This window comes from Arthrobacter sp. 05N33_2, assembly GCF_056397425.1.
Genome location: NZ_JBFTNJ010000025.1, coordinates 1 through 42,485, shown reverse-complemented (window position 1 = coordinate 42,485; position 42,485 = coordinate 1). Strand labels below are relative to the sequence as shown.

The window sequence follows — 42,485 nt, the reverse complement described above, 5'->3', positions numbered from 1 at the left end:
GTGGGCATTCAAACGCTTCTACGCCACGGAATCAGCCCGCAGAAACGCCCTCCCGGCATGGCTGCACCACTACAATCACCACAGGCCCCACACCGCAATCGGTGGCCACCCGCCCATCAGCCGCTTAACCAACCTCCCTGGGCAGTACACCTAGTCGGTCTCGGGCCCCGAGCAGTAGTGGCAGTCGTCGGGGCAGGAAGCGGCCCAGGGGTCCGTCCCGGACGCGGACCCGGACAGGATTTCCGGCTGCCGTGCCAGGGCCGTTGGCCGGTCAGTTGCCAGCATGGCCGGCTCCTTCGGGTTCTGCCACGCTCAGTTCAAAGCCGTCGGCAACGTGGAACAACTGACGGTGCCCGCCGTCGGAGAGCACCCATACGACGTCGCCGTCGGGCGTGCGGTTATCGACCAGGCCCGCGTGCTCAAGGCGGCCGCCACGGTGGAGGTGGACGGCGTCGCCGATCTCGACATCGTCCCAATGGGCGGCGCTGCCGGAAGGCCGGTTTTTCTGCAAGGTCATGAGGAGTCCTGAACGGTCACGGGGAAACGAGGATGTGACCCAGCTAACCGCGGAATGGCCCCCCGCCTCAATGGTCAAGTGAATGAGACACTGACTTACTGTTGTGCACAAGTCCAGGGCCGGAAGTTCAGGGCAAGAGCCCGGGCAGAACTCCGGACACTAGGCGGCCGTCTACGTGTCCGTGCGGGCGGCTCGGCGGGTCAGCCAGGCAAAGGTGGGCGGAGGGGGCGGCGGGACAGCCGCTGGCCCGGCCGCCGTGCGCCCCGAGGTGCCCCCCGCTGCCGCGCGGCGCCGGCGCAGCTCCAGGGCGAGGCTCTCCTGGCCGCGGGCCATCGCCCAGCGGTGGTTGGCGGCGAAGGCCGGCTTTAGCAGCCAGCTCAGCCGCCGCAGCAGGGGCTTCGCGGTACTGACGCGCCAGTCGTAGGTGATGACCGTTTCCGGCCCGTCCGGCTCGAAGGTCCAGCGGCCGGTGCCGTTCAGATCGCCTGCCGCGGTGAGGGCGAAGCCGCGGGCCGTGACGGGCTCTGTAACCGTGAGGGTCCAGCGGAGCGTATAGGGCAGCCAGCCCTTCGTGTAGAGGCGTACAGGTCTGTGCATTCCGGGCCCGGGCTCCGGGCCGCCGGCCACGGGCTCGACGCTGAGATAGACGGAAGGCCACCAGCGCGGCATGGCCGTGGCGTCGCCCAGGACGGCCGCGACCTCCTCCGGCGTGCCCGCCACGCGCCAGACGGTCCGGAACTCATAATCTGTGCTGCCCATCGGGGCCTCCTTTCAGCCCTGCGTGGATGCCCTCACTATCAATTCGGGCGGAAAGACCACCTGGGTGGGTGCAAAGCCGTCCTCCGATGCCGCCTCCCGGAGCAACAGTTCCAGCGCGGTGGAGCCGATGAGGGCGCTGGGCTGCCGGATGGAGGACAGCGGCACGACGGCGGCSGCGGCGAACTCTATGTCGTCGTAGCCGATCAGGGCTATCTCCTGCGGCACCTTGACGCCGCCCATGAGCATCAGGCCCTGCAGGGCACCCACGGCAAGCAGGTCGTTGGCTGCAAAGATCGCATCCGGGCGTTCGGCTTCGGGCCGGGCCTGGATGGACTCGCCGGCCGCCCTGCCCGAAAGCACGGTCAGGGATTCCGTGGCGATGACCTCCAGCGTTGCACCCGCAACGGCGTCGATGGCCTTCCGCGCCCCCGCCAAACGGTCCGCTACCTGCCGGATGCTTGCCGGTCCGCCGACAAACGCGATCCGCCGCCTGCCCAGCGACAACAGGTGGGCCGCAGCCATCTCCCCGCCCGCCAGGTCGTCCACGGCCACGGAGGAGAAGCTCGTGTTCTCTGTCTGCCGGTCCACGAGCACTGTAGGGATGCCCCGGCGCCGGAGCTGCTCCAGCCGGGGAATCACATTTCCTACCGGGGACAGCAGCACGCCCCGCACGCGCTGCTGCTCAAAGAGGTCCAGATACGCGGATTCCCGGCCCTCGTCCTCGTTGCTGTTGCCGACGAGGACGGTGAAGTTCTCCGCGGCGGCGCGGTCCTCCGCGCCCCGGGCCAGATCCGAGAAGAAGGGGTTGGCAGCGTCCAGGACCACCAGGCCGATGCTGTGGCTCATGCCCGCGCGCAACTGGCGCGCGGCGTCGTTCCGGACGAAGCCGAGCTTGTCGATGGCGGACTGGACCCTCAGGGTAACTTCCGCGGAAACCTTCTGCGGCCGGTTCAGCACATTGGAGACCGTCCCCACCGAGACGCCGGCCAGTGCCGCGACGTCCTTGACGCTCGCTGAAACCATTTCCTGTGCTCCTGAAGGTGGACGCCGCAGCCCCTGGGGCCAGGCGGCGCGTACGCAAAATAGTCACTTCAGGATACCCGTCCGGGGTCCACTTTGAACCCTTTCATTGAAACGAATCAAAAGCAGCGTCACGAATGCCTGACGTCAGTTGACGTGTTGATTTGAAGACCTTATGATTCAAATCACAACTCGTTATGAAACGATTCATTGCAGTGTTCACTAAGCCCCAAAGGTGCGGTCAATTTTATGCAGCAGACACACAGTTCCCGGTCCGGCCCCGCTGAGGGGGAGCAGGTTCYGGTCCTCTCGCTCTCCCACGCAGCCAAGACCTTCGGCCCGGTGGTCGCCCTGGCCGACGGCACCATCCACATCGAGGCTGGCGAAATCCACGCACTCGTCGGCGAGAACGGCGCCGGCAAGTCCACGCTGGTGAAAATCCTCGCAGGCCTGCACCACCCCGATTCCGGCGACTTCCAGGTGGCCGGCCAGAGCGTCCAGTTCCGCAATGTTGCCGAGAGCAAGGACGCCGGAATCTCGGTCATCTACCAGGAACCCACGCTCTTCCCCGACCTGAGCGTCGCGGAGAACATTTTCATCGGCCGCCAGCCCAAGGGCCGCTTCGGGCTCATCAGCAAAGCGACCATGGTCAGGGAGGCGCGCAAGCTGTTCGAGCGGCTCGGCGTTCCGATCGACCCGACCCGCATCGCCGAAGGCCTGTCCATCGCGGACCAGCAGATCATTGAAATCGCCAAGGCCATTTCGCTGGACGCCAAAGTCCTGGTGATGGACGAGCCCACGGCCGCCCTCAGCGGCGTCGAGGTGGAACGGCTGTTCGCCGTGGCCCGGAGCCTCCGGGACCGCGGGACCGGCATCCTCTTCATTTCGCACCGTTTCGACGAAGTCTTTGACCTGTGCGACCGCATCACCGTGATGCGGGACGGCCGGTACATCTCCACCCACCGCACGGCCGACGTCACCGTCGAGCAGATCGTTCGCGAGATGGTGGGCCGCGACATTGGCGCCCTGTTCCCCAAGACCCCTGCCGAGATCGGCGACGTGGTCCTGAAAGTGGACGGCCTCAGCCGCGCCGGGGTGTTCCGCGATATCAGCTTCGAGGTCCGCGCCGGGGAAATCGTTGCCTTGGCCGGCCTCGTCGGCGCCGGCCGCACAGAGGTGGCCCGTGCCGTATTCGGAATCGACCCMTACGACGCCGGCGATATCACCTTCGACGGACGCAAGCTCAGGCCGAGGAATCCCCAGATGGCCATCACCGCCGGCATGGGCTTCGTGCCGGAGGACCGCCGCAAGCAGGGCCTCGTGATGGACCTGTCCGTGGCCCGGAACGTCACGCTCACGCTGCGCAACAAGTACACGACGGCGGGCCTGATCAACGGGGGCGCGGAGCGGCGCGCGGCCCAGGAATGGAGCAAACGGCTCCAGGTCAAGACCGGCTCGCAGGAGTACGCCGTCTCCACGCTCTCCGGCGGCAACCAGCAAAAGGTGGTGCTCGCCAAGTGGCTGGCCACGGACCCCCGGCTGCTGATCATCGACGAGCCCACCCGCGGCATCGACGTCGGCACCAAGAGCGAGGTCCACCGGCTCATATCGGACCTCGCCGGGCGCGGGATCGCGATCCTGATGATCTCCTCCGAACTGCCCGAGGTCCTCGGCATGGCGGACCGCGTCCTGGTCATGCGCGAAGGCCGGATCACCGCCGAACTCGACCGTGCCGATGCGAACCCCGAATCGGTCATGCACGCCGCCACGTCTTCCGCAGGAGGAACCCTGTGAGCTCAGCTCTGGACCACAAGAACGCAACGACGCCGGCACCCGACGCCGGAGCCCGGGGCGCCGTCGCCTCGCTGCTGCGGATGCGCGAACTCCCCGTGCTGATTGCGCTGGCACTGCTGGTACTCGTCACCTACCTGATCAACCCGCTGTTCCTCACCGCGCAGGGCGTGAAGGACCTGCTGCTCAACGCCACGATCATCATGATTCTGGCGGTGGGGCAAACCCTGCTGATCATCACCAGGAACATCGACCTTTCCGTCGGCTCCATGCTGGGGCTGGTCGCCTTCGGCACCGGCTCCCTTTTCTCGGCCATGCCCGACGTGCCGATCATCGCAGTCTTTGTGATCGGCATGGCCTTCGGGGCGCTGCTGGGCGCCGTCAACGGCGCCCTGGTCACCCTCGCCAAAGTGCCCGCCCTGGTCATCACCCTCGGGACGCTTTACGTGTACCGCGGCCTGAACAACGCCTGGGCCGGCGGCAAGCAGTACTTCGCCGGCGACCGTCCGGAGGAGTTCGGCGCCCTCTCGGTGAACACCTTTCTGGGGTTCCCCGTCATCACGCTGCTGGCCATCGTCGTCGTAATCGCCGTCGCCATCTACATGTCCGGCACCCGCCCGGGCCGTGACCTGTACGCCATCGGCTCGGACCCGGACGCGGCCACCGCCTTCGGCATCAAGGTCTCCAAGCGCGTGTTCCTCGCGTTCCTGGCCAACGGCGCGCTCGCCGGCCTGGCCGGTGTGCTTTACGCCAGCCGCTTCAACTCCGTCGGCGCCACCACCGGCACGGGGATGGAACTGACCGTGGTGGCGGCCGCCGTCGTCGGTGGTGTGGCCATCTTCGGCGGCAGCGGATCGGTGACCGGGGCCGCGCTCGGCGCCGTCCTCCTGACCACCATCACCAGCTCCCTGACTGCCCTGCGGGTGGACAAATTCTGGCAGCAGGCGATCGTCGGCGTGCTGATCCTCACCGCCATCATCATCGACCGCGTGGCCAGCCTGCGCACAGCCAAGAAACTGCGGATTAGCGAGGCTCGCAATGTCTGAAACCACGTCCACCACCAGCACGGCGCCGGCTCCCGTGGCTGACAACACCAAGCCGCTGGCCAGCGAACCGAAGGGCCGGACCGGGGCCGCGCGAATCCTGATGGGCCGTGACGCGGTCACCATCTACGCCCTGATTGCTTTCCTGATCTACGCCGCCATCGCCATCCCGCGCTTCGCCTCGCCGGTCACCACCGGCTTCCTGCTCCTGGACGTGATCCCGGTCCTGCTGATTGCCATGCCGATGACGCTGATCATCATCACGGGCGAAATCGACTTGTCCGTGGCCAGCACCGCTGGCCTGACCAGCGCCCTGATGGGCGTCCTCTGGGCCGGCGGGACGGACATCTGGCTGGCCCTGGCAATCAGCCTGCTGGCAGGCATTGCCGCCGGCATGTTCAACGGCTTCCTGATCGCGGTCCTCGGACTGCCCTCCCTGGCGGTCACCATCGGCACCCTGGCGTTGTTCCGAGGCCTGGCCCTGGTCATCATCGGCGACAACGCCGTGGCCAACTTCCCCAAGGCGCTGACCGCCTTCTTCACCTCCAAAATCGGCGGCACCGGCATCCCCACGGTGATGATCGGCGTCGTGGTGGTGATGGTCTTCTTCGGCGTGCTGCTGCACTTCACACCGTTCGGACGCGGCCTCTATGCGATGGGCTACAGCAAGGAAGCCGCCAGCTTCGTCGGGATCAACGTCGCCCGCAGCAAGTTCTGGCTGTACGTCGGGTCCGGCGCCGTTTCGGCTCTCGCCGGCATCTACTGGACGCTGCGCTACACAAGCGCCCGCAGCGACAACGCTTCCGGCCTGGAACTGGCCGTCATCGCCGCCGTCCTGCTCGGCGGCGTGTCGATCTTCGGCGGCAAGGGCTCCATCCCCGGCGTCATCGCCGGCGTCCTGCTGATCGGCACGCTCAACTACGCCCTCCGCCTGGCCCGGGTGTCCGACGTCGTCCTCATCACGGTGACCGGACTGCTGCTGATCCTCTCAGTGGTGGCGCCGAGCATCGGCTCCGCCATCAGGCAATGGCGGCACACCCGCCGCGTCCGCCGAAGTTTCACCCGCAAGGCCACCTGAAATCTGCACACCACAACAAACCGCGCCCGCCTGGGACCGGCTGTACCGACCGCACGAAGGAAAAGGGAAGAACAATGATGTTGAACCGCAAGAACAAGGGCCGGACCGGCCGACTGGGAAGCATGGTGGCCATCACCGCCGTGGCCGCACTGGCGCTGACAGCCTGCAACAGCGGCTCTGCATCCTCGACCGACACCAGCAGCCCCTCGGCAGGCGGCGGGGACCAGAAGATCACCTTCATCCCCAAGCAGCTGAACAACCCGTACACGGACGTTGTTCTGGGCGGCGGCAAGAAGGGCGCCACTGAGGCAGGATTCGCCTCCTCGCAGGTCGTCGGACCGCTGGAAGCCTCCGCCTCCAGCCAGGTTTCGTTCATCAACGCCGAGACGCAGGCCGGCACGAACGTCATCGCGATTGCCGCCAATGACCCCGACGCTGTCTGCACCGCCCTCGGCGAAGCCCGTTCCGCAGGCGCCAAGATCGTCGCGTTCGACTCGGATACCAATCCCGACTGCCGCGACATCTTCATCAGCCAGGTCGTCGCCAAGGACGTTGCCTTGATCCAGACCAAGCTGATTTCCGAGCAGATCGGCGGCAGCGGCGAGATCGCCATCCTGTCCGCCACCGCCAACGCCACCAACCAGAACGAGTGGATCAAGTACATGGAGGAGGAGCTCGCCTCCAACCCCGCGTACAAGGACATCAAGCTTGTGGCCAAGGTCTACGGCGATGACAACGACACCAAGTCCTTCCAGGAAGCCCAGGGCCTCATGCAGGCCCACCCGAACCTGAAGGGCATCATCTCGCCCACCACGGTGGGCATCGCGGCTACCGCCCGGTACCTCTCAACGTCCGCGTACAAGGGCAAGGTTGCCCTCACCGGGCTCGGGCTGCCGAATGAAATGCGGCCTTTCGTGAAGGACGGCACCGTCAAGGAGTTCGCCCTCTGGGATCCGGCACAGCTCGGCTACGTGGCGGCGTTCGCCGGCAAGGCCCTCAAGGACGGCAAGATCACCGGCGCCGAAGGGGATACCTTCACCGCCGGCGAACTGGGTGAACGCAAGGTCGAAAAGGGTGGCCTGGTGATCGTCGGCCCGCCGACGGTCTTCAACGCCGAGAACATCGACAAGTACAACTTCTGATCCGTTCCTGACCCATCCCGAGCGGCCGGGCGGGCCGCCGACAGCCCGCCCGGCACCTCGTCCCTTCCACCCACCCGTTCCACTTCACCGGTGCCGCAGCACCGGGCCCACGGCGTCTACTCCACAGCCGTGCCCGGAAACCACGTTCCGGAGCCCCAGATCCCCCCTTTTCATGCCGGAAGGCCCCCACATGAACCAGAAACAACCGGCAGACCGGCTGCTGCAACCGCACCGGCGCCGCCCCACCCGCATCGGGCTGGTCTCCGGCGGTCTCGGCGCCTACTGGCCCCAGTTCCCGGAGCTGCTGCCGCAGCTGCGGGAGTCCGTCCGCTACGTCACCGGCCGCTTCCAGGAGCTCGACGCCGACGTCGTCGACACCGGCTTCATCTCCGACGCGCAGGAGGCCGCCGCGGCCGGCGAAAAGCTCCGCGTCGCCGACTGCGACCTCATCGTCATCTTCCTCACCACGTACCTGACGTCCTCCATGGTCCTGCCCATCGCCCAGCGCGCGAAGACCCCCGTTCTGGTGATCGACCTGCAGCCAACCGAAGCGATGGACCACGCCAACTTTGACACCGGCAAGTGGCTGGCCTACTGCGGCCAGTGCCCGGTGCCGGAGGTCGCCAACGTCTTCCGCCGGGCCGGGATCGATTTCCGCTCAGTCTCGGGGCACCTTAAGCAGGAGTCCGCCTGGGAGCGGATCACCGCGTGGGTCCACGCCGCCGGCGTCCGCGCCCGGCTCCGCAATGCCCGGCACGGGCTCATGGGCCACCTCTATCCGGGCATGCTGGATGTCGCCACCGACCTCACCACCGTGTCCACCACCTTCGGCTCGCACGTGGAGGTGCTCGAATTCGATGACCTCCGCGAACGGGTCAACGCCGTCACGGAGGCGGAGGTGACCGAACGGCTCGGGCTCGCCCGCGAACTTTTCGTTGTGGATGACTCCGTGAACGACGACGACTTCGCGTGGGGCGCGAAGGTGTCCGTCGGCCTGGACCGCCTTGTGGAGGACTTCGACCTCGACTCCGTGGCCTACTATCACCGCGGACTGGCAGGCGAACAGCACGAACGGCTCGGCGCCGGGATGATCCTGGGCTCCTCCATCCTGACGGCCCGGGGCATCCCGATGGCCGGCGAGTTCGAGCTGCGGACCTCCATCGCCATGCTGGCGGCCCAGGCGATCGGCGCCGGGGGATCATTTACCGAGATCCAGGCCCTGAACTTCCTCGACAACGTGGTCGAAATGGGACACGACGGCCCGGCCCACCTGGCCGTGTCCGCCCAGGACCCGCTCCTGCGCGGGCTCGGCATCTACCACGGCAAACGCGGCTGGGGCGTCTCGGTCGAATTCGATGTTCGCCGCGGCCCCGTCACCACTTTCGGCCTCGGCCAGGACCCGGACGGAAGCTACGTGTTCGTCACCTCCGAGGGCGAGGTGGTTCCCGGCCCGCTCCTGCAGATCGGCAACACGACCTCCCGGGTGGACTTCGGCGGGGACCCCGGGCTCTGGGTGGACGTCTGGAGCCAGACCGGAATCGGCCACCACTGGGCCCTGTGCGTCGGCCACCGCGCCGCCGACATCAAGGCCGCCGCATCCCTGCTGGGCATCGAACACCGCCACGTGGTGCTCTCATGAGCACGCAACGCGTCTGCTTCCAGCTCCAGGTCAAGCCTGCGCTGATCGGGGAATACACCCGCCGGCACGCCGCCGTCTGGCCGGAGATGCTCCGGGCCCTGACGGCCTCGGGCTGGAACAACTACTCACTCTTCCTCCGGCCCGACGGGCTCCTGATCGGCTACTTCGAAACGGACAGCCTGACCGAAGCCCAGGCCCGGATGGCAGCCACTGACGTCAACGCCCACTGGCAGGCCGACATGGCCGGCTTCTTCGACGACCTCGCCGGAGCGCCGGACCAAGGCTTCCTCCAGCTCACCGAAATCTTCAATCTCGAGGACCAGTTGTCCGCAGCAAACGCCGCCGGGGACAACCACCAACCGCAGAAGGAACAACCATGAACACCACAGAAACGGCCCTGGGCCGCCTCGGGGAACTCGCCATCGAGGTCCCGTCCTGGGCCTACGGCAACTCCGGCACCCGCTTCAAGGTGTTCGGCACTCCCGGCACCCCGCGCACGGTCCACGAGAAGCTGGCCGACGCCGCGAAGGTCCACGAACTCACCGGACTCGCGCCCACCGTGGCGCTGCACATCCCCTGGGACAAGGTGGATGATTACGCGGCCCTGAAGGAGTTCGCGGCGGAGCTCGGCGTGGGACTCGGCACCATCAACTCCAACACCTTCCAGGACGACGAGTACAAGTTTGGTTCCCTGACCTCCTCGAACCCTGCGGTCCGCCGCCGCGCGATCGACCACCACCTCGAGTGCCTGGAGATCATGAACGCCACGGGCTCGCGGGATCTGAAGATCTGGCTCGCGGACGGCACCAACTACCCGGGCCAGGACGACATGCGCGGCCGGCAGGACCGCCTGGCCGAGTCGCTGCAGGAAATCTACGCGGCCCTGGGCGACGAGCAGCGCCTGGTGCTGGAGTACAAGTTCTTCGAGCCGGCTTTCTACCACACCGACGTTCCGGACTGGGGTACCTCCTACGCCCAGACACTGGCCCTGGGCGAGAAAGCCTTTGTCTGCCTCGACACCGGCCACCACGCCCCCGGCACCAACATCGAGTTCATCGTCATGCAGCTGCTGCGTCTGGGCAAGCTCGGCTCCTTCGACTTCAACTCCCGCTTCTACGCGGATGATGACCTGATCGTCGGTGCGGCGGATCCCTTCCAGCTCTTCCGCATCATGCACGAGGTCATCCGCGGCGGCGGGTTCGGTAAGTCCGCAGGAGAGAATTCAGCCGTCGCCCTGATGCTGGACCAGTGCCACAACCTGGAGGAAAAGATCCCGGGCCAAATCCGGTCCGTGCTCAATGTCCAGGAAATGACCGCCCGCGCCCTGCTGATCGACACCGACGCGCTGGCCGAGGCCCAGCGCAGCGGCGACGTCCTGGCCGCCAACGGCATCTTCAACGATGCCTTTTACACCGATGTCCGCCCCGCGCTGGCGCATTGGCGTGAATCCCGCGGCCTGCCCGCGGACCCGATGGCCGCCTTCAAGGCCAGCGGTTACCAGAAGAAGATCAACGAGGACCGCGTCGGCGGCCACCAGGCCGGATGGGGCGCTTAAATAATGACCAATAAGACTGTTGAAGAACTGATCTCCCGTTCGAACCGCCTCGGCGCGGACAAGCGGAACACCAACTTCGCCGGCGGCAACACCTCCGCCAAGGGCACCGAAAAGGACCCCGTGACCGGCGACGACGTCGAGCTCCTGTGGGTCAAGGGCTCCGGCGGTGACCTGGGCACGCTGAAGGCCGAGGGCCTTGCCGTGCTGCGGCTGGACCGGCTGCAGGCGCTCAAGAACGTGTACCCCGGCGTCGAGCGTGAAGACGACATGGTCGCCGCGTTCGATTACTGCCTGTTCGGCAAGGGCGGCGCCGCCCCCTCGATCGACACCGCCATGCATGGCCTGATCGATGCCGCGCACGTGGACCACCTGCACCCGGACTCCGGCATCGCCCTCGCCACGGCCGCCGACGGCGAGGCCCTGACCAAGGAGATCTTCGGCGAGAAAGTGGCCTGGGTGCCGTGGCGGCGCCCCGGCTTCCAGCTCGGCCTGGACATCGCCGCGATCAAGGACGCCAACCCTCAGGCCGTCGGAACCATTCTGGGCGGCCACGGCATCACCGCCTGGGGCGCCACCAGCGAGGAAGCCGAAGCCAACTCGCTGTGGATCATCGAGCAGGCCGAGGAGTACATCAAGGACCACGGAAAGAACGAACCGTTCGGTCCCAAGCTGCCCGGCTACGCCGCCCTCCCGGAAACCGAGCGCCGCGCGAAGGCCGCCGCCCTGGCCCCCGTGATCCGCGGCCTCGCCTCGACGGACAAGCCGCAGCTCGGGCACTTCAGCGACCACCCCGCCGTCCTGGCGTTCCTGGAAAGCGCCGAACACCCGCGGCTCGGGGCCCTGGGCACGTCCTGCCCGGACCACTTCCTGCGCACCAAGGTCAAGCCGCTGGTCCTGGACCTGCCCGCCGACGCCCCGGTTGAAGACTCTGTGGCCCGGCTGAAGGAACTCCACGCCGCCTACCGCGAGGACTACCAGGGGTATTACGACCGGCACGCGACCCCGGACAGCCCCGCCCTGCGCGGCGCGGACCCGGCGATTGTGCTGGTGCCCGGCGTGGGCATGTTCTCTTTCGGCGCGAACAAGCAGACCGCCCGGGTGGCGGGGGAGTTCTACCTCAACGCCATCAACGTCATGCGCGGCGCCGAAGCCGTCTCCACCTATGCCCCGATCGAGGAAGCCGAGAAGTTCCGGATCGAATACTGGGCCCTGGAGGAAGCCAAACTGGCCCGGATGCCCAAGCCGAAATCCCATGCCGGCCGGATCGCCCTGGTGACCGGGGCGGCGTCGGGCATCGGCAAAGCGATCGCCACCCGCTTCGCCGCCGACGGCGCGTGCGTGGTCATCGCTGACCTGAACCTGGACAACGCCCGGTCCGTGGCCGCGGAACTCGGCGGCGCCGACGTCGCCATCGGCGTCCAGGCCGACGTCACCGACGAAGCCCAGATCGCCGCCGCCATCCAGGAAGCCGTCCTGGCCTTCGGCGGACTGGACCTGGTGGTCAACAACGCGGGGCTCTCCATCTCCAAGCCGCTGCTGGAAACCACGGAAAAGGACTGGGACCTCCAGCACAACGTCATGGCCAAGGGCTCGTTCCTGGTGGCCAAGGCGGCCGCGCAGGTGATGATCGGCCAGGAGATGGGCGGGGACATCATCTACATCTCCTCCAAGAACTCCGTGTTCGCCGGCCCGAACAACATCGCCTACTCCGCCACCAAGGCAGACCAGGCCCACCAGGTCAGGCTCCTCGCCGCGGAACTGGGCGAGTACGGGATCCGGGTCAACGGCATCAACCCCGACGGCGTGGTCCGCGGCTCCGGGATCTTCGCCGGCGGCTGGGGCGCCAAGCGCGCCGCCGTCTACGGCGTGCAGGAAGAGGAACTGGGCAAGTACTACGCCCAGCGCACCCTGCTCAAGCGCGAAGTGCTGCCCGAAAACGTGGCCAACGCCGCCGCCGTGCTCACCGGCAGCGAGCTCTCCCACACCACGGGGCTCCACATCCCCGTGGACGCTGGCGTGGCCGCGGCCTTCCTGCGATGAGCCTTCCTGCGATGAACGCGGTGCCACCAGCGGATACCGCACCCAGCGGCGGTTTGTACGCCGGGAATGTCGTAGCCGGCAGTGCTTTTGCCGCAATCGACATCGGTGCGTCCTCGGGCCGGGTCATCCTGGGCCGGGTCGCGGGCAGTCCCGGTGGGGCGAGGGCCGAGCTGGAGACCGTGCACCGGTTCCCCAACGGGGTCAAGGAGCTCGACGGCGGCCTCCGCTGGGACTTCGACGCGCTGTTCGCCGAGGTCCTCGCCGGGCTCGCGGCCGCCGCCACGACGGCCGCGGCCCGCGGCGAGAGCATCGCCAGCATCGGGATCGACACCTGGGCCGTGGACTACGGGCTGGTCAACGACGCCGGTGAACTGGTCGCGGCGCCGTTCAGCTACCGCGACGGCCGGTCTCATGCCGCCATCTCCCAGGTCCACGAAAAACTCGATCCGGCCCGGCTCTACGCCACCACCGGGCTGCAGTTCCTGCCGTTCAACACGATCTACCAGCTCGCCACGGAGCCGGCCCTGGAGGGGCTGCAGGCGCTGCTCATCCCGGACCTCATCGGGTTCCTGCTCACCGGCCAGCGCCGCACCGAGGCCACCAACGCCTCCACCACCGGGCTCTTCGACGCCGTCGCGGGGGAGTGGGCCACGGAGTTCCTCACCGCCCTGGACCTACCCACGAACCTGTTCCCGCCGCTGATCCAGCCCGGCGAGACCATCGGCACCCTCACCAAGGACATCGCGGGACGCCTGGGACTTCCCGAAACCACGGCCGTGGTGGCCGTCGGCTCGCACGACACCGCCTCGGCCGTCGCCGCCGTACCGGCGGACGCCGGACGTGCTGGCGCCGGAGGTGCTAACGAGAATTTCGCCTACGTCTCCTCCGGCACGTGGTCTCTGGTCGGCGTCGAACTGTCCCACCCGGTCCTGACCGAGGCCAGCCGGACCGCGAACTTCACCAACGAACGCGGCGTGGACGGCACCATCCGCTACCTGCGCAACGTCGGCGGCCTCTGGCTGCTCAGCGAATGCCAGCGCACCTGGGCCGCCGAAGGCTACCGGCCGGGGCTCGAGGAACTGCTCGACGCGGCCGCGACTCTTCCGCCCGGCGGCCCGGTCATCAACGCCGACGACCCCTGTTTCATCGCTCCGGACAACATGCCCGAACGGATCCGGGGCGCGGTCCGGAACACCGGCGCTGTCTTGCCGGAGCATCCCGCGCACATCGTGCGGTGCATCCTGGACAGCCTTGCCGCCGGCTACGCCCGGACCATCGCCGACGCCGAACGGCTCGCGGACGTCCGGGCCGGCGTCGTGCACATTGTGGGCGGCGGATCCCAGAACCGGCTCCTGTGCCAGCTCACCGCCGACGCCACCGGCAAACGCGTGATCGCCGGACCCGTGGAAGCCACGGCCCTGGGCAACGTCCTGGTCCAGGCCCGCGCCGCCGGCGTGCTCAGCGGCGGGCTGGGGGAGCTGCGCGCCGTGGTGCGTGCCTCCCAGCACCCGGCGGAGTACGTGCCCTCAGCCCGGGCCGCACACCAGAGTGTCGTCCCCAGCGGAGGTGCCCAGTGAGGATCGCGCTTTTCGCCACGTGCATCGTTGACGCCATGTACCCGGCCACGGCCCGCGCCACGGTGTCCATCCTGGAACGCCTCGGCCACGAGGTCATCTTTCCGGCCGGCCAGGCCTGCTGCGGGCAGATGCACGTCAACAGCGGCTACCTCAAGGAAGCGCTGCCCGTCGTCGCCAACCATGTGAAGGCCTTCGAAGAAGATGAGTACGACGTCGCCGTCGCACCTTCCGGTTCGTGTGTCGCCTCGGTGAAGCACCAGCACCCCATGGTCGCCCGCCGCTGCGGGGACGCCGGGCTGGAAGCCCGGGCCGCCGCCGTCGGAGCCAAAACCTACGAGCTCTCCCAGCTCCTGGTGGATGTCCTGGGCGTCACCGACGCAGCGGCGCAGCTGGGCTCGTACTTCCCGCACCGGATCACCTACCACCCCAGCTGCCACGGCATGCGCCTGCTCCGGCTCGGCGACCGCCAACTGGACCTGTTGCGCTCGGTCGGCGGCATCGAACTGGCCGAACTGCCCGAGGCCGACCAGTGCTGCGGCTTCGGCGGCACCTTCTCGATGAAGAACGCGGACGTCTCCTCGGCGATGCTGGCGGACAAGACCGCCAACATCTGCGGCACGGGCGCGGAACTTTGCGCCGGCGGCGACGCGTCCTGCCTGATGCACATCGGCGGCGGACTGTCCCGGCAGGGCACCGGCGTCACCACGATGCACTTCGCCGAGATCCTGGCCAGCACCCTCGAGAATCCCGCCGCCGTCTCCGGCGACGTCCGCCTCACCACCGGAAGGACCGCGCGATGAGCGGCACATTCCTGGGGATGCCGTCCCTGCCGGTCTTCGGCATCGGCAACCTGCACGAACACGAGCCCTTCCCGAAAGCCGCCCGCCGCGAGCTCGGCAACACCCAGCTGCGGGCCAACCTCGGCCACGCCACCCGGACCATCCGGGACAAGCGGCTGGCCGTCGTGTCCGAACTCCCCGACTGGGAGGAGCTGCGCGAGGCGGGCCGGGCGATCAAGGAATCCGTCATGGCCCGGCTGCCGGAACTGCTCGAAGAGTTCGAGGCGAACTTCACCGCCCGAGGCGGGACCATCCACTGGGCCCGGGACGCCGGCGAAGCCAACAGCATTGTCGCCGCCCTCATCCGGGACCAGGGCGCCGACGAGGTGGTCAAGGTCAAGTCCATGGCCACGCAGGAAATCGGCCTCAACGAATACCTCGAAGAACAGGGCATCGCGGCTTACGAGACCGACCTCGCCGAGCTCATCGTCCAGCTGGACCACGACAAGCCCAGCCACATCCTGGTCCCGGCCATCCACAAGAACCGCAGCCAGGTCCGGGACATCTTCCTGCGCGAAATGGAGGGGGTGGACCCGGAGCTGACCAACGAGCCGGCCCGCCTCGCCGCGGCCGCCCGGGCACACCTGCGCCGCAAGTTCCTCAGCGCCAAGGTGGCCGTGTCCGGCGCGAACTTCGCCCTCGCAGACTCCGGGACCCTGGCCGTCGTCGAGTCCGAAGGCAACGGGCGCATGTGCCTGACGCTGCCGGAAACGCTCATCACTGTCATGGGCGTCGAAAAACTGCTGCCCGGCTGGGAGGACCTCGAAGTGTTCATGCAGCTGCTCCCGCGGTCCTCAACGGGCGAGCGGATGAACCCCTACACCTCGCTGTGGACCGGCGTCACTCCTGACGACGGGCCGCAAAACGTCCATCTGGTCCTGCTGGATAACGGACGCAGCGCCGCCCTGGCCGACGAAATGGGCCGCTCCGCGCTGCACTGCATCCGTTGCAGCGCCTGCATGAACGTGTGCCCCGTCTACGAACGCACCGGCGGGCACGCCTACGGATCCACCTACCCGGGCCCGATCGGCGCGATCCTGTCCCCGCTGCTGACTGGGATCACGGCCGAGGAGAACAACTCCCTGCCCTATGCTTCCTCCCTGTGCGGCGCCTGCTACGACGCCTGCCCGGTGAAGATCAACATCCCGGACATCCTGGTGCACCTGCGCGGCGAGGACGTGGACAGCAAACGCGGCAAGCGCGGGAAGCGTGGGAGGGAGCGGCTGCCGAGCCAGATGGACCTGGGCATGAAGGCGGCCTCCTGGGCGCTGTCCTCCGGAAAGAATCTCGGCCTCGTGGAGAAGGCGCTGCCGCTGGGACGGATTGCCGCCGGACCGGACCGGAAAATCACCAAACTGCCCGGCATCGCCGCCGGCTGGACCCAAAGCCGGGACATCCCCGCACCGCCCGCACAGTCCTTCCGGCAGTGGTGGGACAAGGAACACCGGGCCGCCGGACCCGGTGCCCCCGGCACGGAGACCGCCGGCCCAGGATCAGCCGGAACAGAGGAGAACCCGTGAGCGCGCGCGCAGAAATACTCGACCGGATCCGGGCGGCCCTCCGGGACGCCCCGGCAGTACCGGAGGTGCCCCGCGACTACCGGCGCTCCTCCGGGCTGGGCGGAGAAGAGCTCATCGAGCTGCTGACAGACCGGCTCCTCGACTACAAGGCGAATGTCTTCATCGAGGAAGCCGCCGCGGTGCCCCAGCGGCTCGCCGCGCTCCTCGAGGGCACCGGCCGCTACGCTGTGCCACACGGTCTGGACCAGGCGCTGTTCTCGGAGGCGGACGCTCACGACGGCGGCTCCGGCCGCCGCGTCACCGACGCCCCCGGGCAGCGGCTCAGCGTCGAGGAGCTCGACGGGATCGACGCCGTCGTCACCGGCAGCGCCGTCGCCGTCGCCGAAACCGGCACCATCATCCTCGATGCCGCACCGGACCAGGGGCGCCGGGTCATCAGCCTCGTCCCGGACCGGCACATCTGCATCGTCGGGGCCGGGGACATTACCGCCATCCTGCCGGAGGCCCTCCGCCGGCTCGACGGCACCCGCCCGCAGACCTGGATCAGCGGTCCCAGCGCCACCAGCGACATCGAACTCGAACGCGTCGAAGGCGTCCACGGCCCGCGGACCCTGGACGTCGTGATCGTCCGGAGGTAGGCGGGAGACCGGGGCCCCGGAAAGTCGTTTGCCCCGATCACTCAGAGGAAACTCATGGTCTTCTCAGCAGGGAGTTGAACCATGGAAGCATGTACCTAGTCGACCCCAGAGCCTATGCGCATCGCCTAATGCACCCTGGCGCCTGGTTCCGCGCGACAATCCGCCGGCACGTCCCCGCAAGCGACCACGCCCGCGACCAGCAGCCCACGCACTCCAGGTTCGACTATCTGGAGGCCGGCCTCACGGGAACCCTGAGTACAGCCCATTCACGGCGCAGGGCCAAGGAACTCGAGCAGGCATTCCGGAACGGCGACGTTTCCTACGAGGACGCGTGCCTGGAGATGGAGCACCTCGACGGGGAGCTGTAAACGGCTGGCAGCGCTCGACCGAACCGCGCGATTCGGGTGCCGGTGCCTGCGTTTTAGGAGCAGTTGTTGAGGAAACCTATGGCGCCAGGGCGGGCATGGAAGGTCACCGTGTGGCCGGCGTCATCGCGGAAGATGGCCTTTGGGCCGGTCACGGTGATGGCGCCGGGCTGGTAGGGGTTTTTCCAGCCTTCAGGCGGGTTGCCGTGGCCGTCGTCCAGCGCCTCGTCTGCGACGAAATAGGTGCCCTGCACGAGAGCTTCATGGATGCCGCAGTGTGTGTAGAGACTGTACGGCGAGCCTGAGGCGGCCATAGTTGTTGGGTTGGCCGGGGTCCCACTCGCCGGATCCCCCTGCATCGCGCACCCGCACAGCAGCGCCAACCCTGCAGCGGCTGCGAGGCCCAAGTGGTATCGAGTTGTCATGCCCCAAGGCTCTAGGGCGCTGCCTCAATGGTCAAGTGCCAGGCAAGCCTGCCGGCAGGCAAAAGACAGCGGGGAGGGCCCGAATTGGGCTGGGCGTAGGGTGGAAGTTGGACGAAAGGAGCACTTCATGAAGAAAATCCTCATGGTACTGACCAGCGTTTCCGAGATCGGCGATACCGGAGAGAAGACCGGCTACAACGTGGCCGAGGCTGCACATCCCTGGAAGGTCTTCAAGGATTCCGGGCATTTCGTCGACTTCGCATCCATCCAGGGCGGCCAGCCTCCGCGCGACGAGGTGGACTCAGAAGATCCCATCCAGGTCGCCTTCACGGAGGACGAGACCACGCGCGCCGGCCTCTACAACACTGCCCGCGTCGACGTCGTTGATCCCGACCAGTACGACGCCGTCTATCTGGTGGGCGGCCACGGCACGATGTGGGACTTCCCGGGCAGCGAAGGCTTGCAGAATCTAGTGGCCAGCGTCTACAACGCCGGCGGCTTGGTGGGCGCGGTCTGCCACGGACCGGCCGGCCTGCTGAACGTGGAATTGAAGAACGGGCTTCGCCTCGTCGAGGGCCGGAAGGTGGCCGCCTTCACCAACGACGAGGAGGTGGCCGCAGGGAAGGACAAGGTCATCCCGTTCTTCTTGGCCGACCGGCTTGAGGAACAGGGCGCAACCCACGTCTCCGCTGACGTCTTTGAGGAGAAGGTCGTGGTTGACGACCGGCTGGTGACCGGCCAGAACCCGGCCTCAGCCGCCGGCGTGGCCAAGGAGATGGAGAAGCTCTTCGCAGCGGTCATCCACCAGGAAAAAGCCGAGGAACAGCACGACGCGGAGGCTCTGCGCGCCGAGAAGGACGCCGAGAAAGACGCCAAGAAGGCTGCCGCAGAAGCAGAGCACTAACACCCAGATCGCACTGAAACTGGCGGCCACCCCGACAACGGGGTGGCCGCCTCCGMTCTGCGGCAACCGCGAACACAAAACAAGGCTCAGTAGCCGTACTTGTTGACCACGACTTGCACAATGTTGGTGTCGTCGTCCCGACCGTAGTCAGTGATCGTGATGCGTACGTTCCAGCCGTCAATGACTCCAACACCCCGGCAGTCCAGTCCGCCCGCATTGATCCTCTGGTCCCGTACGCATGGCTTGTACTCCTGGGGCGTCAAACCCACCTGCTGAACGTACCGCTCCAGGTCACCCTCCCGGTACTTCCGGTGAGTGTCCCAACGGTATGCGTACTGGGAGCAAGGTCCATCGAGCGGGATGCACAGCGCACTGCCCACCGGCTCCTGCGTTCTTAAGGGTTCCCATCCCGGCTCTGGCTGGAGGCGGTCGGCAATCGTCTTGAGCTCAGCGACAATCTGATCGCTCTTCCACGATGACCAGAGGAAGAAAGCGGTGACAAAGGCAACCGTTACTGCCAGCACACCGAGCCATATTTTGCGGCCCCTGCTCATTCTCGTCCCGCTCCCCACTGCGTACCTCTCTGGTTGTGAGACCCGCAGTCCACCCCGCCACCGCGCTGTGCTGGTCCACCGACCGTCTCGCTTCGCCACCTACCACCCCGAACCGGGTGAATGACAGTCCTGCCGAGCGGTAACCGGCCGTGCCTGCGGAGTTGACTTACGCGGCGATAGCGGATGTGGGTGTCCAGCGGTGAGTGGAGCACCTCGGCCGGTTCGCCGCACCAATATTTCCATTTATACGGAGTTCTAGACATTTATACGGAGTTCTAGAACTGGGTATAACTGCGGGGTTGAACCCGGCGGAACGCCTATGGCCCCGGCGAGGTGGATATGGCACTTTGATTCAGGACCGGTGTGACCGCTAGAAAAAACGATGCCACCCCTTCGTCCGGGCCAAGACCCGGGAACGCGACACTTGATCCGAAGGACACCTACTGTCGGGCTACTGTAGATTATCCGGGACGCCGAATCGCCTTCCAACGAGTACGCGAATGGCCGCGAGTAGAGGCTGATCTTCCAGTGCAACGCCCTCGCCCCCGTAATGCACACCCGTTTCGTCACCCACTGCTTCTATGTCAAAAAGATTGAGGACCTCGGCCACGCGAACCTGATACTCGGTGGCGGTCATTTGGCGAGACACACGAACTGGAATTGTGCTGAGTTTGCGCGCGACCTTAGCAGCGGATTCATTCATGGGCGCACTCTTGCATGGCGTTCCGCCATTGCACAAGGGGCCCCTTCGAGTCGCATGCGTGAGTATGAGGCGACGTCAGGCATTTGCTGGATGATGATGACGCCGTAGCCGAGGCCCTGGAGCTGGCGGATGACGAGGTGGGTGGCCTTCAGTAGGTTCGCGAGCGGCTCCGGTGGTTTCTAAACTATCTTTAGGAACTCCTGTTTTCGCGCCAACCGGGGCGACAGTTGGAACGTTTGGTCGAGTCGTTCCCGTGCGATGGCTTGGGGGTATTGCCGACGGTCGTTGTGTACGCCAGACCCTTCACCTCACGCACCGTACGTACGTGAAATCTGGCAAGTTGTACCAAGTTCTAGCGGGTTCTAGGAAAATCCGTATAACCCGCTAGAACTTCCTAGAAGTCGGTATAACTGAGGTCTTTACCCTGCGAAACCCTTTGCCGAGAATCTGGTTTGTAGCCCCATGCCGTCCCCTGCCAGCGATCGCTGGCTTCCGTCCCGACGACCTTCCCAGAGCTCGTGCATCTTCCGCCTCGGTGACGCAAAGCCTTGGCGGTTATGGACGTCTCGGAGATGATGAATGCAACGGGCTGAGAGGGGCGATCCAATGTCTGCTGCGGATGGGGAAGCCCGAGCGTCGAGGGAAGAAACCATTCTGCGTATACGGAGGGGAATCCGGGCGGCCCAACTCCGGGTCGCGCTGGACGAGGCCCGGGGACGAAGGACGCCGGAAGCGGGGGTGCGACTGGCACAGCGAACGGCCCGAACCTGCCGTCCCCATTCGATACCTTGAGAACGCCGGATGGAGAGCTCCGGACGGATCCGGAGGCTCGGAAAGAATTGGCTCTCCATGTGCGACGTAATATTCTGGCCGCGCAGTTGAGGGCCGCCCTGGATGAGGCACGCGGCCGGCCGACGCCCGAGGCCGTAAAGCGACTTGCCCAGAGAAAGCTTCCATCACTCGGGTAAAGACGCAGGATGCCGCCCCGGTACCCTCGGCCACGCCCCGTGGCGCGTGCGGCAGTACCTCGATGTGGGAGCGATTCTTCGAAATATGCACCAAAAGTGCACCACGAAGCGGCTGAGAATGCAGAAAACCCCCGGTTTCCCGGGGGTTTTCATTGGCGGTGACGGTGGGATTTGAACCCACGTTGGCTTTTACACCAAACAACATTTCGAGTGTTGCACCTTCGGCCGCTCGGACACGTCACCAACCTGACTAGGGTACCGGAGCAAGGCGCCCATCCACAAAACGAGCCCCAACGGCACCCGCCCGCCGACTCGCCGGAACCCGGTACCCTTCCCCGCGAACAGCCCGGGCACTAGATTCGTAAGCACAATGACGACTTCAGAACTGCACGCCACCGCCTATTGGACCGTCGGCCCGGAACAAGGCGAGCTCAGGGGCGAGAACCTGCCCGCCCCYGGCCCCGGGGAGGCCCTGGTCCGGACCTTGTATTCAGGCATCAGCAAGGGCACCGAACTGGTGGTCCACCGCGCGAGTGTCCCGGAGTGCGTCGCCAACGCGATGGCCGCCCCCAACCAGGAGGGGTCCTTCCCGTACCCGGTGAAGTTCGGCTACCTCACCGTGGGGGTGGTCGAGGACGGACCGGAGGGCTGGGCCGGGAAGACCGTATTCTGCCTCTATCCGCACCAGGACCGCTTCATCGTCCCGGTCGAAGCCCTCACCATCATTCCCGACGGCGTCCCGGCCCGCCGCGCGGTGCTCACCGGCACCGTGGAAACCGCGATCAACGGCCTCTGGGAGGCCGGACCCCGCCTGGGCGACAGGGTTGCCGTGATTGGGGCCGGACTGGTCGGCGGTATGGTGGCCAAACTCCTGGCCGGCTTTCCGCTCGCGCGGCTGCAGCTGATCGACGTCGACCCCGCCAAACGGGCGTTCGCGGACGCCCTCGGCGTCGACTTCAGCCACCCCGACGACGCCCTTCCGGACTGCGACATCGTGATCCACTGCTCGGCCTCGCAGGAGGGACTGCAACGAAGCCTGCAGCTGGTGGGCGACGACGGCGACATCATCGAAATGTCCTGGTACGCCGACCGGAAAATCTCCCTCCCACTGGGGGAGGACTTCCACGCCCGCCGTCTGTCCATCCGCGCCAGCCAGGTGGGGATGGTGGCCCGCGCCCGCCGGCACCGCCGCACCAACGCCGAGCGTCTCGCGCTCGCCGTGTCCCTGCTGCAGGATCCGGTCTTCGATGTCTTCCTGACCGGCTCCTCGACGTTCGCAGAGCTCCCCGGCGTCGTCCAGCGCCTCGCCGACGGCAACCTGGACGCCCTGTGCCACGTCATCGAATACCCGTCCTGGGACGCTCAATCCGCCGCCCAGCCCACCGAGTTCAAATCCGCCGCCCAGCCCACCGAAGCCACGAGGTAGCCCGTGTTTAGTCTGACCGTCCGCCGCAATTTCATGATCGCCCACAGCCTTCCGCGCGAGGTCTTCGGCCCGGCCCAGGGCCTGCACGGGGCCACGTTCGTCACGGAGGTGACCTTCCGCCGTCGTGAGCTCAATGACGACGCGATTGTGCTGGACATCGGCGCGGCAGGGGACGCGGTGGACGAGATCCTGGACGAGCTGAACTACAAGAACCTCGACGAGCACCCGGACTTCTCCGGCAAGCTGAGTACCACCGAAGCCCTCGCCCGGTACATCGCCGACGCCGTCGCCGCCCAGATCCGCGTCGGCAACGACGGGCGCGACCTCGCCGGGCTGGACGTCACCCTGCGCGAGACCCCCGATGCCTGGGCCAGCTACTCGCTGGACTTCGACGTCCGCTAGGCGCCGCAGATGCCGCCGGCCAGCCCCCACATCCGTCTTGTGGTGCCCGGCAACGTCCGGCACAACTCCGGTGGCAACGTCTACAACGCGGCGCTCGCCGCCGGACTGGCAGCACTCGGTGCCGCGGTGGAAACCTGCCCGCTCGACGGCGACTGGCCGGGAGGCAGCGCGGCGGACCGGCGGCGCCTGGCCACGCTGCTGCACGCCGGGCCCGACGGCGGCCCGGCCGGGGGCGGCGGCCCTGCAACTGCCGGCGCCGCAACCTGGGGCACGGTGACGGTGGTCGACAGCCTCCTCGCCTGCGGTGCGCCCGACGAGCTGGAAGCGGCTGCTGCGGCCGGGGTCCGGGTCTGGATCCTGCTGCACATGCCCCTGCCGGACCACGCGGAGCGCGAACGCAGGGCCCTGCGGGCCGCTGCCGGCGTCATCTGCACGAGCGGTTCGGCCGCGGCGGGCATCCGCGCCCGCCACGGCCTCGACGGCCTCCGGGTGGCCCTGCCCGGGACCGCCCCCGCGCCGCTCGCGTCCGGCAGCCTGTCAACCGGCGCTCGGCACCTCATCGCCGTGGCGGCCCTGCTGCCGAACAAGGACCAGTCGCTCCTGCTGGACGCGCTCGCCCGGCTCACGGATGTGCCCTGGACGGCGTCCCTCATCGGCTCGGACACCGCCGATCCGGCCTACGCCGCGCAGCTCCGGAACTCCGTGGAACGCCTGGGCCTGGCCGGGAGGGTCCGCATCCCGGGCGAGCTCCGGGGCCCGGCACTGGATGCTGAGTGGGATGCGGCCGATCTCAGCCTGCTGATCTCCCGGGCCGAAACCTACGGCCTGGTGGTCACCGAATCGCTGGCCCGCGGCATTCCCGTGGTGGTGCGCGAGGGCACCGGAGCCGTCGAGGCGCTCGCCGCCGGCACCCTGCCCGGGCCGCCGGCGGCCGGCACTCCGACGCCGGACAGCCCGCCGGACTTTCCGGCGCCCGGGTTGCCGGGCGCCGCCGTCGGGCTCGGAACGGACCCCGCTCCGCTGGCGGACCTGCTCCGCCGCTGGCTGGACGACCCCGGTCTCAGGGACCGCTGGCGGGAGGCGGCAGCGGCCGCCCGGGGCCGGCTGCCCGGCTGGGACGCCACCGCCCGGACCGTTCTGGGCTTCCTGTCGACGGAACCCACGGAACCGACGGAACCCACGGACCCCGCGGAACCCGGTGAAACGGGACGGCTCAGAAACCAGACGGCGCGGGTTGATACGGCTTATTGATACCCCTGACAGAKAAGCTGTTGGAGAATGAGCCCATGAGCACCCACCCTGTCGCCACGCAATCGCCGTCGGTAGAAAAGCCCGTCAACCTGCCGGAGCCGCAGAGCCTGACCCCGGAGCGGCTCCGGGCATGGTCCTGGCACCGGCAGGGCCTGGATGGCTCGCTGGCTGGCTGCACGGCGGAGCAGGTCCTTGCCCGGGCAGGCTGGGCCCGGTCCGTGGGCGGCGCCAACCCCTACCTCACGCTCTTCGCCCGCGCCGGCATCCGCCGCGAACAAGTGGACGCCGACGTCCTCGCCCACCGGATCCTTGAACTTCCGGTCGCCCGCGGCTGCACCTACGTCCTGGGCCGGGAAGACTTCGCCTGGGCGCTTCAGCTGGGCCGGGACGCGGCCGAGTCCGCGTTCAAGGTGGTCGGCCGGCTCGGCGTGGACCGCGGCGAGATCACGCTGCTGGAAGAGCAGGTGCTGCACACCCTCGCCGAGGCGGAGGGGCCCATGGATCCGCGGCAGCTCAAGGACGAGCTCGGCGATTCAGTGCGCAACCTTGGCGAGGAAGGCAAGAAAAAGGGCGCCACCACCACGTTGCCTACCGCACTCGGGATCCTGCAGTCCGACGGACGGATCCGCAGGGTCCCGGCGAACGGGCGCCTGGACCAGCAGCGCTACGCCTACCAGCCGTGGGGCCTGCCGCCCAGCGATCTTGACGACGTGGATGCGCGCACCGAGCTGATCCGCCGCTACCTGGGCTGGACCGGCGGAGCCACCTTCAAACAGTCGCAATGGTTCACGGGGTTCACCGTGGCGCAAACCAAGGCGGCGCTCGCCGCCGTCGGCGCCGTCGAGGTGCCCACCGCCCTGTCCACAGCAATGGCCGGGTCACATGCCGCAGGCGGGGACCCGCTGTGGATGCTGCCCGAGGACCTAGGCGGCCTCGCCGCCTTTGAGGAGCCGGCGGGGGAACAGATCCAGCTGCTGGCAGGAACGGATTCCCTGTTCCTGCTGCGCCGCAACGCGGCGGACCTGCTGGCCGAGGAGGACCTGCACAAGCCGGCGCTGGGATCGCTCGCGCTGCAGGCGGATCTCCCGGACCACCCGATCCTGGACCGCGGCCGGATCATCGGACTCTGGCAATACGATCCGGCCCAGGAACGGATCGTGCCCTGGCTGTTCCACGGCCCCACGCCCGCCGTCACGCAGCGGATCGCCGAGGTGGAAGCCTGGATCCGCGAGGACCTCGGTGATTTCCGGGCCTTCAGCCTGGACTCTCCGGCCTCCCGGCAGAAGCGGATCGATGGGCTCGCGGCTTCCGCTGTAGCCTCAGCGTCACCGGCCGGCGCGTCATCTGCCGGCGGCGCAGGCTAGCCGGAACGGATCAGGCGCGGTGCCCGGCGAAGAAGTCCCGCAGCAGCGCTGCGCACTCCTGCTCACGGACGCCTGCAACCACTTCCACCCAGTGGTTGAGCCGGCGCTCGCGGAGGATGTCGAACACGGAACCCGCGGCGCCGGCCTTCTCGTCCCAGGCACCGAACACCACCCGCGGAATCCTGGCGAGGACGATCGCTCCAGCGCACATCGCGCAGGGTTCCAGCGTCACCACCAGGGTGCAGTCCTCCAGCCGCCAGCCGTCGTCGCCCTTGCCCTCCAGGGCCCGGTGCGACCGCAACCGCGCGGCGGCCTCCCGGATGGCGACCATCTCGGCGTGGGCCGTCGGGTCCCCGAGGGCCTCGCGTTCGTTTCGCCCGGTGCCCAGCACCGAACCGTCCGGCCCGATCACGACGGCGCCGATCGGCACGTCTGCGGTGGCCAGGGCATTCCGGGCCTCAACCAGGGCAAGACCCATCCACTGGGCATGGCGGGGCTCAGGGGCAGTCATGGGTCAATGATAGTTTCGATCCTAAGCATGCTGTGCAGCCCGGCTGCGCAGTCCACGGGTTCAAATAGTCAAATATTCGGGAGACGGCCGTGACCACCAGAACAGAGAACTGGCTGACGGAGCGCTGGGGCAAATGGGTGGTGCCCTACGCGGCGCTGTGGATCACCATGCTGATCGGCGGCGTGGTGGTGGTGATCCTGGCCCTGACGAGTGCCGAGGTCTACGACAACGTGGTGGACGACGCGGGCCTGGCGAACCTGGACAAGCCGGCGCTGGCGTTCATGGAGCAGCTTCGCAACCCCGGCCTCGACGCGTTCATCACCGGGTTCACCAACATCGGAGGCGGCATCGGGATGCCCATCCTGGCAAGCATCCTCACGGCAGTGCTGATCTACACCTCCCGGTCGTGGCGGCCGCTGATCCTGATCGGCGGCGCGGCCGCGGTCTCCGTGACGGCCACGTCCCTGGGCAAGAAACTGATCGGCCGGACCCGCCCGGACCATGCCGACGCCGTGCCGCCCTACGAGAACTCGCCGTCGTTCCCGAGCGGCCACACGCTGAACACCACGGTGGTGATCGCGCTCGTGGTGTACCTGGCCTGCCTGCACATCAAGCGGACCGGCGCCCGGATCGCCCTGATCGCCGCTGGTGTGATCTTCATCGTCGCGATGGGCCTGAGCAGGGTCTACCTGGGCCATCACTGGATGACCGATGTGATCGTCGGGTGGGTCATTGGTCTGGCGTGGGTGGGGATCGTGATCCTGGCCCACCGGCTCTTCCACGTGCTCCGGCACCGCGAACACGCCGGCGCCGCACCGACCTTTGAGCACCCCGCCCACCTGCATGAAGGCGCCACCAAAGGCAGTGCCGTCGGCACTGCACAGGCAGGGACGAACGACGCGGATACTCCGGGCCCCGCGGGACGGTCTTCAGCATCCGGGTGATAGTTTTGACCCATGCGCACTCTCGTTGTGGACCACCCGCTGGTCGCCCATAAGCTCACCGTTCTGCGGGACAAGAACACCCCGTCCCCGGTCTTCCGCCAGCTCACCGAGGAGCTTGTCACSCTCCTGGCGTACGAGGCCACGCGTGATGTCCGCACCGAACCGGTGACCATCGAGACGCCCGTCAGCACCACTGTCGGCACCGCCTTCACCAAGCCGACCCCGCTGGTGGTCCCGATTCTCCGCGCCGGGCTGGGCATGCTCGAGGGCATGACCAAGCTGGTCCCCACCGCCGAGGTCGGCTTCCTGGGCATGGCCCGCGACGAAGAGACCCTGGACATCATCACCTACGCCGAGCGCCTCCCCGAGGACCTCACGGACCGGCAGATCTTCGTCCTCGATCCCATGCTGGCCACCGGCGGGACCCTGCGCGAGGCCATCAAGTTCCTCTTCAAGCGCGGCGCCTCCGACGTCACCTGCATCTGCCTGCTTGCCGCCCCGGAGGGCCTGGCCAAGCTGGAGGAAGAGCTGTCAGAGGCCAACGTGACGATCGTGCTGGCCTCGATCGACGAGAAGCTCAACGAGAAGTCCTACATCGTGCCCGGCCTGGGCGACGCCGGAGACCGCCTGTACGGCATCGCCGGCTAGGAGCGGCGCCGCCGAGGCGCAACACGGAGGATCCCTTCCGCGTCGCCGCGGACCGCGCTAGCCTGTGCGCCATGGATTGGAAACTTGAACTCGTGTTTGTGCCGGTGTCCGATGTGGACCGGGCCAAGGATTTCTACGTCAATAAGGTGGGCTTCAACGCCGACTACGACGAACGGCCCATGGAGGGCCTCCGGTTTGTCCAGTTGACGCCTCCGGGCTCGGGCTGCTCGATTGCCATCGGTGAGGGCCTCAACGACGCCCCGCCCGGTACCGCACCGAGCCTGCAGCTTGTGGTCAGCGACATCCAGGCCGCGCACAAGCAGCTCAAGGACAACGGAGTGGACGTCAGCGACGTCGACGTCCAGGACTGGGGGCACTTTGTCCACTTCGCCGACCCTGACGGCAACAAGTGGGCAGTGCAGTACATCCCCCACCGGCCCAACGGCTGATCCCGGCAGGCTCCGCGCGGCAGGCTGACCCGGGGCCATGCGGCAGGATGGAGGCATGAGCTCTGCATCCCGTTCCGGCACCACCACCCTGACCGCCCGCGCCGTCCTGTTCGATATGGACGGCACGCTGGTGGATTCCACCAGCATCGTGGAGCAGGTGTGGACCACGTTTGCGGCCCGCTACGGCCTGGACATCGGCGAGATCCTGCGCTCCTCCCATGGCGTCCAGGCCATGGACACCGTCCGCAGGTTTGCTCCGGCCGGTTCCGACATCCAGGCCCTCGCGGCCGAGCTCGGCCGGATGGAGCTGGCCGAGACCCGGGGCATTGTTCCGGTTCCCGGCGCGCCGGAGCTGCTGGCGAGCCTGCCGCCGGATGCCGTGGCGCTGGTGACGAGCGCGTCACGGGACCTGGCCGGGGTCCGGATGGCAGCCGCGGGGATCGGCGTCCCGGCCGTCTCGGTCACATCGGAGGACGTCATGCGGGGCAAGCCCCACCCTGAGGGATACCTCCGGGCGGCCTCCCTGCTGGGTGTCGCCCCGGCCGATGCGGTGGTGTTCGAGGACGCCCCGGCAGGCATTGCCGCGGGCATCGCCGCCGGCGTCCGGACCGTGGCGGTAGGGCCCAATGCCGGCGAACTGCCGGACGGTGTGCTGCACATTCCCGACTACTCCGGGGTGGCCGTGACCACACACGTCACCGGCGCCGGCCTGCGCACCCTGTCCTTCACTTTCTAGCCCCCACCTTCTAGCCCCGCCGCCGCCCGGCCCGGACCTGACGGCGGCGCCCGCCTACCCGGCCAGCAGGTACACGCTGGTCCCGCCCACGGTCCGGGCGGTGAAGTTGTCCTGCACCCAGGCGGCAATCTGCGCGGCATCGTTGGCTCCGCTTTCGCCCTGCATCAGGCGCCCGGCAACGAAGTAGTGGATCCTGCCGTCGGCCACGTATTGCTGGAACTGCGCCAGGGTCGGTGCGGGATCCGTGCCGTTGAACCCGCCCACGGCCATCACCGGGAGCTGCGTCGCCAGTTGGTAGCCGGCAGCGTTGTTGGATCCGACGACGGCGGCGGCCCACGTGTAGGGCCCGGCATCTGTCTGCAGCGCGGCCACGAGCGCCGCCGACGGCGTGCTGGCCCCGAGCAGGCCGCCCATCCCGCCCGCCCCTGGTCCGCGGCCTGTGCCTGTGCCTGTGCCGTTGCCGTTCGCCGTCGTGGTACCGCCGAAGCCGCCTCCTGCCGCGCCGCCGAGGGCCGGCGGTATCCCTGCCCCGCCCCGTCCGGACACGGACGGCCCGGCGCTGACAATCGAGCCGCTGTGGGCCGTGGCCGCGGTGGACAGCGAGTAGGCCAGCGGACCGGCGAGGGCCGCGGCGACGGCGAGCGCCGCCGTCGTTCGCGCCACCGTCTTGGACGCCATCATCCCCGTCCCTTTCACCCCCGCGGCCCCCTTGGCGCCCGGGGCCGCGGCGGCCAGCACGAGGCCGGCGGCGGCGAGCGCGCCCAGCAGCGTCACCCAGCGCAGCCACGGCATGTACGCCGCGGTGCGGACCAGGAGTTCGGCGGCCATGGCGCCGGCCGCCACGATCGCCACCGCGAGGACGGCGGCGGCCACGGGCTGGTTCCGTCGCTGCCAGAGCAGGACGCCGCCGAGCCCGGCGAGCCCGGCGATCCCGGGCGCCAGCGCCACCATGTAGTACGGGTGGATGATCCCGGCCATGAAGCTGAACGTCAGCCCGGTAACGGCAACCCAGGAGCCCCAGATGATCACCGAGGCCCGTACCGGGTCGGTGCGCGGCGCGCGGCGGCCCAGCCAGAGCAGCCCCGCTCCGAGCAGCAGCGCCGAGGGCAGCAGCCAGGCGATCTGGCCGCCGAACTCGCTGTTGAAGAGCCGGAACAGCCCGGGCGTGCCCCAGCCGTTGCTGCCGCCCACACTCCCGGTTTCATCCCCGTTCAGCCGGCCCAGGCCGTTGTAGCCCAGGGTCAGTTCCAGGATGGAGTTGTTCTGCGAGCCGCCAATGTACGGGCGGTCCGCCGCCGGAATGAGTTCGACCGCGGCCAGCCACCACCCGGCGGCGACGGCCATCGCCGCGCCCGCGCCGAGCAGGTGAAGAATGCGCCTGCCTGCCGCTGCCGGCGCCGCGAGCAGGTAGGCCACGGCGAAACCGGGGACAACCAGCAGGACCTGCAGCTGCTTGGTGAGGAACCCGAAGCCCAGCAGCACCCCGGCGAACAGCAGCCAGCGCACGCGCGCGTCCTGGATGGAGCGCAAGACGGCGTAGGCGGCCGCGGTCATCAATAACACCAGCAGGGCGTCGGGGTTGTTGAACCGGAACATCAGCACGGCCACCGGTGTCAGCGCCATGACCGCACCGGCGAGAAGCCCCGCTCGGTGGGCCAGACCGGCGTCGGCCGTGGCGGGGGCCGCGGCCCGGCGGACGGCCAGATAGACCAGCCAGACCGTGCCGACCCCCATGAGCGCCTGCGGCACCAGGACGCTCCAGGAGCTCAGCCCGAAGATCCGCACCGACAGGCCCATCACCCACAGCGACGCCGGCGGCTTGTCCACGGTGATGGCGTTGGCGGCGTCGGAGGAGCCAAAGAACCAGGCCGCCCAATCCTGCGACCCGGCCTGGGCCGCCGCGGAGTAGAACGCGTTTGCCCAGCCGGAGGCGCCCAGGTTCCACAGGTACAGCACGGCCGTGGCCAGCAGCAGCCCCGCCAGTTCCAGCCGCATCCGCAGGGCCGGGGCGCCAGGGACGGCTCGCGTGCCRCCGGCAGCCGGGGGCTCCAGTCGCCGACGGCGGTCCCGGGCTTGCGGCCGCGGCCGCCCCGGCGTGCGGGCCGGGGCCGTGTCGGGGCGGGGGCTCAGGGTGTCAGTCATGGCGGTCTACGCTCCCAGTTTGTAGACGGTGGCGTTGCCCACGGTCTGGGCCTGGTAGTTGGCCGCGACCCAGGTGGCGACCTCGGAGTTGCCTCCGCGGCCTCCGCCCATGCCGCCCATGCCGCCGGAAATGAAGTAGCCGATCTCGCCGCGGTCCACCATCGCCTGGAACTGTGCGAGCGTCGGGTAGGGGTCGCCGCCGTTCCAGCCGCCGAGCGCGATCACGCTGGTGCCGGTGGCGAGTTCCAGGCTCGCGGCCTGGGTGGCGCCGGAGACAATCGCGGACCACTTGGCGCCGGAGGACTTCAGCAGCGCGGTCAACTCCGCCGAGGATGTTTCCCCGCCGGGGCCGCCGCCCATTCCGGCAGTGCCCGCGCCGTCAGTGCCCGCGCCGTCAGTGCCGGCGCCGTCAGTGCCGGCCCTGCCTGCCGCCCCGAAGCCGCCGCCCATCGCGGACGCGGTGGGGCCCGACGTGGGGATCGAACCGGAATGCGGCTGGGCGACGGTCGCCAGTGTCCACGCGGTGCTTCCGAGGCCGCCGGCAAGCAGGCAGAGGATCACGACGCCGGCCGTGGCGGCCTTGCGGAACCGCGCCGGGAGAGCCGCCATGCCGTCCACCCGCAGGAGCAGGGCCGCGGCGGCGAGCACGCCCAGGACCACGATGATCACCCGGAGCCCGGGAAGCCAGGACGGGTCGCGGCCCAACAGCACGGCGGACCAGACCGAGGTGGCCAGCACCGTCACGGCCAGGACAACCCGGGCGGGCCAGTAGGCCCGGCCCCGCCACAGTTCCAGGGAACCGATGCCGGCCAGCGCCGCGATGGCGGGGGCCAGCGCCACGGCGTAGTACGGATGGACGGTGCCGCTCATGAAGCTGAAGATCCCCGCAGTGATGACCAGCCAGCCGCCCCAAAGCAGGAGCGCCGCACGGGTTTTTGAGGTCCTGGCCTCGCGCCGGGTGAACCACAGCCCGGCGGCCAGCAGGATCAGGGCCGCCGGCAGCAGCCAGGACACCTCGCCGCCGAAGCTGGTCCCGAACATCCGGGTGATCCCGGCCGCGCCGCCGAAGCCGACGTTTCCGTTGCCTCCCGGGCCGCCGGCGATACCTCCCAGGTTTCCTCCGCCGGGCATGCCCCCGCCTGACCCGGTGATCCGGCCCAGGCCGTTGTAGCCGAACGTCAGTTCCAGGAAGCTGTTGGTCTCCGACCCCGCCATGTACGGCCGGACCGAGGCCGGCGTCAGCTGGAACAGCAGAACGTAGCTTCCGGCCACGACGGCGATCCCGGCGGCGGCCGCCAGCAGGTGCAGGAGCCGGCGGCCGAGGGTGGTGGGCGCCGCCCACAGGTAGGCCAGGGCCAGCCCGGGAACGATCAGGAAGCCCTGCAGCATCTTGCTCAGGAACGCCAGGCCGATGACCGCGCCGGCCGCGGCGAGCCACTTCCAGCCGGCCTTCTCGATGGCGCGGGTGGTGAGGTAGGCCGCCAGCACCAGGCACAGGGTGAGCATCGCGTCCGGGTTGTTGAACCGGAACATGAGGGCGGCCACCGGGGTCAGCGCCAGGGCGCCGCCGGCGAGCAGGCCCGCGGCCGGCCCGGACACCCGCTTGATGGTCAGGTAGAGAAGCCCGACAGCGGCCACTCCCATGAGCGCCTGGGGAATGAGCATGCTCAGGGCCGAGAAACCAAAGATCCGTCCCGCGAGGGCGGGAATCCAGAGTGCGGCCGGGGGCTTGTCCACCGTGATGGCATTGCCGGCGTCGAGGGAGCCGAAGAGCAGCGCGGTCCAGTCTTTGGTCCCGGCCTGGATCGCCGCGGCATAGAAGGAGTTGGCGTAGCCGGTGGCCTCCAGATTCCACAGGTACAACGCCGCGGTGACCACCAGGAGCAGCGCTGCCGAGGGCCGCACCCAGCGGGGTTGCGGTCCGAACAGCAGCCGGTCCCGGCGGCCTTGGGCGGCCGGCGCCGGGGACGCGGGCAGATGGGGCGCCGTCCCGCCGTCTCCGGGAACCGGGTGCGGCTGTTCCTCGGCGGCCGGCGGCCTGCCGGCCGGGGAACCGCCCTGGGCTCCGGCGGTGGGACTGATGGTTGCCGTCATTTACTTGGCCTTTTCTGTGCGGGGGAGGGAATGATCGGGGGCACCGGGCGCCGGAACGGCAGCGGCGGGCCTGTGGCGGAAGACCACCAGCCGGAAGAGCAGGAACTTCACGGCCGTGGCGGCCAGGTTGGCGGCGGTGACCGTGAGCAGTTCAAGCCAGCGGTCCGGGGCCGCTCCCGACGCGGCGTGAACGAGGGCGAGTGCGCCCGAGGTCAGGGCCAGCCCGATGCCGAAGACCAGCAGCCCCTCAAAATGGTGGCGAGCCGCCTGGCTGCCGCCCTGGATGCCGAACGTGAAGCGCCGGTTGGCCGCAGTGTTGGCCACGGCGGTGGTGAGCAAGGCGAGGAAGTTTGCCAGCTGCGGGTCCATGAACCCGCGGCAGAGCAGGAAAATCGCCAGGTAGGCCAGGGTGGAGGCCACCCCGATGCTGCCGAAGCGGACGAACTGTCCGAAGAGGCTTCCGCCGGGGCTTTGTTCCTGTGCCCGCGAGGCGGCCGGCAGCGGTCCGCGGGCCAGGGCCGCGCGCAGGTCGGGAACTGGGATCCGGCCCGAGACCAGGTCCCGGCTCAACCGTGCCATGCCGCGCAAGTCCGCGAGGGCCGTCTGGACGATGTCCACGCTGGAATCCGGGTCGTCGGTCCAGTCCACCGGGACTTCGTGGACGCGCAGGCCGCACTTTTCTGCCAGAACCAGCAGCTCGGTGTCGAAGAACCAGGCGTTGTCCAGCGTGTGGGGAAGCAGTTGCCGGGCCACGTCCGCCCGGATCGCCTTGAAGCCGCACTGCGCGTCACTGAAGTGGGCGCCCATGAGGGCCTGGAGCAGGAAGTTGTAGCTGCGCGAGATGAATTCCCGTTTGGGTCCGCGGACCACGCGGGAGTTGCGGGTCAGCCGTGTCCCGATCGCCAGGTCGGAGTGCCCGGAAATGAGCGGGGCAAGGAGCGGGCCGAGGGCCGCCAGATCAGTGGAAAGATCCACATCCATGTACGCCAGGACCGGCGACGGCGAGGCCAGCCACACCTTGCGGAGTGCGTTTCCGCGGCCCTTTTCTGCCATATGGACCACCGTCACTTCGCGCAGCTCGCGGGCTACCCGTTCCGCGGCCTTGAGCGTTCCGTCGGTGCTGGCGTTGTCCGCCACGGTGATCCGGAAGGAATGCGGGAAGGCGCCGAGCAGGTACGCGTGGAGCCGGCGCAGGCAGGCCTCGAGGTCCCGTTCCTCGTTAAAGACCGGGATGGTGACGTCCAGCAGGGGCGTGCTGGCGCGCGTATCAATGGCCGTGCGCCGGCCGCCGGGGCCGGTCAGGGCCCCGGCGATCGGGCCCGGGACGGGTGCGTCGGCCAGCGCAAGCCCCGAGGGTGCCCCTGGGGCCGCCGGGCCGGCCGGCGTCGCCGTGGAGCGGGGCAGGGTTCCTGTGGCCTGGTCTGTGAATGTCATGGCTCAACTTTCCCGGCGGCCCATATGAGGGCTTTAGGGTCAAGCTGTGCGGGGGCTGTGGAAGTCCGGGCCGCCGGGGCCGGTTCCGCAGTGCAGACGCAAGGAGGCCCCGGATCCATGCGGATCCGGGGCCTCCAGGGCGGGGGCGGCTAGTGCCGGTTTAGTACCAGTTGTGTGCGTAGTGGAAGTTCAGGGCACCGCAGGGGGAACCGTAGCGCGACTTGACGTAGTTCAGGCCCCAGTTGATCTGGGTCCGGTAGTTGGTCATGTAATCGGCGCCGGCGCTCGCCATCTTCGAGGCGGGCAGGGACTGGACCACGCCGTAGGCGCCGCTGCTGGCGTTCGTGGCGGTGGTCTTCCAGTCGGATTCCTTGGTCCACAGCTTGTGCAGGCACTGCATCTGGCCGGGTGCCCAGCCATAGCTTCCCAGCTGGGACGCGGCGTAGGCCTGCGCGCCGGCGGGGTCGTCGACTGCGACCGGCGCGGCTGCCGGTGCCGGTGCCGGAGCGGCTGCCGGTGCCGGAGCGGGGGCTGCCGCGGGAGCCGGAGCAGGTGCGGGGGCTGCCGCGGGGGCCGGAGCAGGTGCTGCCGCAGCTGCCGGTGCGGCAGCAGCGGGCGCGTGGATCAGCGCTTCGGTTGCCTCAACCTCCGAGATCTGGGGAGCCACGTTCTTTTCCGTGGCAGCGGTCGGCCCAGCCACCTGGACCCGCTCGAAGTTGAGCTTGGCCAGCGGGTCAGCCATCGTGGCCGTCTGGCTCGCAACGTTCGCCGTGTGGGCGCCCGGCTCTGCCGCCTGGCTCGCGGCGCCGCCACCCAGCAGCAGCGCGCACGCGGCGGTGACGACGGCGGCACGGCGGCCGGTTACACCGAGCCCGGCGGCGAACCGCGACAGGGCGGATGCCTGCTTGACCGGTTCGGCGCGGTGGCGCGACTTGGCTGCGCCAGCTGAGCGGGAATGCGAACCGCCGACAGGGCGTGTTTGTACCTGGAATTCAGTCATGGTGGCCTCTCAACGCCGGCGGAGTTAGCTGTCGGGTTCGGATGAGGTCATCCGGCCGCACGGAACATCACGTGTCGGCTTCACCCCGAGGGCGCATGAAAGCAGATTGCCCGGGAACTCTGGGTCCCCCGCCTCTGCCTGGTCCAGCGGAATCCGGGAAGCGGCAGAGTTTGGCGTCCGTCCGGATATGCGGCACCGATGGCGGCGCACGCTAACGACGCTACAGGACCCGGTCGCTTAAGTCACATTTTGGTAACAGGAGTCACAGTGCCGGGGTGTCGGGTTGCGCCGGGCTCGCCGGTCGACCGTCCGGGCCGTTTGCGCCGGCGGCGGCCGTTCCGGTTACGCCGGCGGCGGCGAGGCGGGCAGCCGCACGGCGAACTCCGTGCGGCCCGGCCGGGACGTGACCTCGACTGTTCCTCCGTGGGCCTCCACGATCGACTGGACAATGGACAGGCCCAACCCGCTGGTGCCCTCGGACGTCGGCGCGGCGGTCGCCGTGCCGTGACCTCCGCGGCTGCCGGAAACAGCGCCGGAGGACGAGCGTGCGGGAGCCCCGGACCCGACCCTCGCCGTCGCGACGGCAGAATCGGCGGGGACAGCTGCGGGGTTCGACGCCGGATTGGTGCGCGAGGCGTCGGCCCGGGTGAAGCGGGCGAAGACCCGGCCGATAAATTCCGGGGCGATGCCGCTGCCATTGTCTGTCACGGTGACCACGGCACTGCCGTCAGCCGAGCGCATAACGCCCGTGACCACCTTGGTCCCGGGTTCCGTGTGCTTGCGCGCATTGGACAGCAGGTTGGCGAGGACCTGGTGAAGCTGGGTCGCATCACCGCGCACCACCACGGGCTCGTCCGGAAGTTCCAGCTGCCAGATGCGGTCCGGGGCCATGACTTTCTCATCGCTGACCGTCTCGATGGCCAGCTGGGTGAGGTCGACGTCGGAGATTTTGAGCGGCTGTCCCTCGTCCAGGCGCGCCAGCAGCAGCAGGTCCTCCACGAGCGTGGTCATCCGCTCGGACTGGCTTTGCACACGGGCGAGGGACCTCTCGCCGTCGGGGGTGAAATGCTCGGTCATCCGCATCAGCTCCGTGTAGCCGCGAATGGCCGTCAGCGGGGTGCGGAGTTCGTGCGAGGCGTCGGCGACGAACTGCCGGACCTTCATCTCGCTCTCCTGCCGCGCCTCGAGAGCGTTGGAGACGTTGTCCAGCATCTTGTTCAGCGCGTAGCCCACGCTGCCCACTTCCGTTCCGGGATGGGCCGCCGACGTCGGGACGCGGACCCCGAGCGCCACCTCGCCGGCGTCCAGCGGGAGACGGGAGACCTTGGTGGCAACCTCGGAGAGCTGTTCCAGCGGCTTCATGGTCCGCCGGATCAGGGCCGTGCCGGCGAGCCCGATCAGCACGAGCCCGCCTGCGGACACCACCACCATGGTCCAGACCAGGGAGGCCAGGGTGCTTTGTTTTTCTGCCAGCGGGAGTCCGGTCACAATCACGTCGCCGTACGGTGTTCGCGCCGCCGTGAGCCGGTAGGCGCCGGCCGAAAGGCTGCGGTCCACGGACACGCCGCTCGGGGTGAGGGCCAGGAGAACCTTGTTGTCGGCGGGGGAGAGGTTCTTGACCGCGCCGTCCCCGGCCAGGAATCCTGCCCTGCTGACTTCGCCGTCCACTATCCGTGCGTTAAGCGTTCCGACGCCCTGTCCCCGGGCTTCGAGGGGGTCGGGGCGTCTGCCCGAATCGTCCGAGGAGGGCCGGCCGAATTCGCTCGAACGGTGGGAGGCCTGGTCCAGCTGGGTGTCGAGTTGCCGGGTGAGGAAGAGGTCCATGGAGGCGTAGCTGAACAAGCCCACAGCGCCGCAGATGGCCACGAGCAGCGCCATGGCGACCAAGACCAGCCGGGTGCGCAAATGCCACGTCGACGGGTTGCGCCAGTCGCGTCCGGGGACGCGGGTCATGCCGGAAAGTGAGGGCACGGATCAGTCCGCCGGTTTCAGGACGTACCCGGCTCCGCGCACCGTGTGGATCATCGGAGCGTGGTTGGCGTCGACCTTCTTGCGGAGGTAGGAAATGTACAGTTCCACGATGTTCGCCTGGCCGCCGAAATCGTAGTCCCAGACACGGTCCAGGATCTGGGCCTTGCTGATGACCCGCTTCGGGTTTTCCATGAGGTAGCGCAGCAGCTCGAACTGCGTGGCGGTCAGGTGCATTTCCTCACCGGCCCGGGTGACTTCGCGGGTGTCGACGTTGAGCACGAGGTCTCCCACCACGAGTTCGGCGGTGTCCATGGCGGCCACTCCGGAGCGCTGGACCAGCCGGTGCAGGCGCAGCAGCACCTCTTCCATGCTGAACGGCTTGGTGACATAGTCATCGCCGCCGGCCGCCAGTCCGGTGATGCGGTCCTGGACGGCATCCTTGGCGGTGAGGAACAGCGCCGGCACCTCCGGCGCGAACGCGCGGATCCTGTTCAGCAGTTCGACGCCGTCGAACCCGGGCAACATCACGTCCAGCACCAGCACGTCGGGGCGGAACTCCTTGGCTAGCCGGACGGCTCCGGGCCCGTCCTCGGCCACGGCCACGGACCAGCCGGCCATCCGCAGCCCCATGCTCATGAGCTCGGAGAGGCTGGGCTCGTCATCCACCACGAGGGCGCGGATGGGGGAGCCGTCCGGATGCGTGAGCTGGGGAAGGTTGTTGGTCATGGAGTGCGAAGTGGCCATGGGGACAACTCTCCGATCTGCCGGTTAGGCGGGGCTTTGGGGACCCTGTGCGGCACCTGTGAATCCCAGCCTAGCGAGCTGGATGCCGTTGCGGGACCGTACGGGCCGCACCGGCCACGTTCAAACCCCTTTACCGTCCGGCGCCAACGTCACAGGCCGGGCTGTCGGCCCGCACAGCCCAGGCACAGGATCGCTCACCACTCTGGGGTGAACACCGATCCGCACCCTAAAGGAGAAATACCATGAGCGGTCAGCATCCCGGAGCCGGTTCCGGACCAGCCCCCGAGCCAGCCCCCGAGCCAGCCCCCGTACCCGCCCCCACGCCCACCACCGGCGCGCCAGCGGCGCCCGCGCCGGTAACCACACCCCGTACTGCCTGGAAGTACGGCGCCGGACCCACCGACGCCGGACACTCCGACGGCGGACACGACGGCGGCGGGCACGCTGACGCCGGACACACCGACGCCGGAACAGTCCAAACCGGACCCACCGACGCCRGGCAGCCGGAAGCAGGCGCTGCCGGCGGCTGGGGCGCGCCTCCGGTTTGGACGGTTCCGACATCGGAACCTGCCTGGGGCATGCCCCGGCAGGAACCTGTGCCCGCCGCAGCCACAGGCTGGGGCGCGCCGGGAACTTCCGCCAAGACGGCCTCGGCGGCAAAGCCCTGGACCCTCAAACGGGGGCTCGCCGTCGCCGGAGCCGCCGCAGTCCTGGCCGTCGGCGCCGGGGCGGGCGTCTATGCCCTCACCTCAAGCGCAACGGCAGCCACCGGTGCGGCCGGCGGGGCGGGCGCCAGCGGCCCCGGCGGCCAGGGTGTCGCCCCGGGCGCGCCAGGTTCAGCGCAAGACGGTTCCGCGCAAGGTGGTTTCGCGGGCGGCGGCATGCCGGGGCATGGCGGTCCCGGCGACTTCGCTGCCGGTGGGATGGGCAGCGGGCTTTCCGCGGCAGTGCACGCCGAATACGTGGTGCTGCAAGGAAGCGCGTACACCACGATGGCCGAGCAGCTGGGCACAGTGAGCGAGGTCAGCTCGTCCTCCGTGACCGTCAAGAGCAGCGACGGTTTCACGCGCAGCTATGCGCTGGGCAGCGACGTCGTGGTGAGTAATCTGCAACAGCGGCGCCAGCAGGCCGGCGGCGCGGGCACGCAGCTGAGCGTCGCGGACATCGTGGCGGGCGGGACGGTGCGGATCGTGGCGGCGAAGGACGGCTCCGGCTACACGGCGGCCTCCGTCATGGTGGTCGCGGCGACGGCCACCGGCCAGTCGAACTGAACCGCCGCAGCCGGCATCGCCACCGTGCCTAGCAGGCAGTGCCGCCGTGCCTGGCTGGCGGCGATGCCGGCTGCCCACTCCGTGGACCGCCTCGCAGGCGGCGGTGGGCAGGTGCGGTTTGGCCCAACTTGCCGTGCTGTGAATGATTTGCCTGATGTCGTCCGCGTTGACCGAATAATATTCGAGAAAACGCACTTGCTGACCTTCCGGTCAGTAAAACACTTGTTATTTTATTGCCGCTGCAGAATTGTGACTTGCGCTACAAATCCTCGATCTGTCTCACTATGTGGAACCTGGGGTCCATTGTTACTTGCACGTTTACATTGTTACGTTGCACACTTCAATTGTGAACAAGAACTCAACAGCACCTGCAGCCGCAGCTTCCTGGATCAGCACACCCGCTGGTACCGAGATGCGCTGTTGTCGAATGCACGCCTAACTTTTACACCCCTAAAGGTTTCCAGGTATTCGCCCCCCAGCCCAGAGTCGGGCGCCCCTCCCCAATTTCATTGCGGGGAAAGAAGCATTCGAGCCGCGATGACGGCCATTCACATTGAGGTAAGCATTCCATGTCAGTTGCATCCGGATACGTCCACATCTCCGTCCGTAACGCCAGCAAGGCCGGGCAGCCCTCAGGGATCCGTCAGGGCTTTGGCGGGCGCTCCGCGTTCGCCCCCGCCGGATCCACGGGCAGCTTCCCCGCCCCCGGATATGCAGCGCAGGGCTACAACCCTGACTCCTACGGCCAGCTCCGTGCCGTCCCCCCCGCCCCCGCCACGGCGCCCACCCCGGTGATCGCCCCGGGTGCCGGCAGCCCGGTCCGTCCGGCCCCCAGCGACAACGTCGCCCGCGGCTTCGTGCTGTACATGGGCATCGACGAGGAAACCGCGGCTGCAGCCGGCACATCCATCGCCAAGCTTGCCCAGGAAATCCGGGCCTACGCACAGTCGCTCGTGGCCGGTGCCGAAAGCTATGCCGCCGTCGCCGTCGCGCCGGCCAGTGCCCCGGGTTCCGCCCTCGACGTCGTCCGCTCGACCTTCGGTGATCCCACCGCGGGGGCCCGCCAGCGCACCGAGACCGCCCGCCTGCAGCAGCCCCAGGATCCGCGGCCGTCCGGGGTGCTGATCGACCTCGCCCGCCGTGAGGTGCACCTCGACGGCGAATCCCTGAATCTCACGTTCAAGGAATTCGAGCTCCTGAACTACCTCGTGGAGAACGGCACCCGCACCGTGGGCCGCGACGAACTCCTCGAAGGCCTGTGGCGGAACGCCGAAGAGGTCCCGAATGAGCGGACCATCGACGTCCACATCCGCCGCCTGCGTTCCAAGCTGGGCCGCCTCGCCAACACCGTGCGCACCGTGCGCGGCCAGGGCTACCGGTTCTACGAGCACCCCGAAGTGGTTGTCTGGGCCGCTCCGGAATACTCGATCTAGCTTCTAGCCCACGCAAAGCGCCCGTCCCCTGCATGGGGAGCGGGCGCTTTCGCGTTTCCGGAAGCTTCAGCGGCTTTCCGCCGGCAGCCACATTCCCCGACGGGCGCTTTGGGTGGGCTGGCTGACGGGCCTTGCCGCCGCTGCTGGTGGTTTTGGTTGGACTCTGTTGCCTTTCGGGGGTCCGGCGTAGTCTCGGACCGTTGAGCCGACTATTGGGAGGAAGACATGTCTGTTGCACGGATTACTACCCTGAGCGCGAACTCCAAGACCTCGTTTGATGCCGCCATCAAGGAGGGCGTCGACCGGGCCAATAAGACCCTTCGCAATGTCACGGGGGCATGGGTGAAGGAACAAAAGGTCGAAATCAGCGACGGCGCCGTCGTTGCCTGGCACGTCGTGCTGGAAGTGACCTTTGTCCTTGAAGACTGAACGGACGCTGGTGGGATGCGCGCCCGTGGGCCAGCCGCCGCACTAGGATTGGGGCATGAGCGCGCATCACATCAAACGGCTGGTGATCATGCGGCACGCCAAGTCCGATTGGCCCGGCGGGGTTGCCGACCACGAAAGGCCGCTCGAAGAACGCGGCCACAAGGACGCCCCAGTCGCCGGAAAGTGGCTGCTCAAGCACGGCGTGGTTCCTGATTTCATCCTCTGCTCCAGCGCTTTGCGGACCCGCCAGACCTGCACGTGGGTGTGCCACGCCCTCGGAGACAAGGCGCCGACGCCCAAGCTCGAGGATGGGCTGTACGCCGCCTCCGCCTTGCGCATGCTGGCCGTCATCAACCACGTCCCTGACACCGTCACCACCCTCATGGTGATTTCCCACATGCCCGGGGTGCAGGACCTTGCGATGCATCTGGCGTCGCGCGACTCCGACCACGATGCCTACATGGACGCCGCCACGCGCTATCCGACCAGCGGGCTGACCATCCTGGAAACGGAAAAGTCCTGGGCCGAACTGGACGGGCAGGACGCCAAGCTGACCCACTTCAAGGTCCCCCGCGCCAAATAGCCGCAGGTCCGCCCGGTGAGGGCTGCGGAATCCATAGCAACCTGCGCCGATCTGCGGTTTACTGATGCTGTTTAGTCATGTGGTTTTTTCCAGTGGTTTTGGGGCATCTGTTGCAACCCGGAGAAAAGGTGATCAACGTGGATTCAGGGCAGCTCATAGGAATTATTGTCGGCATCGTCGTGGTGCTCGCGATCGTAGCGGTGGCGGTCATGGTCAGCCGCAAACGCAAGGTGGCCGCAGACCGGAACCGTGCGGCCGAGATGCGTGAACAGGCCAAGGCCGACGAATTCGCTGCGCGGGAACGCGACGCCAAGGCGGCCCGTGCCGAGGCCGACGCGCAGGAGGCCGACCTCGAGGCCGAGCGGCTGCGGCAGGAAGCCCGCAAGCGCCAGGAAGAAGCCGAAAGCGTCCGCTCCGGCGCGCAGGAGCAACTGCGCAAAGCCGACGAAGTGGACCCGGACGTAGTCACATCTGAACGCGGCGGCGAAAGCGGGCAGATGCCGACCCGCGGGGATTTGCGCGCCGAGAGGGCCGCCGCCGAAACCACAACGGGCAGCCACGTCCCCGGCCAGCAAA

42 protein-coding genes, 1 tRNA gene and 1 riboswitch are annotated in these 42,485 nt (G+C 68.2%); of the genes, 28 read left to right on the top strand and 15 right to left on the bottom strand.

The features are described from left to right. Nucleotides 1-154, top strand: a 154-nt coding sequence (locus AC1DHX_RS12185) for an integrase core domain-containing protein (RefSeq protein WP_476900069.1), incomplete at its 5' end; no start/stop codon positions are given. Here the strand turns inward: AC1DHX_RS12185 and AC1DHX_RS12180 are convergent. The 4 genes from AC1DHX_RS12180 to AC1DHX_RS12165 all read right to left on the bottom strand — a co-directional run bounded on the left by AC1DHX_RS12180 (nucleotide 151) and on the right by AC1DHX_RS12165 (nucleotide 2,299). Further along, nucleotides 151-285, bottom strand: a complete 135-nt coding sequence (locus AC1DHX_RS12180; protein WP_476860448.1) for a hypothetical protein — start codon at nucleotides 283-285, stop codon at nucleotides 151-153. The genes AC1DHX_RS12185 and AC1DHX_RS12180 overlap by 4 nt on opposite strands. Beyond that, nucleotides 272-517 (bottom strand): hypothetical protein, encoded by a 246-nt coding sequence (locus AC1DHX_RS12175; protein WP_476860447.1) that lies wholly within the window; start codon nucleotides 515-517, stop codon nucleotides 272-274. The genes AC1DHX_RS12180 and AC1DHX_RS12175 overlap by 14 nt, the downstream gene beginning before the upstream one ends. 171 nt (nucleotides 518-688) lie before the next feature. Next, nucleotides 689-1,276: an SRPBCC family protein gene (locus tag AC1DHX_RS12170; protein WP_476860446.1), complete on the bottom strand. Its 588-nt coding sequence runs from the start codon at nucleotides 1,274-1,276 to the stop codon at nucleotides 689-691. Nucleotides 1,277-1,288: 12 nt separating this feature from the next. Further along, a complete protein-coding gene (locus AC1DHX_RS12165) occupies nucleotides 1,289-2,299 on the bottom strand; it encodes a LacI family DNA-binding transcriptional regulator (RefSeq protein WP_230008865.1) in 1,011 nt (336 codons plus the stop codon). 246 nt (nucleotides 2,300-2,545) lie between these two features. On the opposite strand from AC1DHX_RS12165, the gene AC1DHX_RS12160 reads away from it, so the two are divergent. The 13 genes from AC1DHX_RS12160 (at nucleotide 2,546) to AC1DHX_RS12100 (ending at nucleotide 17,526) form a co-directional block, all read left to right on the top strand. After that, nucleotides 2,546-4,090, top strand: a complete 1,545-nt coding sequence (locus tag AC1DHX_RS12160) for a sugar ABC transporter ATP-binding protein (RefSeq protein ID WP_476900068.1) — start codon at nucleotides 2,546-2,548, stop codon at nucleotides 4,088-4,090. After that, complete coding sequence (locus tag AC1DHX_RS12155; RefSeq protein WP_243182157.1) at nucleotides 4,087-5,133, top strand: ABC transporter permease; 1,047 nt, start codon at nucleotides 4,087-4,089, stop codon at nucleotides 5,131-5,133. Before AC1DHX_RS12160 ends, AC1DHX_RS12155 begins: the two co-directional genes overlap by 4 nt. Then, on the top strand, nucleotides 5,126-6,208 hold the full coding sequence (locus AC1DHX_RS12150) for an ABC transporter permease (RefSeq protein ID WP_476860444.1): 1,083 nt from the start codon (nucleotides 5,126-5,128) through the stop codon (nucleotides 6,206-6,208). Before AC1DHX_RS12155 ends, AC1DHX_RS12150 begins: the two co-directional genes overlap by 8 nt. 74 nt (nucleotides 6,209-6,282) lie before the next feature. After that, on the top strand, nucleotides 6,283-7,350 hold the full coding sequence (rhaS, locus tag AC1DHX_RS12145) for a rhamnose ABC transporter substrate-binding protein (protein ID WP_084476154.1): 1,068 nt from the start codon (nucleotides 6,283-6,285) through the stop codon (nucleotides 7,348-7,350). 190 nt (nucleotides 7,351-7,540) lie between these two features. Then, nucleotides 7,541-8,989 (top strand): arabinose isomerase, encoded by a 1,449-nt coding sequence (locus AC1DHX_RS12140; RefSeq protein WP_476860443.1) that lies wholly within the window; start codon nucleotides 7,541-7,543, stop codon nucleotides 8,987-8,989. Continuing rightward, a complete protein-coding gene (locus AC1DHX_RS12135) occupies nucleotides 8,986-9,369 on the top strand; it encodes an L-rhamnose mutarotase (RefSeq protein ID WP_230008182.1) in 384 nt (127 codons plus the stop codon). Before AC1DHX_RS12140 ends, AC1DHX_RS12135 begins: the two co-directional genes overlap by 4 nt. Beyond that, nucleotides 9,366-10,544 carry an L-rhamnose isomerase gene (rhaI, locus tag AC1DHX_RS12130; protein ID WP_230008181.1) on the top strand — a complete coding sequence of 393 codons (1,179 nt, stop codon included), beginning with the start codon at nucleotides 9,366-9,368 and terminating at the stop codon, nucleotides 10,542-10,544. The genes AC1DHX_RS12135 and rhaI overlap by 4 nt, the downstream gene beginning before the upstream one ends. Before the next feature lie 3 nt (nucleotides 10,545-10,547). Continuing rightward, the gene (locus tag AC1DHX_RS12125) at nucleotides 10,548-12,584 is read left to right on the top strand and encodes a bifunctional aldolase/short-chain dehydrogenase (protein WP_476860442.1); all 2,037 of its coding nucleotides are present in this window, start codon (nucleotides 10,548-10,550) and stop codon (nucleotides 12,582-12,584) included. 11 nt (nucleotides 12,585-12,595) lie between these two features. Continuing rightward, a complete protein-coding gene (locus AC1DHX_RS12120; RefSeq protein ID WP_476860441.1) occupies nucleotides 12,596-14,161 on the top strand; it encodes a rhamnulokinase in 1,566 nt (521 codons plus the stop codon). After that, nucleotides 14,158-14,961 carry a (Fe-S)-binding protein gene (locus AC1DHX_RS12115; protein ID WP_476860440.1) on the top strand — a complete coding sequence of 268 codons (804 nt, stop codon included), beginning with the start codon at nucleotides 14,158-14,160 and terminating at the stop codon, nucleotides 14,959-14,961. Before AC1DHX_RS12120 ends, AC1DHX_RS12115 begins: the two co-directional genes overlap by 4 nt. Then, the gene (locus AC1DHX_RS12110) at nucleotides 14,958-16,520 is read left to right on the top strand and encodes a LutB/LldF family L-lactate oxidation iron-sulfur protein (protein ID WP_476860439.1); all 1,563 of its coding nucleotides are present in this window, start codon (nucleotides 14,958-14,960) and stop codon (nucleotides 16,518-16,520) included. The genes AC1DHX_RS12115 and AC1DHX_RS12110 overlap by 4 nt, the downstream gene beginning before the upstream one ends. Next, nucleotides 16,517-17,158 (top strand): LutC/YkgG family protein, encoded by a 642-nt coding sequence (locus AC1DHX_RS12105; protein ID WP_476860438.1) that lies wholly within the window; start codon nucleotides 16,517-16,519, stop codon nucleotides 17,156-17,158. Before AC1DHX_RS12110 ends, AC1DHX_RS12105 begins: the two co-directional genes overlap by 4 nt. 128 nt (nucleotides 17,159-17,286) lie before the next feature. After that, nucleotides 17,287-17,526, top strand: coding sequence for a hypothetical protein (locus AC1DHX_RS12100; RefSeq protein ID WP_476857777.1), 240 nt, complete (start codon nucleotides 17,287-17,289; stop codon nucleotides 17,524-17,526). Between the two features lie 53 nt (nucleotides 17,527-17,579). On the opposite strand, the gene AC1DHX_RS12095 is transcribed toward AC1DHX_RS12100, so the two are convergent. Beyond that, nucleotides 17,580-17,948, bottom strand: coding sequence for a hypothetical protein (locus AC1DHX_RS12095; protein WP_476860437.1), 369 nt, complete (start codon nucleotides 17,946-17,948; stop codon nucleotides 17,580-17,582). 127 nt (nucleotides 17,949-18,075) lie between these two features. Between AC1DHX_RS12095 and AC1DHX_RS12090 the strand changes: the two genes are divergently transcribed. Then, nucleotides 18,076-18,852 carry a type 1 glutamine amidotransferase domain-containing protein gene (locus AC1DHX_RS12090; protein ID WP_476860436.1) on the top strand — a complete coding sequence of 259 codons (777 nt, stop codon included), beginning with the start codon at nucleotides 18,076-18,078 and terminating at the stop codon, nucleotides 18,850-18,852. Between the two features lie 86 nt (nucleotides 18,853-18,938). Here the strand turns inward: AC1DHX_RS12090 and AC1DHX_RS12085 are convergent, their stop codons facing one another. From AC1DHX_RS12085 to AC1DHX_RS12075, 3 genes are all read right to left on the bottom strand, one after another. Beyond that, nucleotides 18,939-19,376, bottom strand: coding sequence for a hypothetical protein (locus AC1DHX_RS12085; protein ID WP_476900067.1), 438 nt, complete (start codon nucleotides 19,374-19,376; stop codon nucleotides 18,939-18,941). 481 nt (nucleotides 19,377-19,857) lie between these two features. After that, nucleotides 19,858-20,109 (bottom strand): hypothetical protein, encoded by a 252-nt coding sequence (locus AC1DHX_RS12080; protein ID WP_476857774.1) that lies wholly within the window; start codon nucleotides 20,107-20,109, stop codon nucleotides 19,858-19,860. A 1,121-nt stretch (nucleotides 20,110-21,230) separates the two neighbouring features. Beyond that, a tRNA-Ser gene (locus tag AC1DHX_RS12075) sits at nucleotides 21,231-21,320 on the bottom strand. Nucleotides 21,321-21,447: 127 nt separating this feature from the next. On the opposite strand from AC1DHX_RS12075, the gene AC1DHX_RS12070 reads away from it, so the two are divergent. From AC1DHX_RS12070 to AC1DHX_RS12055, 4 genes are read left to right on the top strand one after another with little or no spacing between them, the layout of a single operon-like run. Then, on the top strand, nucleotides 21,448-22,503 hold the full coding sequence (locus tag AC1DHX_RS12070) for a zinc-dependent alcohol dehydrogenase (protein WP_476860434.1): 1,056 nt from the start codon (nucleotides 21,448-21,450) through the stop codon (nucleotides 22,501-22,503). Nucleotides 22,504-22,506: 3 nt separating this feature from the next. Continuing rightward, a complete protein-coding gene (locus AC1DHX_RS12065; protein WP_476857772.1) occupies nucleotides 22,507-22,905 on the top strand; it encodes a 6-pyruvoyl trahydropterin synthase family protein in 399 nt (132 codons plus the stop codon). Nucleotides 22,906-22,914: 9 nt separating this feature from the next. Then, the gene (locus AC1DHX_RS12060; RefSeq protein WP_476860433.1) at nucleotides 22,915-24,156 is read left to right on the top strand and encodes a glycosyltransferase; all 1,242 of its coding nucleotides are present in this window, start codon (nucleotides 22,915-22,917) and stop codon (nucleotides 24,154-24,156) included. Between the two features lie 35 nt (nucleotides 24,157-24,191). Then, nucleotides 24,192-25,520: a DNA glycosylase AlkZ-like family protein gene (locus AC1DHX_RS12055; protein WP_476860432.1), complete on the top strand. Its 1,329-nt coding sequence runs from the start codon at nucleotides 24,192-24,194 to the stop codon at nucleotides 25,518-25,520. A 10-nt stretch (nucleotides 25,521-25,530) separates the two neighbouring features. Here AC1DHX_RS12055 and AC1DHX_RS12050 read toward each other — a convergent pair whose 3' ends face one another. After that, entirely contained in the window at nucleotides 25,531-26,031 is a 501-nt protein-coding gene (locus tag AC1DHX_RS12050) for a nucleoside deaminase (protein ID WP_230008679.1), read from the bottom strand. A gap of 89 nt (nucleotides 26,032-26,120) precedes the next feature. Here AC1DHX_RS12050 and AC1DHX_RS12045 point away from each other — a divergent pair, with 89 nt between their 5' ends. The 4 genes from AC1DHX_RS12045 to AC1DHX_RS12030 all read left to right on the top strand — a co-directional run bounded on the left by AC1DHX_RS12045 (nucleotide 26,121) and on the right by AC1DHX_RS12030 (nucleotide 28,808). Further along, nucleotides 26,121-26,975: a phosphatase PAP2 family protein gene (locus tag AC1DHX_RS12045; protein ID WP_476860431.1), complete on the top strand. Its 855-nt coding sequence runs from the start codon at nucleotides 26,121-26,123 to the stop codon at nucleotides 26,973-26,975. A 12-nt stretch (nucleotides 26,976-26,987) separates the two neighbouring features. Next, entirely contained in the window at nucleotides 26,988-27,623 is a 636-nt protein-coding gene (gene upp, locus AC1DHX_RS12040) for a uracil phosphoribosyltransferase (RefSeq protein WP_018774274.1), read from the top strand. 71 nt (nucleotides 27,624-27,694) lie between these two features. After that, a complete protein-coding gene (locus AC1DHX_RS12035) occupies nucleotides 27,695-28,072 on the top strand; it encodes a glyoxalase superfamily protein (protein ID WP_026266579.1) in 378 nt (125 codons plus the stop codon). Nucleotides 28,073-28,127: 55 nt separating this feature from the next. Then, a complete protein-coding gene (locus tag AC1DHX_RS12030; protein WP_476850628.1) occupies nucleotides 28,128-28,808 on the top strand; it encodes an HAD-IA family hydrolase in 681 nt (226 codons plus the stop codon). Nucleotides 28,809-28,862: 54 nt separating this feature from the next. Here AC1DHX_RS12030 and AC1DHX_RS12025 read toward each other — a convergent pair whose 3' ends face one another. The 6 genes from AC1DHX_RS12025 to AC1DHX_RS12000 all read right to left on the bottom strand — a co-directional run bounded on the left by AC1DHX_RS12025 (nucleotide 28,863) and on the right by AC1DHX_RS12000 (nucleotide 38,193). After that, nucleotides 28,863-30,950, bottom strand: a complete 2,088-nt coding sequence (locus tag AC1DHX_RS12025) for an ArnT family glycosyltransferase (RefSeq protein ID WP_476860430.1) — start codon at nucleotides 30,948-30,950, stop codon at nucleotides 28,863-28,865. A gap of 6 nt (nucleotides 30,951-30,956) precedes the next feature. Then, complete coding sequence (locus AC1DHX_RS12020; RefSeq protein WP_476860429.1) at nucleotides 30,957-33,044, bottom strand: glycosyltransferase family 39 protein; 2,088 nt, start codon at nucleotides 33,042-33,044, stop codon at nucleotides 30,957-30,959. After that, nucleotides 33,045-34,478, bottom strand: coding sequence for a bifunctional glycosyltransferase family 2/GtrA family protein (locus AC1DHX_RS12015; protein WP_476860428.1), 1,434 nt, complete (start codon nucleotides 34,476-34,478; stop codon nucleotides 33,045-33,047). It abuts the gene before it with no gap. A 160-nt stretch (nucleotides 34,479-34,638) separates the two neighbouring features. Further along, nucleotides 34,639-35,478: an aggregation-promoting factor C-terminal-like domain-containing protein gene (locus tag AC1DHX_RS12010; protein WP_476860427.1), complete on the bottom strand. Its 840-nt coding sequence runs from the start codon at nucleotides 35,476-35,478 to the stop codon at nucleotides 34,639-34,641. Next, nucleotides 35,478-35,637: riboswitch (cyclic di-AMP (ydaO/yuaA leader) on the bottom strand. (Overlaps the previous gene by 1 nt.) 183 nt (nucleotides 35,638-35,820) lie before the next feature. Beyond that, nucleotides 35,821-37,431: a sensor histidine kinase gene (locus AC1DHX_RS12005; protein WP_476850623.1), complete on the bottom strand. Its 1,611-nt coding sequence runs from the start codon at nucleotides 37,429-37,431 to the stop codon at nucleotides 35,821-35,823. A 21-nt stretch (nucleotides 37,432-37,452) separates the two neighbouring features. After that, nucleotides 37,453-38,193, bottom strand: a complete 741-nt coding sequence (locus AC1DHX_RS12000; RefSeq protein ID WP_079551963.1) for a response regulator transcription factor — start codon at nucleotides 38,191-38,193, stop codon at nucleotides 37,453-37,455. Between the two features lie 242 nt (nucleotides 38,194-38,435). On the opposite strand from AC1DHX_RS12000, the gene AC1DHX_RS11995 reads away from it, so the two are divergent. From AC1DHX_RS11995 to AC1DHX_RS11975, 5 genes are all read left to right on the top strand, one after another. Continuing rightward, nucleotides 38,436-39,464 (top strand): hypothetical protein, encoded by a 1,029-nt coding sequence (locus AC1DHX_RS11995; protein ID WP_476900066.1) that lies wholly within the window; start codon nucleotides 38,436-38,438, stop codon nucleotides 39,462-39,464. Between the two features lie 569 nt (nucleotides 39,465-40,033). Next, nucleotides 40,034-40,897, top strand: coding sequence for a winged helix-turn-helix domain-containing protein (locus AC1DHX_RS11990; protein WP_476860425.1), 864 nt, complete (start codon nucleotides 40,034-40,036; stop codon nucleotides 40,895-40,897). Between the two features lie 225 nt (nucleotides 40,898-41,122). Further along, nucleotides 41,123-41,326 carry a dodecin family protein gene (locus AC1DHX_RS11985; protein WP_230012628.1) on the top strand — a complete coding sequence of 68 codons (204 nt, stop codon included), beginning with the start codon at nucleotides 41,123-41,125 and terminating at the stop codon, nucleotides 41,324-41,326. 55 nt (nucleotides 41,327-41,381) lie between these two features. Then, the gene (locus tag AC1DHX_RS11980) at nucleotides 41,382-41,909 is read left to right on the top strand and encodes a SixA phosphatase family protein (RefSeq protein WP_018774262.1); all 528 of its coding nucleotides are present in this window, start codon (nucleotides 41,382-41,384) and stop codon (nucleotides 41,907-41,909) included. Between the two features lie 137 nt (nucleotides 41,910-42,046). Continuing rightward, a partial coding sequence (locus AC1DHX_RS11975) for a hypothetical protein (RefSeq protein WP_476900065.1) occupies nucleotides 42,047-42,485 on the top strand: 439 nt, incomplete at its 3' end.

Excerpts from the sequence above, each read along its gene's own strand:
- AC1DHX_RS12000 (WP_079551963.1), bottom strand. The coding sequence starts at position 38,193 with ATGGCCACTTCGCACTCCATGACCAACAACCTTCCCCAGCTCACGCAT.
- AC1DHX_RS12125 (WP_476860442.1), top strand. The coding sequence starts at position 10,548 with ATGACCAATAAGACTGTTGAAGAACTGATCTCCCGTTCGAACCGCCTC.
- AC1DHX_RS12060 (WP_476860433.1), top strand. The coding sequence starts at position 22,915 with ATGCCGCCGGCCAGCCCCCACATCCGTCTTGTGGTGCCCGGCAACGTC.
- AC1DHX_RS12150 (WP_476860444.1), top strand. The coding sequence starts at position 5,126 with ATGTCTGAAACCACGTCCACCACCAGCACGGCGCCGGCTCCCGTGGCT.
- AC1DHX_RS11990 (WP_476860425.1), top strand. The coding sequence starts at position 40,034 with ATGTCAGTTGCATCCGGATACGTCCACATCTCCGTCCGTAACGCCAGC.
- rhaS (WP_084476154.1), top strand. The coding sequence starts at position 6,283 with ATGATGTTGAACCGCAAGAACAAGGGCCGGACCGGCCGACTGGGAAGC.
- AC1DHX_RS11985 (WP_230012628.1), top strand. The coding sequence starts at position 41,123 with ATGTCTGTTGCACGGATTACTACCCTGAGCGCGAACTCCAAGACCTCG.
- AC1DHX_RS12100 (WP_476857777.1), top strand. The coding sequence starts at position 17,287 with ATGCACCCTGGCGCCTGGTTCCGCGCGACAATCCGCCGGCACGTCCCC.
- AC1DHX_RS12055 (WP_476860432.1), top strand. The coding sequence starts at position 24,192 with ATGAGCACCCACCCTGTCGCCACGCAATCGCCGTCGGTAGAAAAGCCC.
- AC1DHX_RS11980 (WP_018774262.1), top strand. The coding sequence starts at position 41,382 with ATGAGCGCGCATCACATCAAACGGCTGGTGATCATGCGGCACGCCAAG.
- AC1DHX_RS12005 (WP_476850623.1), bottom strand. The coding sequence starts at position 37,431 with ATGACCCGCGTCCCCGGACGCGACTGGCGCAACCCGTCGACGTGGCAT.
- AC1DHX_RS12035 (WP_026266579.1), top strand. The coding sequence starts at position 27,695 with ATGGATTGGAAACTTGAACTCGTGTTTGTGCCGGTGTCCGATGTGGAC.
- AC1DHX_RS12095 (WP_476860437.1), bottom strand. The coding sequence starts at position 17,948 with ATGACAACTCGATACCACTTGGGCCTCGCAGCCGCTGCAGGGTTGGCG.
- AC1DHX_RS12010 (WP_476860427.1), bottom strand. The coding sequence starts at position 35,478 with ATGACTGAATTCCAGGTACAAACACGCCCTGTCGGCGGTTCGCATTCC.
- AC1DHX_RS12015 (WP_476860428.1), bottom strand. The coding sequence starts at position 34,478 with ATGACATTCACAGACCAGGCCACAGGAACCCTGCCCCGCTCCACGGCG.
- AC1DHX_RS12140 (WP_476860443.1), top strand. The coding sequence starts at position 7,541 with ATGAACCAGAAACAACCGGCAGACCGGCTGCTGCAACCGCACCGGCGC.
- AC1DHX_RS12180 (WP_476860448.1), bottom strand. The coding sequence starts at position 285 with ATGCTGGCAACTGACCGGCCAACGGCCCTGGCACGGCAGCCGGAAATC.
- rhaI (WP_230008181.1), top strand. The coding sequence starts at position 9,366 with ATGAACACCACAGAAACGGCCCTGGGCCGCCTCGGGGAACTCGCCATC.
- AC1DHX_RS12170 (WP_476860446.1), bottom strand. The coding sequence starts at position 1,276 with ATGGGCAGCACAGATTATGAGTTCCGGACCGTCTGGCGCGTGGCGGGC.
- AC1DHX_RS12120 (WP_476860441.1), top strand. The coding sequence starts at position 12,596 with ATGAACGCGGTGCCACCAGCGGATACCGCACCCAGCGGCGGTTTGTAC.
- AC1DHX_RS12050 (WP_230008679.1), bottom strand. The coding sequence starts at position 26,031 with ATGACTGCCCCTGAGCCCCGCCATGCCCAGTGGATGGGTCTTGCCCTG.
- AC1DHX_RS12110 (WP_476860439.1), top strand. The coding sequence starts at position 14,958 with ATGAGCGGCACATTCCTGGGGATGCCGTCCCTGCCGGTCTTCGGCATC.
- AC1DHX_RS12030 (WP_476850628.1), top strand. The coding sequence starts at position 28,128 with ATGAGCTCTGCATCCCGTTCCGGCACCACCACCCTGACCGCCCGCGCC.
- AC1DHX_RS12020 (WP_476860429.1), bottom strand. The coding sequence starts at position 33,044 with ATGACGGCAACCATCAGTCCCACCGCCGGAGCCCAGGGCGGTTCCCCG.
- AC1DHX_RS12175 (WP_476860447.1), bottom strand. The coding sequence starts at position 517 with ATGACCTTGCAGAAAAACCGGCCTTCCGGCAGCGCCGCCCATTGGGAC.
- AC1DHX_RS12080 (WP_476857774.1), bottom strand. The coding sequence starts at position 20,109 with ATGAATGAATCCGCTGCTAAGGTCGCGCGCAAACTCAGCACAATTCCA.
- AC1DHX_RS12135 (WP_230008182.1), top strand. The coding sequence starts at position 8,986 with ATGAGCACGCAACGCGTCTGCTTCCAGCTCCAGGTCAAGCCTGCGCTG.
- AC1DHX_RS12090 (WP_476860436.1), top strand. The coding sequence starts at position 18,076 with ATGAAGAAAATCCTCATGGTACTGACCAGCGTTTCCGAGATCGGCGAT.